Raw genomic sequence first — 49,990 nt, forward strand, 5'->3', positions numbered from 1 at the left:
CTGGCGTGCATCTTTGCCAAGCACCGCGTAGGCGGTGAGAAACGCCGCACGATCGGCCAATGGTCCGACAATGGGTAAGTAATCGGGGCTGGTGCAGCGAAAGGCTGCACGCCCTTCCAGCTGTTCTGGCGTCAGTTGGTCAACGTTCAAGCGATCAGCCAGGTCCTCGGAAATCTCACGCAGCAGATCCAGATTGCCCAGATGCTCTGCTGTGGTCGGCGTGAGGTCGTCGCACGTAAAGTCGAAGCTGGCGCCGAGCGTGTGCTCACCCAATCGTGCCGGTGCGACATAACCCTCGGCGCACACCACCGTGCTCAGAGACTGACTGGCGTCGGTCTCTTTTAGCCGAGTAATCTGCCCGCGAATGCGCTTGAGCGGCAGCTCGCTACTGGCGGGGAAGCGCTTCACTTCAGCCGCACCCGCGAGCACTACCACGGGCGCCGATTCCAGCAAACGGTCGCCGTCCCATGCCTGCCACAGTCCGTTTTCACGGCGCAGCTCGACGACGTCGCGATGGGTCATCAACTGAATGTTTGCAGCGCCGACCTGATAGCGGCACAGCGCGGGCGGATGCACCCAGCCGCCTTGTGGATAAAACAAGCCGCCCGATTGCAACGCAATGCCAGCACGGGCCTGGGCCTGCGTGCGGTCCAATAGCAGCAGCAACTCGGGGGAGAACGCTTCGGCCAACTGCGCTTGACGCTCGGTTTCCTTGTCATCGAACGCCAGTTGCAACACGCCACAACCGTCCCAGTCCACCCCGCGTTGCAGGCGCTCAAGCAAGCGCCGTGTATGGCCGAAACCGCTGACGATCAACTGCGATAACGCTGTGCCGTGGGCGGACAGTTTGAGGTACAGCACGCCCTGTGGATTGCCCGACGCTTCTTGTGCGATGTCTTCGTGACGCTCTAGCAAACTCACCTGCCAGCCCCGTGCCGCCAGACTAGCTGCCGTGGCGCAACCGGCCAGCCCGGCGCCGATCACCAGTGCCTTGCGCTCGCCGTGCGCAGGTTGCGGTCGGGTGAACCACGGCTTGCTCTGCGTCGGTGTTGGTGTGTCTTGCGGCCAGCCAATGAACGCGCCTCGGAGCACCTCCCATTTGTGACCTATGCCAGGCACGCGCTTCATTTTGAAGCCTGCGGCGTTGAGTGCGCGTCGGACCCAACCGGCGCTGGTGAAGGTGGCGAGCGTGGCGTCGGGAGCGGCCAGTCGCGCGAGTTCGGCGAACAACTCAGGGGTCCACATGTCCGGGTTTTTCGCCGGTGCGAAGCCGTCAAGAAACCATGCATCGATCTGCCCATCCAACTGCGGCAGCATCTCCAGCGCATCGCCGATCAACAGCGTGAGGGTCACACGGCCCTCATCAAACACAAAGCGCTGAAACCCCTCATGCACGGCCACATATTGGTTGAGCAACTGATCGGCAAACGCACTGAGTTCCGGCCACAACGCCAGGGCGCGCCGCAGATCGGCAAGGCTCAGCGGGTATTTTTCGACGCTGACGAATTGCAGCCGGGCGCCGGGCTTGGCGCAGGCTTTGAATAGCTGCCAGGCGCAGAGGAAGTTCAAGCCGGTGCCGAAACCGGTTTCGCCGATCACCAGACGACCGTCGCCCGGTAATGCTGCGAAGCGTTCGTGTAATTGGTTTTGGGTCAGGAATACATGTCGCGTCTCGTCAAGGCCCGACTCGGTGGAAAAATACACGTCCGAGAACACCCTGGAGTGCGGGTTACCGTTTTCGTCCCAGTCGATCTGGGCGGGGTGGATGGTGGTCATGATGGGCTCGGCAGAGGCGTGAGCAAGCATCTTAACTCAGTGTCGACGGAGAGCGCCGTGGTGACAGCGGTAACTATATAAGCGCTTTGCGATGAGGCGTCCTGATTTACTGCGGGCTTAATTTACGTAATAAGGACATTGCGCATGCGCTCTCTGGACCCACAGCCTCATCAAGTACTCATTAAATCAAAACTGGCGCCCTGGTTTGTCCAGGCCAGCCCCAGGCAACGCTTTGAACTGACACAGAGCATGGCAAGCAGTCATCAGTCCCGAGAGCGGCTTGCCGAACTTCTCGGGGGTGTACAGAGTCTGCTCGAGTTCTCCCGACCGTTGCTGACTCAAGCGCTGGACGCTGAGTTCGGGCCAGGGCTGGACCCCGAACGGGCCTGTTTTTTCCATGCACGATTCAAGCGCCAAGGGTGGAATGGACGCCGGACGCCCGATAAGTCGGGTATTCAAACATTGATGCAGGCCGCGTGGCATAACTTTGAAGCAAAGGAGGTGGTCGAGGCCGGGAAGGAATCGATCTCGGCGATTTATCACAGTGATCCAGCGTTGCGAGTACCCGGCGCAACGACAATTGAACCTGCGAGTGCCAGTGCGAAAAAGTTCATTGAGCTGTGCCGACGTCTGGACCTGGGTGGGCGCTATCAACGCTATTTGGAGAGCAAGTTGGAGCAACCCGATGTCGAGCGGGTGAAGGCGATATTTGTGAATCGCGAGCGTGACCTCCTGCAAGTTGAAGTGCGTATCGCTTACCTGAAAGGCTTGATTTCAGAACCTTTCTACACCGCCATATTGTCCCTGCAGATACCGGATGCCAAGCCAACGCTGTATGGCAAGTCTTTCGCAGCGCTTTACTTCACCGTGCTTGGCGTTAACTTGCGCGGTGTGCTTGTGTTTCAGGCTCGCGGTCAAAACCCGTGCGTGGTTTACATGCCTTCGCAACCTTCGGCACCGTTGAAGGAGTACGCACATTTCGACGATTTCATGAAGGAGCTAACGGAAAACGCCAGGACAACTCAATACCGCCAATACCTCCAGCAACTGATCCCGATGCGCAGCCGCGCGCTGTTTTTCTCCCGTCTTGAAGACTGCCTCAATCCCTACGCCCTAAAAGATATCCCGGGCAGGACCAGTCTGGTCAACCCCAGACTGAATGTGCGCCAAAAAAACCCGAAAGCTAACCTTAAGCCGGATAAACGTTACATTGCCGGCGATCTGCCCAATTATTTCTACCTCCAGCACATGCTGCGCCTCAAGGACGATGCACGGGTATTGGCAGTGCCAACCGGTGATGAGAACGAGACATCGCGCAGAGAACGCCTCGAGGGTTTTTTCGAGGTGGGTATGAACGTGCTTAGCCTTGCAGGTTTCGTGGTGCCGGGCCTTGGCGAGGCGATGTTACTGATTGCAGGAAGCCAGTGGCTGGTAGAAACGTTCGAAGGTATTGATGCCTGGACCCATGACGACATGACTGAGGCACTTGCGCATTTGTCCAGCGTGGCCGAGTCCGTTGCCATGACCCTGCTTCTGGCCCGGGCCGGAGAAGCAATGGCATCCTGGGGGCTGCCGTCGATCAAAGCGTCGTCGGTTATCGATCGGATGGTTGCGGTCCGTTCTGCCGAGGGCACAACCCGTTTGCGTTATACGCCAGAGTCCCGTGGCGGGCCGACGAGCAAGCCAGTGTTCAGAATGCCGACTCGCCTGCCAGACGGACGTCTGGGCTATCTATTAAGCGGGCGAGGTGGCGGTGCTACAAGCTGGCACATCAACCCGCGTCAGAATTTGATCAACGCCATGACCGTGCTATTTCCTGAAGCGGTGAGCATTCAATCCCACATTGGAGGACTGCTGACGTACGGCGAGACGCTGGAGGGGTTGACTACCACAACACTGCGCCGGCTTGAAGACTTTCAAGTCCTGCACTCGGCGTTCGACGCCTGGGCTGATCCCGCTCCGAATCTTCAGGCCGAGCCGCTCAGTGCGCAGGCTCGCCATACTCGGCGCACGTTCGCCGATGCACTCTGTCAGGCGTGGCGTTACAGCCACATTGATGCGCCCCTGGGGTCGAACATACTGTTGCTGGAGTCCATCGATTTATTGCATGTCGTCGACTTGCCCGACCTGCCTGCGCATTACAACCAAATCCACCGGATGACCTTGCAAAATATCGTTGCCAGTACCGAACAGCTTGATGGTTTTCTGCGTCGCTTCGCTGAAATCAGATATCTGTCGATAGTCGGTGGCGGGTTGCACGCGTTGCCAGCCAGCCTGGTAGAACTGGAGTTGTTGCATAACCTGTCTATCGAGGGGCAAGGTTTGATCATCGATCAACACGCCATGGATCTGCTGATGGGTATTCCAGTAATTAGGACCCTTGATCTGAGTGGTAATACCTTTGGCCAGCTCAGTGAGGTAACCCGCGAGGGCGTCATCGAGCTGATGCTCAGTGACACCGGGCTGACGCAATGGCCGCATTGGGTGGACGCCATGAATCTACGGGTTCTGGATATCAGCGATAACAACATCACTGCGCTGCCCGATGCGATTACCAGCAACCCCGTCGATCCCGACAGTTGCATCACCGTCTTCGCTTACCGCAATCCTATCGGGGTCGAGGATTTGCGCAGCTATTGGCTGAACACCGGGAGCCGGTTCAATCGGGCTTACGCGCTGGAATTCGATTTCCCTGACGACATACTTGCGTTGTCGCCGCTGAGTAGCGACGCGACTGAAGGCTCAACAAGCAGCCGTATGGAATATCGATCGCATGTCAGTGGTGCCAGTGCGTCCATCGGCAGGCTGCCGGTATATGAGCTTTGGTTGGTAGCCGGGCGCGCTGAACTCAATTCGCGCTTTTACTCGGCGTGGGAGCGGATACAGGAGCAGGGAGATGCTCCGTACTTGATGATCTTGCTGCAGCGGCTTACAGAAACCGCCGATTTTATGCAGTACCGTGAGGAGCTAACCAACGACGTCATAACGGTGCTTCAGGCGGCTTCAACCGACGATGCATTGCGTGTGCAGATTGAAGCTATGGCCAATAACCGATTGGTCGGTCCCGATCAGACTTGCGAGGACGGTGTAAGGCTTATTTTCAGTGACATTCAGGTTGCGGCGTATGCCCACACGGCAATGTTGGGCGTGCCTGCCAAAGAGCAGACAGAACGACTGTTGGGGGTGATCAGAAGGATGTTCCGACTCAGCGAGGCTCAGTCCATTGCGGACCGGGACATCGCGCAACGGATCGCCTCCGGCGTTCAGGTTGATCAGGCTGAAGTGCGTCTGGCCTATCGCATTGGCCTGTCGTCGTATTTGGCGTTACCCGGCCAACCGCTGAGCATGACGTGGGAGCGTCTGGCCGATGTCTCGACTCAAGCGGTACTTGATGCCAGACGAGTGATTGAGGCGCGGGAAGCCGGGCATGAGTTTCTGCAATTTGCCGTGAACGACCGATTATGGAACGCTCGCCTACGCACCGAACATGCAGCGCAACTGGAGCACGCGACAGCTACGATCCGGGGGCAAATGGATGTGCTGGAAGAGCACCCACCGGCGGACCTCGATGAATACGATCGTCAGGGTAGGGCGCTGATTGCCCTTCGAGATGACGCTGAGCAGCAGTTGCTTATGCAATTGACCGACCACTACCGAAACGCCCGGTATTGAGGCTGATTGAAACGTCGCCGGGTCGCAGTGGCGTGTGGTTGCGGGCTCAGATATGAGAGGGCGTCATCCAGAAAAACTCTTTTATTCAGAGCGTTATGTTGTGTTCAATGAGAGGTGTGGTTTGAGTGCAATGAAATGATCGTTGCAGGCGGATGACGGTCATAACCGCCACATTCGTGCGATTGCGTTAGTCTGAGGCGATATTGAGGGAGAGTTGTGCATGTTTGAATCCGCAGAAATTGGTCACGCCATTGATAAAGACACTTACGCTGCCGAAGTCCCCGCCCTGCGCGAGGCGTTGCTCGAAGCGCAGTACGAACTGCATGAACAGGGCAAACGCCAGATCATCGTACTGATCAATGGCGTTGAAGGGGCAGGCAAGGGCGAAACGGTCAAGCTGCTCAATGAGTGGATGGACCCGCGTTATATCGTCGTGCGGACTTTCGACCAGCAAACCGACGAGGAGCTGGCGCACCCCGTGGCCTGGCGTTACTGGCGACAGTTGCCGGCCAAAGGGCGCATGGGCATATTTTTCGGTAACTGGTACAGCCAGATGATTCAAGGGCGGGTAAATGGGGCGTTCAAGGACCCGGTTCTGGATCAGGCGATCAGCAGCGCTGAGCGGCTTGAGAGGATGCTGACCGACGAGGGCGCGTTGATTTTCAAGTTCTGGTTTCACTTGTCCAAGAAAGACATGAAATTGCGTCTTAAAACGCTGCGCGACGACCCGTTGCACAGTTGGCGCATCAGCCCGCTGGACTGGCAACAATCGAAGACTTACGACAAGTTTGTGCGTTTTAGCGAGCGTGTGCTGCGCCGTACCAGTCACGACTATGCGCCGTGGCACGTGATTGAAGGCGTGGACCCCAATTACCGCAGTTTGGTGGTGGGTCGATTGCTCCTTGAAGGGATGCAGAGCGCTCTGAAAACCCCCGAAGGCGAAAGCAGCCTGGTCAACCTGGGGCCGCTGCCGGGCAATACCGACGAGCGCAGCCTGCTTGGCAGTCTGGACATGACCCTAAGTCTTGAAAAAGACGATTACGACGAGCAGTTAATCACCGAACAGGCGCGTCTTTCCGGTTTGATGCGCGACAAACGCATGCGTGGACACGCCTTGGTTGCGGTCTTCGAAGGCAACGACGCCGCGGGCAAGGGCGGCGCCGTCAAGCGTGTCGCAGCCGCGCTCGACCCGCGACAGTACAGCGTGGTGCCGATTGCCGCACCGAGTGAAGACGAGCGCGCTCAACCTTATTTGTGGCGATTTTGGCGGCAGATTCCGCCGCGTGGAAAGCTCACCATCTTCGACCGCTCCTGGTATGGCCGCGTATTGGTTGAACGGGTCGAGGGTTTTTGCCGCGAGGCCGACTGGCTGCGCGCCTACAGCGAGATCAACGACTTCGAAGAACAGCTCACTGAAGCAGGCATCGTGGTGGTGAAATTCTGGCTGGCCATTGATGAGCAGACTCAACTGGCGCGTTTCCAGGAGCGCGCGAAGATCCCCTTCAAACGCTACAAAATCACCGACGACGACTGGCGCAATCGCAAGAAATGGCCGCAGTACCGTGAAGCTGTCGGCGATATGGTCGACCGCACCAGCACCGAAATCGCGCCGTGGACACTGGTCGAAGCCAACGACAAACGCTGGGCGCGAGTCAAGGTGCTGCGCACGATAAACGATGCGCTGGAAGCGGCGTTGATCAAGGACAAGAAGAAGGGGAAGTGACTCAGGAGCATCGCGTTGGTCGCCTCGCCAACAAGTTGGCTCCTACAGATTGAACTGCGTTCTGTAGTAAACCCGGCGTGCGCGCGACCTGCCTGTCACACCGCGTGCGCAAGTTTTACGACGGGTTCCCCGCCGGTCGCGGGGCAAGCCGCGCTCCTACGGAGGTCATCGCAAATGCTGTATGGCGGGGGGAGCGCGCATTGGTGTAGGAGCGAACTTGTTCGCGAGGCGGTGTCTCAGGAGCATTGAAGTGCGCCCAGTGTTTCGGATGGCTGCCGAAGGTCTTTTGGACCTTATCGAAGCAGCGGTGATTGGATCGTTCCCACTCTCGGTGATCAACAGATCAACAGATCAACAGATCAAGGATTCATCGCTCGCGCAATGCCTCGGTTCTGGCCTTCAGCACCGGCTTTAGCAGGTAATCCATCACGCTCTTCTCGCCGGTCATGATGTCCACGGTGGCGACCATGCCGGGGATGATCAGCAACGGTTTTGCGTCGCCGCCCAAGTGGTTTTTGTCGGTGCGTACCTGGATCAGGTAGAAACTGTTGCCCTTGTCATCGGTGACGGTGTCGGCGCCGATCAGTTCCAGTTTGGCCGGTAGCCCGCCGTAGATGGTGTAGTCGTAGGCGCTGAACTTGACCATGGCTTTCTGGCCCGGATGCAGGAACGCCACGTCTTGCGGCCGCACCTTGGCCTCGATCAGCAGGTTGTCTTCCAGCGGTACGATTTCTACCAGATCGCTGCCGGGCTGGACCACGCCGCCGATGGTGTTGACCTTCAGCGTCTTGACGATGCCATGCACCGGTGAAGTGACGGTGGTGCGGGTAACGCGGTCGTCGATGGCGATGCTGGTGGCGCTGGCTTTGGACAGGTCGGCGCGCTTGTCGTTGAGGTCTTTCGCGGCGTCTGAGCGGAAGCTGTCGGTGGACTCCTGAATCTTGCTTTTGATCTCGTTGATGGCCGATTCAGCACGCGGAATTGCTAGCGACGTCGCGTCCAGCGAACCGCGTGCTTCGGCGGCCTTGCCTTTGAGCCGAATGATTTCAACCGGCGATACGGCGCCGCTGGCAATCAATGGCGTCGACATCGCCAGCTCCTGCTGAATGAAACCCAGCGAGCTGCGGTATTGATCCTGTTTGGAGCGGAATTCAGCCAGTTCCTGCATTTTTTGCCGAAGTTGCTCTTGCAGCGTACGTTGCTCGCTGGCCAGTCGGCGTTGTCGCGAGTCGTACAGCGACTGCTCATCGGCAGCGACTTGCGGCGCTTTGGTCCGCACCTCGGCGGACGGTTTGAACGGGCGACCTTCAGCCTCCGCCGACAGCCGTTCTACCTGCGCGGTCAGCGTGTAGCGATCCACTTCACTCTCGCCCTTGTTTGATAGAAACCGCGTGTCGTCGAGGCGCAGCAGGGTGTCGCCCTTGTTTACGATTTGCCCTTCACGGACGAAAATTTCGGTGACGATCCCGCCTTCGAGGTTTTGAATCACCTGGACTTTGCTCGACGGAATGGCTTTGCCTTCGCCCATGGTGACTTCCTGGATCACCGCAAATTTGGCCCAGACCAGTGCGCTGACGATCAACGCAGCGGCAATCCAGACCGTCAGCCTTGAGCGGCGCGACGAATCCTGGGCGACGACGCCGGCCACTTCCGGCATGAACTCGTTGTCGACCTGATTGCCCGGGCGAAAGTAGCTGTTATAGCTTTGAGCGGATGACATAGGTGACGCTCCTTAAACCGCGACCGAGCCGACACGGCCCTTGCGCAACGCTTCGACGACTTGTTCTTTCGGGCCGTCGGCAACGACCTTGCCGTTGTCCAGTACCACCAGCCGATCCACCAGGCTCAGCATCGACATGCGGTGGGTGACCAGGAGCAGCGTTTTGCCTTGCATCAGCGTGGCAAGCTTCAATCGCAGAACATCTTCGCTGGCGTTGTCCATGTGGCTGGTCGGCTCGTCGAGCAGCATGATCGGCGGGTCGAGCAACAGCGCGCGCGCAAGCAGTACCGCCTGACGCTGACCGCCTGAGAGCAACTGCCCGCGCTCGCCCACGGGTCGGTCAAACCCCTGCGGATGGTGCCGGGCCAGCTCACCCACGCCGGTAATCTCAGCCACTTCCAGCATCCGGGCATCGCTGACATAGCGAGCGCCGAGGGTCAGGTTGTCGCGCAGGCTGCCAGCCAGCAGCGGCAGGTCATGGGCGACATAACCCACTTGTTGACGCAGGTCGGTCACGTCCACTTGGCGTAGATCCAGCCCGTCCAGCAGTAGCTGGCCTTCATCCGGGGTGTAGAACCCCATCAGCAAGCGCGCCAGTGTGCTTTTGCCGGAGCCGCTGCGCCCGATGATGCCGATGCGCTCGCCGGGGCGAACGTTGAGGCTGACCTCGGTCAACGCCTGCGCGCCTTGGCCGCCATAGCTGAAACTGGCCTTGACCACATTGATCGCGCCCTTGAGCCGCACCTGTTCCAGTGGGCGTTTTGATGTGTCGCGCTCTTGCGGCAGAGCCATCAAGGCGTCGGTGCTTTTCATCGTGACTTGCGCTTGCTGGTAGCGGGTGATCAGCCCGGCAATCTGCCCCAGCGGTGCCAGCACGCGGCTGCCGAGCATGTAGCTGGCCACCAGCGCGCCGACGCTCAGGTTGCCGCCGATGATGATGTACACGCCCGCGACAATCGTCGCCATGCCTGAGAATTGCTGGATGAACAGCGTGCCATTACTGGCCAGCGCCGAAAGGTCGCGGGCGTGGCTGTCCAGACGGGTGAGGGCGCCGTGGGTCGATTCCCATTGGTGCTGGCGCTCACTTTCGGCGCTACAGGCTTTAAGGGTTTCCAGGCCGCCGATGGTTTCGACCAACAACGCCTGACGCTCTGCGCCCAAGGCCAGGCTTCTTTCCACGGTGTCGCGCAGGCGCATCTGAATCACCCAGGCGAAAAGAATGGTGATCGGGAATGCGCACAGCGGAATCACCACCAGCCAGCCGCCGAGCAGGCCGATCACTACCAGCATCAACACGGCGAAGGGCAGGTCGATGAGGCTGGTCAGGGTGACGGCGGTGAGAAATTCGCGCAGGCCCTGAAAGTCATGAATGCTCTGGGCGAATCCACCGATGGTCGCTGGGCGGGCTTTCATCGACATGCCAGTGATGCGCTCGAACAGGGTTGCCGAGAGGATTACATCGGTTTTCTTGCCGGCCTGATCGAGCAAATGCGCGCGCACCAGACGCAAGGTCAGTTCGAATGCGGTGCCTATCAGCAAGCCGATGGCCAGCACCCACAGCGTAGAGGTGGCCTGGTTGGGCACCACGCGGTCGTAGGTTTGCATCACGAACAGCGGCACCATCAACCCGAGCAAGTTGATCAGAAAACTGGCGAGAATCGCATCGCTGTACAACCAGCGAGACAGTTTCAGGGTGTCGCGAAACCAGGCTTCAACCCTTGGCACCAGAGGCGCACGCAGGTTTTCCAGCTCATGACGGGGACGGGCGTACAACGCTTGACCGGTGTAGATCGCTTGCAGCTCTTCACGGGTTACGCGTTGTTCGCCACCCTCTGCCTCGCTTGGCAGGATCAACGCGCGGCCGTCTTCTTCCCATCGTCGAAGCACTGCACAGCGATTGCCCTTGAGCAACAGCAATACCGGCAGATTCAAACCGTCGATCGCACTCAGCTCGCGGCGCAACAAGCGCGCCTGCAAACCTGCACGGGCGGCGGCGCGCGGTAGCAGTTGGACGTCAATGCGCTGCTGTGCCAGCGGCAGGCCAGCGCTGAGACTGGTGCGGCTGGCGCTGCAATCGTGCAGCTTGCAAAGGATCAGCAAGCCGTCGAGTAGCGGGTCGTCGAAGTTCGAGCGTGGGTCGAACGGGTGCGGTAGTTCCATGCTGGTCACAGGCTTCTCCCCGGCGCAGACGCGCTACTTCAGCTCTGGCAGGCGAGCTTCGCTTTTGACTTCCGTCAGGGCGACTGCTTCGGCGGGTAGTACAACGCGCTCTTTGCGCAACAACTCGCCCTCGGTGGCCAGCACTCGGTACATCGAGAACTCTTCGGTGTAACGCAGTTCGGTGTAGCGGCGGGCGGCGTTGTACAGCTCGTTTTCGCTGTCGAGCAGATCGAGCAGGGTACGTTGTCCAAGGCCGAATTGGTCTTGGTAGGCAGCACGTACGCGGGTGGTGGTTTCTGCGTATTCACGGGCAATCGGGGTCTGGGTGCGCGCGTTGTTCATGGCGTTCCAGGCCAGCGACAGGTTTTCGTTGAGCATGCGCAGGGCGTTGTTGCGGATGTCCATGGCTTGCCCGGTCTTGTACGAGTCGGACTTCAGGCGAGCTTTGTCGCGGTTGCCGTTGTACAGGTTGTAGTTCATCACCACGGCGGCGCGCCATTCGTTGTCGTGGCCTTCTTCGCCCGAAATATTATTGTTGGAGCCGACGGCCAACTCGCCATCGAAGCGTGGGTAGAACGGCGACTTGGCGACTTCGTATTGTTTCTCGGCGGCATCCACATCGGCCTGCGCCGATTTGAGGTAGGGGTTGTTGCTCAGCATGCTTTGCTTGGCATCGGGCAGGGATTTAGAGACCTCCCCTTTGATCGAGGCCGGCGCTTCTAGCTCGTCGGGCATTTTGCCCACGGCGCTGTAGAAGTTTGCCTCGGCGTCCGCCAGGTCGACTTGTGCGGTGTAGAAGTTGTTTTCCGCCAGCGCACGACGGGCCTTGGACTGTTCGCGGTCGGCGTTGCTACCAATGCCACGGTCGCTGCGCAGACCGATTTGGTCGTTGATGCGTAGGTGCGCCTGCAGGTTGTTTTTCGCAAGGTCCAGTAACTCGCGGCGTTTGAGCACCTCCAGATACACCTCGATGGCGCGTAAGGCCAGGCTTTCAGACGTCCCGCGCAGGTAGTACGCCCGTGAGTTGACCACCGCCTGGGTACGACCTACTTCGTTCTTGGTGTTGAAGCCGTCGAACAACATCTGCCGCAGCCGTAATTCTGACTGGGTGTAGTTCAGGGTTTCTTCGTTGTGATTGCCGAAGGCCCGGGTGGTCGGGCTGTCTGTGTGCTGGCGTCCATAGGCGGCGTTCAAGTCCACAACGGGGAGATAGCCACCTTTAGCGAATTTTACCTCCTCGTCGGCGGACAGTCGGTTATTCACGTTGGCGTGAATCTCCGGGTGATTATCGATGGTGTTCTGAATCGCCTGATTCAGCGACATGGCTTGCGCTTGTGCGCAGCCCACCGCCAACACAACTGCAATGTAGAGCGGGGTCAAATCGCGCATGAGTACTTCTCCCTGGAGTTGATAATGTGCTGCTCGCCAAAAAACCGACGAATATTGCGGTTAAAACCGTATCAGGTTCGTAACATCACAGCTAAGAACAACTTTTAGAAAAGCTCAGACGTTTTTTTCATAAGTCTTATGCAAAAAAAAACTTATGCCGTTTTCCATTTTCAGGCGATTGTTTATTTAATGATTGGCGTTTATTCAATGTTTTACAGGTGATTTACAGTATTGTCGAAAGGTTCAACGGAAATTTGACGGTGTTTGATCAAGCGGTTTTTTGAGCAAAAAACTTGAAAAAATTCAGCGACATAAAATTGTCGTTTGATGCTGGCTCTGAGCCATTTTGTTGCTCTGATCGAACAGTTTTTGTTGAGTTAGTAACATTTTTTGATCCGGGATTGCAGCAAAAGGGAGTGGGTATGGCCAAGTTGATCGGTACAGTCAGGCAGGTGACCGGCGATGTCTTCGCGGTCGCGAGCAGTGGCATCAAGCGATTGTTGATCGAGGGCGACAAGGTGTACGCCGGAGAACAACTGCAGACGGGAGCAACGGGCGCCGTTGCGGTCCATCTCGCCGCGGGCGGTGAGTTGACGCTAGGTCGCGACAGTCGGATGCCCTTGACCCCGGAAATCCTCGCCAACCATGCAACCCATATCGAAACGCCAGATCCCACCGTGCCGAGCCAGGGGCAGCTCACTGCTGCGCAGCAAGCTATCGCTGCGGGCGCCGACCCCAGTCAAGTCACCGAACCTCCCGCAGCAGGCAATGCCAACCCCGGTGGATCGCCAAGTGCGCTGGGCGGCGGGCACACCGCTGTGCTGCTGACGGAAACGGGCGGCTCGGTCACGCCAGTGATTGGCTTCCCGACGGCAGGGCTTGGCGCAGTCCCCGAGTTTCCTATCGGCTGGATCGATGGCCGGGATGACGGCTCGCCTGATAATTCACTGCCCCCGGTTGTGGTGCCGCCGCCGGTCGAGTCACCTCCGGTTGAACCACCTCCGGTTGAGCCACCTCCGGTTGAACCACCACCGGTTGAGCCACCACCGGTCGAACCACCACCGGTTGAACCCCCTCCAGTCGAGCCGCCCCCGCCGGTGATCGTGGATAACGGCGTTACCATCGGCAGCAGTCAGTTGACGCTTAACGAAGCCAATCTTCCCGATGGCAGTAGCCCGGACAATGGCGCGCTGACTCAAAGCGGCACGATTAAAGTCGATGCCCCGGACGGCCTGCAAACCCTGACCATTGGCGGCATCGACGTAATCGTCGATGGCGTGCCGGTCACCACGCCGCAATCCGTTACCTTGCCCTCGGGCAGCACGCTAACCATCACCGGCTATAACCCGGTCACGGGCGAGGTCAGCTACAGCTACACGCTCAACTCACCGGAATCCCACAACCAGGGTGATGGCACGATTAATAGCGAGCAGATCCCGGTGCATGCGGTCGATAGCGACGGGGATGTGGCGGACGGCAGTCTCACGGTCACTGTGCTCGACGATGTGCCACACGCCGCGCCGGATATTGGCTGGGTGGCTGCTGGCGGTGACACCAGCGGCAACTTGTTGCTCAACGACCAGGCGGGCGCTGATGGCGCGGGTCCATCGGGGCTGATCGTCGGCGTGAAGGCTGGCAACGATACGTCCACACCAGTGACCAGCGGCCTGAACACCGTGATTGTCGGCGTGTATGGCGAGCTGGTCGTCGATGCCGAAGGTAACGCCGTATACAGCGCCAACCCCGGAGTCGTGCCTGATGGCGCGCAGGATGTGTTCACCTACACCATCCGTGATGCCGACGGTGACACCAGCACCACCACGGTGACGGTCAACGTCGTGCCCCCGGCAGTCGATTGCGGCGTCACCCTGACCTCCACCGATGTCACGGTCAACGAAGCCCATTTGCCCGGTGGCTCCGACCCTGATGATGATGCGCTGACCCAGACCGGCACTGTGAAAGTCGATGCCCCGGACGGCCTGCAAACCCTGACCATCGGCGGTATCGACGTGATCGTCAATGGCGTGCCGGTCACCACGCCGCAATCCGCTACCTTGCCCTCGGGCAGCACGCTAACCATCACCGGCTATAACCCGGCCACGGGGGAGGTCAGTTACAGCTACACGCTCAATACCGCGGAAAACCACAATCAGGGCCACGGCACGACGCTGATTGATCACATTCCGGTGCATGCCGTGGACACTGACGGTGACGTGGCGGATGACACTCTGCACATCAAGATCGTCGACGACACGCCGCATGCCGAGGCCGACCTGGCGGGTGTGCCTGCGGGTGGCGAGGTCAGCGGCAATATTCTTGCGAACGATACGGCAGGCGCGGACGGCGCGGGTCCATCGGGATTGATCGTCGGCGTAAAAGCGGGCGGCGATACGTCGCATCCTGTCTCGGGTGGCCTCAACACTGTGATCAACGGGCTGTATGGCACGTTGATCGTCGATGCCGACGGCAATGCTACCTATCACAGCAATCCGGATCTGGTTGGTGCGCAAGGCGCGCAGGACGTGTTCACCTACACCCTCCGGGACGCTGACGGCGACACCAGCACCACCACGATCACGATCAACGTCGACCCGCCGTGCCCGCCGATTGCCTGCAACGACCACGATGTCACTGTTCAGGAAAGTGCGTTGGACCTGCGCCAGGACGGCCAGGATCTGGCGCCCGGCAGCGTTGTCGGCAGTGATCCAGGTTCGACCGCCGAAACCGGGACTGGCAGCGTGGCTGACTCGGTAAGCGGCGGCAGTGGAGCACTGTCGTTCAGCCTTGACGGCGGGCAAAATGGCACGGCGCAGGGTGCTTATGGCGTACTGCACTTGAACGCGGACGGCAGTTACACCTACACGCTGACCTCTGCACCGCAAACCACACCAGCGGCTAACGATGGTCCGAACATCACCCACGACACCTTCAGCTACACGGTCACCGATGCGCTCGGGCATTCGTCCACGGCACAAATCGTGATCAATATCGTCGACGATCAACCAAAAGCGGCTTGCATCGATCACACGGTGACCAGTGAAGCGATCGACACCAACCTGATGCTGATCGTCGATAACTCGCAGAGCATGAACAACGCGTCCGGGGTCAATGGCCTTTCGCGTCTGGACCTGGAAAAACAATCGATCATCGAACTGCTGAACAAGTACGAAGCATTGGGCGATGTGCGTGTTCAAGTGGTGACGTTCAACAGCCAGGCAGACATCCTCAATCACGAGTGGGTGGACGTTGCGACCGCCAAAACCATGATCGCGGCGATTCAGGCCGGCAACGGCACCAACTACGATGCGGCGCTGGCCGCCGCGCAGCAGGCGTTCGTCGAGAAGGGTGCGCTGAGCGGTGCGCAGAATCTGGCGTACTTCTTTTCGGACGGTAACCCGACGCTTTCACCGCAGCATTCCGACCCCGGCAGCCAGCCCAACCCTGGGCGGGGCGATGGCATCGACATCAATGAAGAGCACGCCTGGACTCAGTTCCTCGACAGTCATCAGATCAACGCCTACGCCATTGGCGTCGGCACTGATGTCAGCAGCACGTATCTGAACCCTGTTGCGCATAACGGCGCTACTGGCACCGATAGCAACGCTGTTGTGGTCACCGATCTGGGGCAACTGGACGTGGTGCTCAGCGGCACAGTGCAGGGCGGGGTGCATGGCAGCCTGCTGGAGGGCGGGACGTTTGGCGCCGATCGTGGTTTTATTAAATCCATCAGCGTCGACCACACCACGTACACCTATAACCCCAGGGCTTACAGCCATTCGGGCGGCATCATTACCAGCGGTGAAAATCACGGCAGTTTCGACCCACGCAGCAACACCCTCACCGTGACCACCGAGCACGGCGGTACGCTGGTGATGAACATGGACAGCGGCGTTTACAGCTACACCCCGGCAGCCGGTGTGCAGCACGCGCAGACTGAAAATATTCATTACGTGCTCAGCGACTACGACGGCGATCTCGCTTCGGCGCAACTGACGGTTCACGTCGTTACGCCGCCTGTTTATGAAGCGCCGACAGCGGTGGCCGACAACGTTATTACCAACATCATCTCTGCCAGTGTGGAGATTCCCGCTGCGGCGCTGCTGGCCAACGATATCCCGACCAACGGCGGTACACTGGGCGCCTCGCCAACGGTGTTCGACACCGGCTGGAGTGCGAAAAATGCTGACTTCAGCGCGTCTTCGCAAAAGATCATTCAGTTCAACGGCAGCAAAGACAAAGACATCAACCACCTGAAGAATCTGGAGCGCAGTGATTTCTTCAACACCAGCGCGTCTGCGGCGTTGTTGGTGATCACCGGTTATCTCGGCGCCGTCAATGCGTCGCCGTCCAACGCTCAGGATCTGTACAGCGTTCACCTTAAGGCCGGGGAAACCGTCACTGCCGATCACAACCTGACCAACGATGTGCTGGGCATGGCCTGGGCATACGAAGACGGCGCCTATCACGGCATCGCCGATGGCGGCAGCTTCACCGCGACTGAAGACGGCGTATATCGGCTGATCGTGGTCAATCAGGCAGACGCCCCGGTACACGAGCAGTACACGCTTAACCTGTCGATAGACACCAGCGCGGTCAACACCACGCCCGACGTTCACAGCAGCTACACCGCGACCGATGCGCATGGCGGCAGCAGCACGGCGGCAGTCACTATCAGTCATCAGGAGGGATCGGTGGTGCTCGGCACCACGGGCGATGATGTGTTGGTGGGCGCTGCGGACAGTCAGTTGCACGGCGGCGATGGTAACGACGTGCTGGTGGCTGGCGCGGGGAATAACGAGCTGTTCGGCGACAACGGCAACGACATTCTTTTCAGCGGCGCGGGCAATGATTTGCTCGACGGCGGGACGGGGAACAACACTGCCGACTACTCACTGGCGACGGCGGGCGTCACGGTCAGCACCGGTATAAATGGGGCACAGGACACCGTGGGGGCGGGCACTGACACGCTGGTCAACATCGACAACCTGGTGGGCTCGAACTTCGACGACCATTTGACCGGCGATGCAGGGCACAACCTCCTCAACGGTGGACTGGGCAACGATGTGCTCAATGGCATGGACGGCGACGACATCCTGATCGGCGGACCGGGCAACAACACGTTGACCGGTGGCTTGGGTAACGACACCTTCCAATGGATGGCGGGCAATACCGGGCACGACACCATTACTGACTTCAACTTCGGCACCGACAAGTTGGACCTGTCGCAGTTGCTGCAGGGGGCACACGAGGACGCCAATTCGCTGGAGAACTTCCTGCACTTCAGCATCAGTGGTAGCGACTCAAGCGTGGTATCGACCATTTCGGTCAGTGCTGTTGCAGGCGGAGCAACCACCCAAACCATCGATCTGGCGGGTGTCGACCTCGCCCAATACTACGGCGTCTCCCCAGGAGCGGGCGGCTTGGTGGCGGGCGGGCCAGACACGGCATCGATTATCACCGGCATGCTGGGTGATCATTCGATGAAGGTGGATACGGTTTGAAGCAAAGGCTGGCGGTGTGCCTGAAACACCGCACCATTTCCCCCTGCTCACTCACACCTTCAAACGGTCCACCGGCACTGAAAAACCGGAGCTTCCCAGCGGATGCGTTTTCGCATTAAAGAACTTCAGTTCCACATCCAGCTGTGCGAATAGCGCGCTGTAGTGGCGTTTTTGATGCTGAATGAACGACTCGCTGCGGGGCAGGATCGAGAGGGCGATGTGCTTTGGTTGTGCCCTGCAAATGGCATCGACGAGGTGGCGATCCTGTTTGCCCAAGGCATGACCGAAAATACACAGCGCGCCTTCATGCCGAGCCAGTTGGGTGTGGCAGAACGACAGGTAATCGGACCCGCGAATGACCTTGAGCTTTTCGTCGCTGCTGCCTTCACAGACGAACAGCGGCACATCGTCCAGCGCGTTGACCGCGAAACTGCCGAGCAGTGTGCTCTCCGACGACAGTAACTTGCGCGCGCTGGCGTCGAAGTTCTTTACCAGATGCATCCCGCCGTGCAGATAAAGCAATCGCGTGGCGCTGGCATTGGTGTGGTGGAGGTTGAAGGTAGCGTCGGCACCGAACAGATCATCGAATCGTTCCTGCCCATGCATCGCGGCCCAATAGGCGAGCAAATCGTAGTTGGTGGAGTAAACGGTGCTGTACTGGCTTAGCGCCTGGCTGATAGCGAGCAGTGTTTTCTGCTCCATAAGGCGCCAGGGGATGTGGACTGAGCGCACGCCATGGATCAGCGCTTCCTTGATTGCAAAATAGCGATTACGTGGCGAGGACGAACTGATCGTCAGCGCTGCATTGACCCGTATGGCTGTTTTCAAGCCGCTGAGCACTGGCTCGAAATTATGGGTTTCCATGGCTTTGAACAGCGCCAGTTCCGTCGGGCTCAACGGTTTGTTGCGCGTGGTCTGGGCCAGCTCGAACAGCGAGTCGTAGGCGAAATGCTTCCACACGGCCAGGCTGGCGCCGTTGCCCATCAGCAGGCCTGAGTAGGGCGTCAGGGTGCGCAGCTCGTTCCAGTCCGCTAGCGCGGCGTCAAAGTCCGTGAATTCCATCATCTCGATTCGCTATCAGTTTTGAGGGCGCCATGGCCGGGCTTGCCAGAACGCAGACGACTTATAGGAACCCAGACCAACAATGTCAACGACAGGGCTCGGTATCACGCCGTTCAAAATAATTCGAACGAGCTCGACGGTGTCACCTCTAAAAAATGAACCGTCTGCCAGGCGCTGTTGCCGTTTGGGTTTGGCTCACAATCAAACGGCAACAGACCCTGGGTTCGTCATTGCCTGTCAACGAGAGGTATGCCATGAAAACCAACCCTGTAAACAGCACCGCCGCACAAAGCCCCGGCCCTCATCCCAGCCCGATGGAATCGGGTAGTGAGGATGAGAGCCGCGCGCAAAATAGCGAATTCGAGCGCGTTGAACACATCGACGACTCGTTTGATGAGGACGACGAAACCCCGCCACCGCAAACCTGGAAACACCCTGACGACGGCAAAACGCTGTCTGAGAAAGACCAAGAAATCCCACTCAAACCCTGAACACCCTTTGTCGAGTCGGCATGTCGAAGAGCGACACTCAGGCGTAAGGTGGGTCGGGCAACCACCCAATCTGGCCAACGAAAGGAGGTGACAATGAGCACTCCGATGTTGAACAAAATGCACATCAATGGCTACGACGTGATCAGCGTGAGTAATGGCCCGTGGCAGGTCTGCACGCACAACGACCGGCTCGGCTCGTTTGGCACAAAAGAGGAAGCGATGGCGTTCGCCGCCTCGTTGCCGGGTTACAGGGAAAGGGCAGCACCGATGACCAGTAGAAAGTAACTGTCGTGTTCAATCAGTGCTGGATGCCAATTGATGGGTGAAGGCCATCGAGTTTTCGCCGTGACCTCGCCGCTGTGCGCGAGTCAAAACTAGTCGCCCAGCCTGCCAAGGGAGTGGCGGGCAGCGGTTTTACCCATCTAGACCTATGGGTTACGCACTGGGCGGTTGTTCATACTCGCCAGCGCAATTCCCCCGGCTGATAGGCCAATCTCCAGCAAAAATGATTATCATTTGTGGTATTTTCCCGCGCTTGCTCCTATGCCAACTAAGGTGGCTTTATGTCCGGTTCAGATCTTAAGGCGCTGTATCTTGCCCATCGTGGAGAAATTCAGGATTACCTGGATCGTCGTTTACGCTGCAAAGAGACTGCTGCCGACCTGACGCAGGACACGTTTATTCGCCTCTCCGAGCAGATGGGGCGTACGCGTATCGAAAACTTTCGCGCGTACTTGTTCTCCAGCGCTCGAAACCTCTTCATCGATCACACTCGCCGGCAAGAGCATCGCAAAGGCGAACCGCTGGACGTGCAAGAGATGAGCAATGTCGAGCCGGGAACGCCGACGCTTGAGCAAGCGGCCATTGCCAATCAGCAACTGGCTGTCTTGAATAAGGTGATTCAGAGTATGCCCGCGCCTTGTCGTGAGGTATTTCTGATGGTGCGGGTCGAGGGCCTGACCTATGTGGATATCGGTGAGCGCCTTGGGATTTCCTCGAAGACTGCCTATAGCCGTATGGTAAGAGCCTTGGATTTATTGAAGCTCGGTATGTCTGAGTGAGCGCCTCTACTTCCTTGTGTCCGTCTGAGCAACGGATTTGTGCGCGCGCTCTGGATTACAATCGGCCGGCAGCGTTATCCCGACTCCAATTGACTATTTTATGAGCGCCGAACCCCCGTTCCACGATCTGTCAGCCCCCCGAAATGATGATGTCAGTCATCAGGCCAGCGCTTGGTTTGCGTTGGTGAATGGCGGGGCGCCCACCCAGGCTGAGCGCGAGGCATTGGCGAAGTGGATCGAGGCTGATCCTCGTCATGCCCAGGCTTTTGCCCAATTGGAAAGCTTATGGGCCGCATCGGCGCTCTTGCTGCAGCCAGCGCCGCCTGCGGTGCATGCTCAATTGTCTCGACGCCGCTTTGTCGGGTTGGGAATGGCTGCCTGCACGGCGGCGGTAACGGCGGGCGCAACGACCTTCTGGCTTAAGGGTGTCGGGTCGCCATTTGCAGACTTGCACACGGCAGTGGGCGAGCGGCGGGTGGTGGATTTACCGGATGGATCGACCGTTGAGCTGGCTGGTAGCACGGCGCTGAATGTGGACTTTTCGTCAACAAAGCGCTCCTTGGAGTTGCTTGAGGGCGAGGCATTTTTCAAGGTCTTGCCTAATGCTGCCAGTGAACTCTCGGTCAGCACTCAAGCAGGCCAGGTTTTTGTCCGTGCAGGCGAGTTCTGTCTGTCATGCGACCGCACGACAGCGATGCTGGCGGTCAATCGGCACACGGTACGCGTACTGACTGCGGGCCAACAAACTGACGTGGGAGAAGGCTCTTCCCTGCGTTTTAGTGCAAGTCAAACGGGGCCGATCCAACGCGCTGAATTGGATCAGATACTCGCTTGGCGCAGCGGGCGCTTGGTGTTCTTCGACACGCCGCTGAGCACGGTTGTCAGTGAGCTGCAACGATGGCGAGAGGGAAAAATATTCATCATGGATAAGCAACTTGCCGCGCGGCGGGTCAGCCTGATTCTCAACCTGAACAGGCCTGATCAGATGCTTGATGTCCTCTCCAAAGCGTTGTCGGTGCGTATGACGAGTTATACCGATCTGGTCACCCTCATTTACTCCGCTTGAGCCATCGCCCGCGTCCTGACAATCCGGCTACTTTAAATCTGCAAATCTGCGCACTAACTCCCGCCTTGCGCGTCATGCCGGTGAACGATGCCTCTAGCGCAGTGAAGCGTAATAATTCACAGCGCCTTCAGATATTTTGATCCCTCATCCGTCTTAATGTGACTGATAGCTATTCGCATAGTAATGCACATTAAATAGGGAACCCCTGAATGCCAAAGCTCCACAACCCTGGACGCAAAATCGATACGCAATGGCGGTTTAGCCCCAGCGTCCTTGGCGCAGTCTTCGCGTGCTCACTGATCGTTGGCGCGGTTCAGGCTCATGGGGCAGCAGGTCATGCCACTGGCGCCTCTGTAGAAAAGTTGTCGTTTAACATCCCTGCCCAGCAGTTGCGCCAAGCCCTGCTGTTGTTCAGTCAACAATCCGGGCAAAACGTATTGCTCGATGGCAATCTGGATGTCGCGCTACGCAGCCCGGCAGTGGTGGGCCTGTACTCGGCGCAAGAAGCATTGGCGGGGTTACTGCAAGGCAGTGGCTATAGCTTCGCCCGCACTGACGCCGTGACGCTATACCTTGTACCTGTCGATAAATCGCAGTTGGCCAACACTGGCAGCGAAGTGACCTTGCCCGCCACCCAGATTCAGTATCACTCTCTCCAAGACAGCGGCCAAAGCCAGGGGTATCAGGGCAAGCCGGTCGCCAGTACCACGCGCATGGGGCTGAGCGACAAGCAAACGCCGCAGGCAGTAACCATCGTTACCCGCGAGCAAATGGACGACTTCAAACTCAATAGCGTGAAGGAGGCATTGCGCAGCGCGCCGTCAGTTACCGTCGAACAGTTCGAAACCGACCGGACCGCGTTCACCTCTCGTGGCTTCAATATCGATAATTTCGAATACGATGGCATGGGCATGCCGTTCTCGAGCGGGGTGATGCTCGGCGACCAAGACATGACCGAGTTCGAGCAGATTGATGTGTTGCATGGCGCCAACGGGCTCATGAGTGGTGCCGGCAACCCATCGGCTACGGTCAATTTCGTGCGCAAGCGGCCGACCGATACCTTCCAGGCGAAAATCGACAGCAGCGTCGGCTCTTGGGATAACCGCCGACTGGGCGTCGACGTGTCCGGCCCGCTGACGGACAGCGGCAATGTCCGCGGACGCTTTATCTATGCGCACGACAAAGGCAATTCCTACCTGGACCGCTACAGCCATGAGACCAATGTGTTCGCAGGGCTGCTGGCCTTCGACCTGTCCGATGCCGACACCCTGACCGTGGGTTTTTCCCAGCAAAACAACGATTCGAACGGCAGCACCTGGGGTGCCTTGCCTATCGCCGATGCCGCTGGCAACCGTATCCACTACAGCAGCCGCAGCTCCAGCATCGGTCAACCCTGGACCTACTGGAATATTCATACTCAACGCGCGTTCGCCGAGCTAACACACGACTTCGGCAATGGTTGGGCAAGCAAAATCACCCTGACAGGTGTGAGCCAGCACCAAGACACCCAGATGTTGTACGCCATCCCGGCAACCACCGATGACGTCTACGCCTACATGAACCGCACCACCAGTACTGAGCACCAAGTGATGGGCGAGGCGCAGTTGTCCGGGCCTTTCAGCCTGCTGGGGCGCGAGCACGAATTGACCGTAGGGGCCAATTACGGCCGTACTCACCACTCCGAACGCGGTCACTATAAAGACGCCTCCGGCTACGAAATTGTCAGCCTCGCCGATGCGCTCGCCGGCACGGTGGTGCAGCCGTCGTTCGACTACACCGATGACCTCAACACCCAGCTCTTCACCGACCGCCAGAAAAGTGTGTTCGCAGGCGCGCGTTTCAGTCTTGCCGATGACCTGCACTGGATCGCCGGGGCGCGCATGCTCAGCGCCGATGGTGACGGTGTCGGCTATGGCACCCCTCACGATACGCGTGTGCATGGCAAGGTGACGCCTTATACCGGCCTGGTCTACGACTTGGACCCGCAGTGGAGCCTGTACGCCAGTTGGACGAAGATTTTCAAACCGCAGTATGTGCTCGGCACCGATGGCAAGCTGATCGAACCGCTTGAAGGCAAAAGCATGGAAGCCGGGGTAAAGGGCAGCCTGCTCGACCAACAACTGAAGCTTAATGCTGCCGTGTTCAAGACCGAACAAGCCAACGTGGCCGAAGCGACCGGAGAGGTCGTCGGGAGTCAATACTTGTACAGAGGGCTGGACTCCAAGAGCCATGGTCTTGAGTTGGAAGCTTCCGGCGAGGCGTTGCCGGGATTGGAAGTGGCTGGCGGTTATACCTATGTGCGAATTGACGACGATAATGGCGACAAGGTTCGCAAGTATGTGCCCACCCACAGTTTCCGTGGCAGCGTGACTTACCGGCTGCCCGGCCTGCCCCAAGCCAAGGTCGGCACGCGCGTACATTGGCAAAGCGCGACCGAGCTCGACACTAACCGCGAAGTCCGGCAGAGCGCCTACGCCTTGGTTGACCTGATGGCAAGCTACGACATCGACGATCACTGGAGCACGTCGCTGAATATGAACAACATCACCGACCGCAAGTACCTGCTGTCGTTGTACCAGGCTGCAGGCTCCACCAACTACGGGGCGCCGCGCAACCTCACCGCCTCGGTGAGCTGGAAATACTGAGCGTAATCGATACCTTTGGCGCTCTGGTTTGTCCTTTCGGTAACCGCCGTGGTACGCCGGGGGCAAGCTGGGGGTAACGAAATACCTGGCAGCATCTGGCCCCGTCTGGGCCGATCACGTGGCGGGAGGAAACCGGCGCAGGCCCAAGTGCATTCACGATGGAGTTCTCAGGAGCGATCACAATGACGACCGACATTGCGCCCCAGTAAGTCTGTTGCGCAAGCCGGGACTCAAGGGCGCCCCTAGACTGCCGCCGTCACGATGATTTCGACCAGCAGGTCGGGATCATCGAAGGCGACCTGGCATGTGGCGCGGGCAGGACGCCCGGCATCAGCGAGCCACTCGACCCATGCGCTATTCATGGCGTCAAGGTCTCGCGCCATGTGTGCCATCCAGATTTGCACCGACAGCAAGCGGCTGCGATCGGTGCCTGCTGCTTCCAGTAATTCGTCGATCCGCGCCAGCACCTGACGTGTCTGGTCGGCGGCATCCTTACTGCAATCGGAGGGGGCGACGCCAGCCAGCCAGGCGACGTTGTTGTGAATGACCGCGCGGCTGAGGCGGGCGTTGGGTTGTTGGCGGATGATGTCGTTCATGGTCTCTTCTCCAGTCTGGGGTGATTAGCGGGACAGCGAAATTCATTGCTCATTGGCCAGATCACCCAGGGTGATGGGTTTGAGTGGCGGCCGGATTCGGTAGTAGCCCACGTCGGCCGGACTGACCCCATGTGCGTCGGCCAGCAGGCGTGTCACTGACAAGCCACACTGACGACCTTGGCAAGGGCCCATCCCGCAACGTCCAAAAGCTTTGGTCTGATTCGGCCCCTGACAGCCGAGGGCCGCATATTGACGGATGGCACCGGCGGTCACCTCTTCGCACCGGCAGATGATGGTTTCATCGGCGGGCGCCAGAAAGTCATTCTGCGGGGGGTACAGAGCGTCTAAAAATGGCCGCGCGCTGCGTTGGCGCGCCATGCGCCGGTGTACAGGCTTGACCCGTCGCCGCGCTTCTTCAGGTGTGAGCCGCTGCAACGCCAGGGCAATGCCAATGGCCGCGACCTTACCCTGTAAGGCGGCGGCTTCGGCTCCCTCGATACCCGCACCATCGCCGGCCACGAAGCAGCCCGACACGCTGAGTTCTCCCCAGGCGTCCTGCTCCGCCACCCAGCACTGGCGCTGGTCGTCCCAGCGATGAACCGCGCGCAACGCCAGTGTGGGCTGGGTATTGGGGACCACCCCTTGATGAAGCAGAATCAAGCGGCTGGTGACGCGGTGCGAGCGTCCATCACAGACAAAACTGAGACCCTCGGCATGGCCCTGGCCGTCGATCCGTAATCCACTGGCCGCGCGAAACCAAGGCACTCCAGCCCGGCGCAGGGTGTACAACAGTTTCAGGCCCTTGCCCAGTTGAGCGATGTTGCCGAGCGCCTGGGGCAAATGGCGCAGTGCGCGTAACCGATCCTGTGGCTGTGCCGTGTCGACCAAGGCCTCGATGCGAACACCGGCGCGCAGGAACTGCCACGCCAGTAGATAGAACAACGGGCCGCTGCCGGCCAGTACGACGGGGCAGGCCGGGATCTGCCCAGCACTCTTGAGTTGAATCTGCGCGGCACCTGCGGTCATCACCCCTGGCAGCGTCCAGCCAGGGACCGGCATGGGGCGCTCGTAAGCTCCGCAGCACAGCAACACTCGCTGCGCCTTGACCCGCCGCATTTGTCCGGCGGCGCGGTAATGTACCTCGCGCTCGGCGGTGATCAGCCACACCGATGCGAGCGGAACGTAGTCGATGCCACTGGCGAGGAACTCGCGAACCCGACTGATACCGACCTGGTAGTCCGCGCCAAGTACCTCGCTGCGCCTGGGCGAGACCTCGTGGGCGCCGCGGTAGATTTGCCCACCGGGACTGGATTGCTCATCCAGCACCCGCACCTGCACGCCCAACGCCTGCAACTGCAGCGCTGCCGCCATGCCTGCCGGGCCAGCACCTACGATCAGTACTTCGATCGATTCAGTCATTGCCTGCGCCCTCGACTATAGCGATTGTGAGCCTGCTGACCTGCAAGCCCGCGCGTGTTCGCACCTGGCAGGCTTGTTGCGCGACGTCGTCAATCAGCACTAGGCAGTCGAAGCACACGCCCATCATGCAATAGGCGCTGCGCGGTGCTCCGCTGATCACCGTGCAGCGGGTGTGTTCGACGCCTGCTTCCAACAACGCACTGGCCAACGGAATGTTATCCAGCACGCTCATCGACTGGCCGTCGAACTCGATGCGGATACGCTGTTGGCCGTCCGCATCAAGACTGGTAAACAGTGGGTTAGCCCTCATGGCTGGACTCCTTGAAACGCTGGTCGTTGAAGGCGGCTATATCGTCGGGTGCCGCGCCGCCAGCCAGCCACGGCGACAGCACGAAGGCGTGGGCCGCAGCCAAGGTGACGCCGCTGTGGCAGGTAGCGGCAAACACGCCGGGGGCCTCGCGGGATTCCTGATAAATCGGATAGCCATCCGGGCTCAGCACCCGCAACGCGCCCCAAGTGCGCACCACCTGCGCGCTCGCCAACTGTGGAAAACAGCGCACGGCGCGCTGCGCCAGATCGCTCATGACGCCTCGGCTGACGCCGTCGTCAAGGCCCACCGCCTCGTGAGAATCACCCAACTGCACACTGCCTTCGGCCGTCTGGCGGACGTAACTGGTGGGGTAGTGCAAGAACGGTGCAATACGCTCGGTCACCAATATCTGCCCGCGGTTGGGCTGCACCTCGATATTCAGCCCCACCTGAGCGGCCAACTCACGGTTGCCCAACCCAGCGGCCAGAACGACGCGCTCGGCAGTCCACTCGCGGCCCTCGCCCGACAGCCGATAACCTTCGCCCACGCGCTCGATACGTTGCACATTGGCATTGGTATACAAGCTCACACCGCGTTGCTGCATGGCGGTACTCAAGGCACGTAGCAGCAGCAGAGGATTGACGTGACCATCGTCCGGGCAGTAACAGGCGCCCGCGAGTGTCGGGCCGGCACCGGGCAGGCGCCGTTGTAGTTGTGGTAGGTCGAGGACCTCGAAACGGTAATCGCTGCCCAGCGCGTCGCGCAGCCAGTTCAGGCGCCGCACTTCTTCATCCAGCTCGGCGGCATCCAGGCATAGCTGAAAGCCGCCGGGTTGGCGCAACTGCACATCTATACCAGTTTGCGCCAACAAGTTCTGGGCCAGCCGTGGCCACAAGGCGGCCGAGGTCCGCGTCCAGCGCGCGTAGGCGGGGAGCCCGACGCCCTTACCTTGAACCCACACCAGCCCGAAGTTGCCGCGCGCTGCTCGCCAGGCGACATCGCCCTGGTCCAGCAGGCAAACTGATTCGCCAGCACAGGCCAGGCCATACGCCAAAGCCATGCCCACCAACCCGCCGCCCACTACACACACCCTGGGAGTTGTCATCGGCCAGTGCTCCCATTTTGCGCAGAGGGTTTATTTGAGAGGGGTGACATCGAGCTTCAGCCATTTTTCGGAGAGTTTCTTCAAGCTGCCGTCGGCGATTTCCTCGTTGATCGCCTGGTCGAAACGCGCCTTGAGGTCGCTGTCATCCTTACGCAAGCCAATGGCGATACCCGGGCCGAAGACGCCCCCGGCGAAGATCGGCCCGGCCATTTTTGCGCCCTGCATGGAGGATTGCTCGGTGGCCAGCTTGAGTACCACGGCGTTCGCCAGCACTGCGTCGATGCGGCCGCTGACCAGATCAAGGTTGTGGGCGTCCACGGTCTTGTATTCCCGTACTTCCATCAGCCCGGAAAGGTATTTTTCAGCAAACGCCGAGGCCGTGGTCGAGCCCTGTACACCCAGTACCTTGCCCTTGAGCAGTGGCGCCATTTTCGCCACCCATGTCTTGACAGCGGCTTCGTTGCTGTCCAAATCGAAGGTCGCGGTGGCATCGGGCAAGGTCGCCAGCGGACTGTTGCCCATTACCAGCAGTCCATTGAGCGGCGCGGCATAAGGACGGCTGAAGCCGATTACCTGCAGGCGTTTTTCGGTGATGCTCATGCCGGCCATGATCGCGTCGAACTTGCCGGCATTGAGTGACGGAATCAGCCCATCCCAGTCCTGTGCCACGACTTCGCATTTGGCCTTGATACGGGCACAGAGCTCATGTGCAAGGTCGATCTCGAAACCGTCCAGTTGCCCGCCGGGCTTGATGAAGTTCCACGGCGCATAGGCGCCTTCAGTGGCGATTTTCAACACTGGCGCGTCATCGGCGTGCGCCATGAGGCTACCCAGCGACAGTCCCAATACAGTGCCCAGCAAACAGTTGCGGATCATGGGTATTTCCTCGGTTCAGTGAGAATGGGTTGAGGCCTCAGGGCCTCGGTGCAAACGACGTTCGAGCCACATCACCACCCGGGTGATGGAAAAATTGATCAGTAGATACAGGGCGCCAGCGCATACGAACACTTCCACCGGCCGGTAGCTTTGCGAGACCAGGCGGGCGGCGATGCCAGTCACCTCCATGAGCGTGACGATGGAGGCCAGGGAGGTCGCCTTGACCATCAGGATCACTTCGTTGCCATACGCCGGGAGCATCTGCCTCCAGGCCAGCGGCCAGATCACATGGCGCCAGATTTGCGCGCGGCTCAAGGCCAGCGCTGCGGCTGCCTCTTTGTGGCCCGCAGCGACTGCGTTGACCCCGCCCCGCAGGATTTCGCTGGTATAGGCCGCGGTATTGAGGGTTAGCGCCAGCAGCGCGCACCAGTAGGCGTCGCGCAAGTAGGCCCAGGCAAAGCTGTCCCGCAGCCAGGCCGATTGACTGAAGCCGTAGTAGATGATGAACAGTTGCACCAGCAGTGGAGTGCCGCGAAACACTTCGATGAACAGCCACGCAGGGTAGTCCAGGTAGCGTCGCCCTGAGAGCCGCATGGCGCAGAGCAGCCAGGCCAGGGCAAAGCCTGCCAGGCAGGCGCACATCGCCAGCTTCAGGGTCAACGGCAGTCCCCTCAGCAGTTGGGCGAAGCAGTCGAGCATGAATGACCAGTCCATTACTGGCCACCCGAGGGCAGGGCCAGCCGACGTTCGAGCCGTCCCAGGCAATGGCTGCTGCTGACACTTACCAGCAGATACAAGGCGCCGGCGGTCCCGTAAAACCAGAACGGTTGGTGGGTAGCGCCCGCACCGATTTGCGCCTGGCGCATCAACTCGACCATACCGACCACGCTGATCAACGCCGATTCCTTGAGCACCAACAGCCAGACATTGGCCAGGCCGGGCAGGGCAAACCGTAGCGCCTGAGGCGCGATGACCAGCAACAGTAATTTGCCGCCGTCGAGCCCCAGCGCGCGTCCAGCCTCAAGGGTGCCGCGTGGAACGCAGCCCATGGCGCCGCGCAGTACTTCGATCTGATACGCACCGGACACCACCGCAATCGCCAGCATGCCCACCAGAAACGGCGGGACGCCAACGAAGCTTTTCAGCCCGAGCTGATGGGCAGCCTGGGTCAAGACCATGCTGCTGCCGAAGTAGAACAAGTAGATGATCAGCAGGTCCGGGACGCCGCGCAGCACCGTGGTATAGAGGTCTGCCGCAGTACGCAATGATCGGAATCGAGAGAGTTTGGCCCAGCAACCGATGCCGCCGATCAGCCCACCACAGGCAAACCCGCAAAAGGCAATGGTGCAAGTCATCAGGGTCGCCAACAGCATGTCGGCCGCCCAGCCTTGCTCGCCGAAACCCATCGTTTGCCAGAATGTCATGGACTGCCCCTGGTGAAGGAGTGCTTGATTGAGGGCAGATAAAAAGACAGCGTAAGTGGCATGGACAGCGCTCTTGGCGCCGTCTCGAAATAATCTAAGAAAGAATTTCACATACCATTTGCATAATCCATAATCATTTTATTTCAATTCAGAATGACTAAATATTATGGAGGTTTGATGCGGCTCACCCTTCGGCAAGTCGAAGCGTTTCGCGCCGTCATGCGTACCGGCAGCATGACCGGCGGGGCTGATCTCATGGCCGTCACACAGCCGGCGGTCACTCGACTGGTTCGGGATATGGAAGCGGCATTGGGGTATGCGCTGTTCGAACGCCGCGGCAATCAGTTGCAGCCCACGTCCTACGCCATTGCGTTGATCCCTGAGATCGAGCGATCGTTTATCGGCCTGGAACGGATCGCCCGCGTCGCGCGTGGCATTGGTGAACAAACCGCCGGATCGCTGCGTATCGCCGCGATGCCCGCAGTGGCCAATACGCTTTTGCCGGCATTTCTCGCGCGCTTCCTGACGTCTCGGCCACAACTGCACGTCAGCCTGCTCGGCGTGCCGTCTCATCTGGTGGCGGAAATGGTCGCATCCGGGGAAGCGGATATCGGCTACGCCGAGGGCCCGCTGAACCGCCACGGGCTGAACATCCAGGCAGTGCCCATGCATGCTGTCGTGGTGGTACCCGACAATCATCGGCTTGCAGGTTTGGCAGTTGTCGACCCGCTAGACCTCAGTGGCGAATGCATGATCGCCGTGGCGCCGGGCTCGTTGTTCGCTGCCGGTGTAACCCTGGCCCTTGCCGAAGTACCGCGGCTGGCCCGCTTCGAAACTGGGCTGTCCTATACGGCTTGCGCGTTGGTTGCCCAGGGGTTGGGGGTGAGCATCGTCGATCCACCGACGGCGCAACAGTTCACCGGCCGTGGCGTGGTAATAAAGCCCTTGAGCGTTTCTGTCGATACCGGGTTTCTGGTCATCCGCTCGGAGAATGCGCTGGCGCAAGAATTGGTGGAGGTTTTTGCAGAAGAGTTTCTGGCGTTTGCGTGTGAAGGCTGAGTGCTCATGCAGTATTTGAGATGTCTCAAGTGCGGTGCAAAACCGGTGGACTGAAGTGCCCTCTCGATCTTCGTCGCAGTGGAAGTGGACATGCGCCTGTGCAGCAGTAGGATATGGAGCGTATCCGCTCATCAGTTGGGCGCCGAAGCAGGCCATAGCATTCCGGCAGGAGCATTGCGATGTTGATTTACAGCCCTTGAACAAGCCCGCAGCATCCAGAATCAACGAACCAAAACAGACGCTGGCGATGTACACGGCCCGTGCGGCCCGTGCGGCCCGTGCGGCCTGGCGGTATAGGCTTGTAGGTAGGGTGTTTGGTGGCGATTTGGATATGCGGGGGAGTGTTGCGGAATAGCTAATTGGAGCGGGTGAAGGGAATCGAACCCTCGTTATCAGCTTGGGAAGCTGGAGTAATGCCATTATACGACACCCGCTTGTGACGCTTTCAGCGGCTGACTTTGTACCAGAAGCGGGGCTTGAATTGAAGCGCTAATTTCCGAATGTGAGAAGTTTTGGTCGTGGCGCGGGGTGCTGCGAGATGGATCGGAATTCATTCGTCGACTGCTGTCGTGTGGACGCTGACGTATGAATCCTATTCCAGATGACCGTCACGGTCAGATTGCAAATGCAGGGTGGTTATGTACGTTTTGGTGGCGTATTCGGCTCGGTTCGGGCGCTGGTTTCAGGAACTCCAGCAGGGCGTTTTTGGAGTGTAGACAAGCTGCTTTGTGTTCCATGTCCAGAAAGTGTCCGGCGCACTGGATGGTGCTGAAATGGCACTGCCGCACGTGGTCGGCGAATAGCCTGGCGTCTTGCGCAGCGGTGTATTCGTCCCATTCGCCGTTCATGAACAGCACCGGCACGTTGATTCGTTTCGCTAACTTGATCTGCCCCAGCGTATTGGTGTCCAGCACGTGGTTGATGTGGTGGTGCATCTGCGCGTACTCATGCAGGTCCAGGGTGCTGACGTGTTTGTAGTTGAAGCGCTTGAAAAGCGATGGCAGGTGTTTGCCAATGGTGCTGTTGATCAGGTTGCCGACTTCATACCGATCATAGGCACCAAGGTGCTGGCTGCCCCGCTCGAGATAGTCGCGCATGGGCTCGTTGATCACCGGGGAGAACGAACTGATCACGGCTTTTTCGATTCGTTTGGGTCTGTGCGCCAACGCCACCAGCGCAGCCGCTCCGCCCCACGAAAACGACATGATGTGCTCGGCGTTGAAGTGGTCGATCAACTCCAGCAGGATCTGTCCTTCGATTTCTTTGGTCAGCGGTCTTTCGTGCAGGTTGTGAGGTTTGGATTTACCCGCATAAGGCTGATCGTAGAGCACGACGTTGAATTGCGGGTAGAGATTGCGGGCGGTTTGTGCGAACGATGCCGTAGTGGCCAGTGAGCCGTTGACCATGATGATGGTCTTTTCTGCGGCATCTGCGCGATAGCACTCCGTGTAAACCCGAAACTGTCCCTGTATATCAAGCACAGCGATTTCTGGCCTCATATTCATGTCTCCTGACGTGAAAACAGGTGCGCGCGCAACCACGTTGCACGGCCTTGTGGCAGGTAGGCATTGCCTTGTAAGGGGCCCATGTCGATCCGCAACGATCTGTTCGACAGGTATTATTATTGGCGGGCGATTTACCGAGCGCGGATGCTTGAAAGGCTCTCGCGACAGCAAAAGGTTTCTTGGAATAGTTTTCTGACTCATCGGTCACATGTGGACTGACGAATGGATTCAAGCAGGGGGCGGGCGAAGTCGCAAGTGCCGTTCGTGAATTGCCGGGATCTTCTGCCGGGCGGTAGGCAGACGTCAGATCAGCAGGATTTCAGCGGCGTTCAGCGGACGGTATTGGCCAGGCTCTAGCGCGGGGTCTAGCGCCAGGGAGCCGATACTTTCGCGGTGCAAGCTCAGCACTTTATTGTCGAAATGGCCAAACATGCGTTTAACCTGATGATAGCGGCCTTCGACGATGCTTAGTCGGGCGCGGTGGTTGTCGAGCACGATCAACTCGGCTGGCTGGGTGGTGAGGTTTTCAAACGCGAAGTAAAAACCGTCAGCGAATTTCTTTACATAATGCGCGCCGATTTCCTGCTCGGTTTCGACGTAGTAGACCTTTGGCAGTTTCGATGCGGGTTGTGTCAGGCGCCGCGACCATTGACCGTCATTGGTGATCAGCATCAGGCCTGAGGTATTGAAGTCCAGGCGACCGGCAATATGCAGTTCGTGCTTGTCGGGTTCGTCCAGCAAGTCAAGCACAGTCGTATGTTGCGGGTCGACTGTTGCGCTGACGCAGCCCGGTGGTTTGTGCAGCATGAAATAACGCGACGCTTTTCCGGCTTGCAGCACTTCGTCATCGAACATGACGCAACTGAATTCACGCACATCGTGATGCGGGTTGGTGATGGTTTGACCATCAACGTTGACACGGCCGGCGATCAGTGCAAAACGCACGTCCTTACGACTGAAGCGGGGGAGGTTGCTGAGGAAACGGTCGAGGCGCATAGGCTGAGATAAAGACGAAAGAAGGTCATGTTACGTGATCGGGTTGACGGGTAGGAACTGCCGAAGACAACGCCTACCGATGCCCCGCGATTTCTTCTGTCTTTAGCGTTGCACACCTGGGGCACAGGCATGCCTTGTTGCGCAGGTCTTCGGGCAGCGAGGCGATTACCGCAGGGTCAATGTCTGTGGAGAAGCACCAGCAGGGTTGATCGGCGGTGCGTGGGTCCGCCAGGGTGCAGCGGTTGCTGGAACCGCAGGCTGGGCAGGTGTTCAGGGCAATCGATTGAGTGTTCATGTGGCAACGGCCATCTCTGTGCAAACCCGGTTGCGTCCGCTTTGCTTGGCACTGTAAAGCGCTTGGTCAGCGCGGGCGATCAGGCTTTGCAGTGTGTCGGCGGCGCTCAGCTCAGTCAGGCCAAGACTGACCGTGACCTGCAACGCTGTGCCGGAGAACACGTAAGTATGTTGTTCTGCCAGCAGGCGAATCTTCTCTGCGACGCGTCGGGCGCCAGCGTTGTTCGTACCCTTGAGCAGGATGATGAACTCTTCGCCACCCCAGCGGCAAATGATGTCGGTTTCGCGCAAGCAGCGGCGGATGTCGTCGGCAAATCCACTCAGCACTTCGTCGCCCGCCAAATGACCATGGGTATCGTTGAGGCGCTTGAAATGATCCAGATCCAGCAGCATGGCCGACAACGGCGTTTGATCGCGGCGTGCATCCTGAATCGCCCTTAGCGCCAGATAGTTAAAGCCACGGCGGTTGGGCAGACCGGTCAGGCTGTCCAGCGTTGCCTGCGCTTCGAGTCGCACCTGGAAACGCCTTAATACCCGGTTCAGCAGATACAGCACCACCAGCATCACTACCAGGCAGATGGTCAAGTTGATGTAGAGCGATTGCCTGACGTCGGTCAGTGCGCCGTTTTCGCGTTTGTCGACGAACAGGTACCAATTGAGTTCAGGGATGTAGCGCACGTTCAGAAAGTGCGCGTCACCCAGCGCATCATATTGATAATTGCCACTTTGAGGCTTGGGCAGTTTGCGTTGCAGGTCCTTGAGGTTTGGCAGTTCGCGCAGGGGCTGGCCAATCTTTGCACCTTGTGGCCCGCCACTTGCCCCGGTCAGCACCAGCCGGCCAAAGGTGTCGACGAAATAAACGCTGCGCTGATATCGCTGCTGATAGCGGTCGATCAGCTTGATAACCGCGTCGACTGTGAGGCCCACACCGGTCGCCCCAATGAAGTTATCGTTGTAATCGAAGACCTTGTAATTGATGAAAAAAGTCAGGTTGTCCTTATTGGCCAAGTCCGGATCGACATTTATCTCGTAAGGCTCGGCCATGTCTCGAACCCGGTAGTACCAAACGTCACGCGGCTCGTTGGAATTGATCTTCTTGAGCACGCCCTTGGCCTGGTAATACGTCAAGCTGCTGTTGGAGATAAAAAAAGAGGTGTAGGCGCCATAGTGATCCATGACCTCCTTGAGATAGCGGGTCATTTGCTGAGGATCTTTTTCGCCGGCCACCACCCAATCGCGAACGAAGGTATCGCGGGCCATCATTGATGAAATCAGTACAGGCCGGACCAGATCCTTTTGAATTTCGGAGTACACGGTGTCCGACGTCAGAGGCAACTCAGTATTGACGATGCTGTCTCGAATGGCGTCGCGTGATGAGAAATAGCTGAGTAAAGACGTCGCTAGAAAGCCGCTCCCCAAAAGGATCACCAACGTCAACAGTACGGAGCGTTGTGAATGGAGCGTCGAACGAAGGGGCATAACCAATCCGGGCTTAAGAAATTTTTTTGGAATCGCCCATGCTAGCTTGCCGCCACTGCTTACGCTATTGCCGTGTCGCACTTTCGGACTGAATGGGGGTGGGGGAAATCACTAAGGACTGATCGGCACGCTGCCAGCAGGCGCATCAAAGGCGGGCGCGCGGCCCAGCAGTGAGCTGATCGCCGAACAACGGCAGTGCAACAACAGGATGTGATCGTAATGAATGCCTTGCCGCGCCAGGGCGCCGAACAAATCCTGTAGCGCGGGATTACTGGTGCCGAAGCGGTTTCTGACGGTCAGGACGTCCATCGGCGTTGACATCAGTTGTCCGAAAAACGGTGACTGATGGGAATGGCGCACAACGTTGCCGATCTCGCGGTAGCTCTCGTAGCATTCACTTTGGAATTTGGCCAGCGTGTAGTTCTTGATTCGTCCGGCCTGGGAGGTACCTGCCAGCGCCTTATCGGTGAGTTGCCAGGCTGGCAATTGGCTGAAGGCCGGGCCTGGCGAATTTTGTCCCGTATTCAGTGTTGAAAAGGGTTGGACATTTTGGCTGGCCACCCGATGCAGTCGAGGGTCGACCAGCTCAAATCCGTGGGGCACATAAGTGCGCAGTTCGGTGCCATTAGGAATTGCTGTGGTTTTGCTCCATGGCAGGTAATAGCCATGGGTGCTGACCACCAAGGTTCTCGCCTGTGCTTGTTCTGAGGTCCACAACAGGAATTTGCTCTCGAGTTTCCAGACCTTCACCGGGAAGGTCGCGAAATTCAAGTAACCGGGAATCGCCCAGGTCTTGAGCAAGCTGCCGTTGCCGAAGAACCTTTCCAGCTGTGTCTTGCGAACATTCATCGAGCGTTGCAGCAATGCGCTGAAACTTCGAATGACGGCGGGAGCGAGGCGTGCTGCGGCGCTGCGCGTGCTTGTGAACGTTTGCAGTGCGCGTAAAAGCCTTGGCGTTATAGCGCCCATTTGCAGGAGCCCAAGCGACAGGGCGGTCAGCAATAGTTGCTTCTTCTCTTTCTCTCGATTGCCGGGCAGGGCCGCAGATTGAATGTTCAGATAAAGCGTGCCAGCAGCCGTCACTATCGATGCCAGCGCTGCTGGCGACAACAGAACTGAGAGAGGCGCGAGCATCCATTGCAAATGATTGAGGCGTTGGGTCCAATTGCGCAATGACACTTCTCTGGACGTCGTGACGCTGTCGTTGGCATCGCTCAATGAATTGTCACGCATGACCTGGCGCATGAATGCGAAGGGCGATAGCGTCGATGTATGCTCGCAGAGGTTGCCCGCTTTGGTTTTATGAACATCCTCGTGATAGAGGACATCGACCCAGGGCCGCAGATCGGACACCGGCTCGGACGCTGCGCGAACCCGTCCCCAAAGCGTCAGGATGTAGCTCAGGCGCGGATGAAGGCTGGCGGGCATGTAATGGAGCAAGGTTGTGCGCCACTGTTCGTCGGTTGTCGCACGCAATAGATGCGCGCCAAGCTCGTCGCGGTGTTGAAACTCGATGAAGGGTTCCGGTTGACCGGCTTGATACAAGACATGGCCGGTTTTTTTGACGTGGTTGAATACCAGCAGACCTATGCAGCACGCGCATTGCGTGCCCGGCCTCAGCGCGTGTTGCAGATGAAAGCCCAGTGCAGACCAGCTTGTATGCTTCACGCTGTGTTCGCTGAACGACTCCTCAAGCACATCGACCAATATGTCAAAACCGTTGCGTGACAACGTTTGGCGCTTGAGGCTGATGACCGCCTGAGCCATGAACGTCTTGCGTAACGAATATTCAATGGTGCTGCCTTGTCGATCCCAGAAGCGTTTAAGCCGTTTCGATATAAGCGCCAGAAAATCGATATCCCGGATTTGCTGCTCAATAGCGTCAGCGGAAATCGATAGCTCTTGCGCCGCCGTCCATTTGCCTTCTGCGGTGGGGTCGATATACACCGCCGTACGCCCACCGTGGTCGATATAGCCGACCGGGTGCTCGACTCGGTAGTTGTTCATCAGCGCCTCGCCAAGGCCAATCGGCTGCTCACTGGGTACGTGGATATCGTTCGCAGGCGCCCGCGCGTGCCCCAGCGGTGTTGTGGAGTTTCCACGCAGGTAGCGGATAAACACCTGTTCAGGCTTCACATTTAACCCATGATGGTTTTTCAGTCTGCGCTTCATCAGACGGTTGGCAGTCTTCAACGGATCGGGTATGCGGTCCCGGATATCAGCATGCTCGCCCAAAAGGTCCTGCACGCTGATTAGCTTCAGGCTGCGATCGATCAGCATGAGCATCAGCGGATTGTCGTCTTGGGAATAGGGCGGATCGACCTCGACGTTACTTGACTCCAGACGCGCTGAGAAAAACGTTTGTTGCGCTCGGGTGAGCGCTATAAACAGATCGTCACGGCATTCGATCATCACCAGACGTGTGGCCTCCCCGGCAGCATGGGCGATGTCCAGGTAACGCCTGTGCCATGGGGAGCGGTTCAAGGCTTTGAGCAGCGGTTGTTCCTGCCAAGGGGCATCATCACTGATGTATTCAATGCAGTCCGAGTGTTCGCCCAGGGTGTGTAGATAGCAATGGGCGGTGTTCTTTGATTTCAGTTGAAACATGCCTGGCACCACCTGATCGTCAAGCATCACCAGGCTGATGACCGAGTGCTCACCCACGACGTTTGGTTCCTGGTTTTCAAGGTGGGCGGGGAATTCACTCAGCCCCAGCGCATCAAGGGCCAGCTGGTAGCCTTCGCGACTGATCCTGCGCTGACTGCGCAGATGGCAAATCCCATCCATGAACGACAGCCTGGCCAGGAATCGGTAGCTGTATTCATGTTTCGCCCAGAACGCATCGAGCAAGGTTTGATAATTAATCATCCACATGGATTGCGTGATTAGCCTCGCCAACTTGCTTAATGTCAGCGACGGTAAGTCAGGGTGTAACGCACGATCGGCTTCCTTATTACGTATCAAGCCGAAAAATGCCGCCGGATTGGTTATCGCGCGCGCCAGATCCTTCACGCTCAGGCGCCGTTCATAGTGCTCGACGCCGTCCGGTTCCACGGCTGGACGTGTGTCGGTCAGGAAGTCGATATGTATTTCATCGGCAGACAGCTCGTTGCCGCCATGCTGACGCAGCAACACCAGCAGTTGCTGATCGATGTATTCAACCAGAAGCGGCGGGGTGTCCATGTCGAGTTGGTAGGCCCTCAGCGTCCATATCGAACCGTTTAGTAACCTGGCGACAGGGCTGTTTCGCAGTCGGTCGAGGGCTTTTTGGTTGATGGTCTGGAACGTTGCGGTTGGTTCGACCGCAGGCAACGATTGGGCTTTCTCTACGGAGAGCGGTATGAAGTAGGATTCAGGCGATACCCAGGAGTCGTTGCTTTCAAGGGCAAGTCCATCGACGGGCGGTGTGTTCCAATTGTCGTTCATGAGGACCGCGAAAGAGTGAATGTGGGATTCACTATGTCGCAACAGATTTTTTCTGCGGGCTACTTATGTACCGCAGGTCTGACACTCTCACGCTGTTCTGTTGCAGTTACCCAAGGCTGCGATGCCATTTGCCTGACACGCGTTGATCGCAGCCTTGGGCAGCTCCCCGTACCGTGGATCAGCCTTTCAAATAAGCCCGCCACCCACCGAAATGGCTGATATCGGTTGCGCCATCCAGTCCATACCCTTCGCAGATAAAACCGGTTTCCCAGCGGCCATCTGCCAGTTGCACTTTGCCCAAACCCAGGGGGGCGGCAATGGCGGTCAAAAATGAGCCCAGTTCAAGGCTCGGCAGTTCCCACACTTCGACTTCGATGGCCACGCCGCCCTGGTCGACTCGCACCATCCCAGGACGAAACGGCGGGCCGCCCGCCAGTGCGTACAGCTGATAATTGGGCGAGCTTTGCGTCGCCTCAATCAAGCGAGCACCGCGTTGTTTGAGCTGCCAGTTCAGCGCGAGGCCGTCCAGGTGCGCGCCGCACACCACCAGGCGAGCGACATCGCTGCGTGCGGCATTGGCCGGTATGGTTAAGTCCACATGCTGACCACCGATCAACGGCAGCTCGGTTTCGCATTGCAGCGCCTGGGCCACGCTCAGCAGGTATTGATCGGTGAACGCACGGCCAAACAGCGTCACGCCCCACGGCATGCCGTTGTCCATGAATGCGCTCGGCACGGCGATCGCAGCGTAATCGAGCAGGTTGACGAAGTTGGTGTAGTAACCCAGTTCCGAGTTACGCAGCACAGGTTCTGCGTGCAGTTCGGCCAGCGTTACAGGGCGGCCAATAGTGGGCGTCACCACGCAATCCAGGCCTTCCAAGAGTTTGTCGCACTGAGCCTTGAGCACTTGCAGGCGGTATTGGGCGCGGAAGGTCTGCACGCCGGTCACCGACGGCGCTTTGGCAAGCACGGCGCGAATCACCGGCAGCACCGCGTCGGGATTGTTCTCTGCCAGCTCACCCACGACGCTGTAGCGTTCGGCGACCCAAGGCCCCTCGTACAGCAGGCGCGCGGCTTCAAGGAATGGCGACAAATCCAGTGTCACCGCTTCGCCTCCCATTGCTGTCAGTCGGTCAATGGCATCCCCGAACAGCAACGGCCCTTGCGAGCAGCCGAAAAACTCCAGGTCTTGCGCGCGCGGCACACCGAAGCGGAACGGTCGAGGTTTGCCAAACGCCGAGCCATCGTTCCATGACGGGTTGTTGCGGCTGTATTCGTCCTGTGGATCAAGGCGGGCGGTCAGCGCGAGCAATTGGCTGGCTTCGCGCGCGGTCGCCGTGAACGTGGTGACGCAGTCCAGCGTGCGGCAGGCCGGGACCACGCCGGCTGTCGAGATCAAGCCCTTGGTTGCCTTCATCCCGACCAAATTGTTCAGCGCGGCAGGTACGCGGCCCGAGCCTGCGGTATCGGTGCCCAATGCAAAGCTGGAAACGCCCAATGCCACGGCCAGTGACGAACCGGCGCTGGAGCCACCCGATGGATAATCCATGTTCACGCTGTTCGGGCAGGCGCCATAGGGCGAGCGGCTGCCATTCAAACCCGTGGCGAACTGGTCGAGGTTGGTCTTGCCCATGGGAATCGCACCCAGGCCGATCAGTTGCTCGACGATGGTCGCCGAGCGCTCCGGCGTGTAGGCGAAATCAGGGCAGGCCGCGGTTGTCGGGATGCCGGCCAAATCAATATTGTCTTTGATCGAGAACGGCACGCCATACAGCGGCAGGTCTTTCAGCTCGCGGCTTTCCAACGCCGACAAGTAGGGTTCCAGTTCCTCGGCGCTCAACAGGTGAATGAACAGGTGGTAATCGGGGTTCAGCGCAGCGGCTTTGTCGCGCAAGGCAAGGATCAATTGGCGTGGCGTCTGGCTACCGTTTTGATAAGCGGCGCGCACGCTGTCCAGACGCAAGTCGAACAAAGAAGTGTTCTGGTTCATGGCTCTATTCCGTATTCGTTAGAAAAGTAAAAACGCTTCATTCTGTTTCCAGCACCACCACCCGCTGCCCGGCCCGCACGGCCGATCCGGGTTGCACACGCACTTCCAGTACCCTACCTGCCAGCGGCGCCAGCAGGGGGATTTCCATTTTCATCGACTCAAGAATCACCAGCGTTTCCCCAGCTTCGACGCGTTGGCCGACATTGACTTGCACCTGCCACAGGTTGCCGGCGATATGGCTGTCGACGCTCATCTGCCCGGCGTCCAGCGGCGCCTCATCAGTGGCCTCGGCGACGGCTTCTTCGCTCTCGAACGTGGCTTGGCCGTTGGCAATCCAACGCTCGCGCTCGGCTTGAAAGGCGCTCTGTTGATGTTTGCGAAACGCCGCGATGCCCTTGGCTTCGCGGGCGAGAAACGCTTGGTAATCGGCGAGGTTCAGGCTGCTGTGTTCGATTTGCAGCGGGTAGCGACCGAGCGGGAAATCCCGGCGGATGCGCAGCAGTTCGTCGGCGCTCACCGGGAAGAAGCGGATCTGATCGAAAAAGCGCAGCAGCCAGGGTTTGCCGTCGAACGCCGCGACTTCTCGATAGCGGTTCCACATCTGCAACGTGCGGCCCACAAACTGATAACCACCGGGGCCTTCCATGCCATAGACGCACATGTATGCGCCGCCGATGCCCACTGAGTTCTCGGCAGTCCAGGTGCGGGCCGGGTTGTATTTGGTGGTCACCAGACGATGACGCGGGTCCAGTGGCGTGGCCACCGGAGCGCCGAGGTAAACGTCGCCCAGGCCCATCACCAGATAGCTTGCGTCAAACACCGTGCGCTGCACTTCGTCCAGATTTGGCAGGTCGTTGATGCGGCGGATGAACTCCAGATTGCTTGGGCACCACGGCGCGTCCTTGCGCACGGTGGTCATGTATTTTTCGATTGCCAACTGACAGGCCGGGTCGTCCCAAGACAATGGCAAGTGGACGATGCGCGACGGCACTTCGAGGTTTTTGCTGGCGCACACCGCGTCCCATTCGCCGGCGATGATGCTCAGCAGATCGGCGAGTGGCAGTTGCTCCGGCTGGTAATGCACTTGCAGCGAACGAATGCCGGGCGTCAGGTCGATCACGCCATGCAGCGCCTTGGCTTGCAGTGCCTGCATCAAGGCGTGCCCACGCAAGCGCAGTACCAGATCCAGCTCTGGCGCGCCGATTTCCAGTAGCAGATGAGTGTCGCCGGACAGGCGGGCGACCAGGCGGGTGTCGTCACTGCCAATGTCCAACACAATCGGCGATTTCAGGGCGAGCCCCTGTAGGAGCGAATTCATTCGCGAGACGGTCTGAGCGCAAACCGAGGCGCCTGTCTCGCCAACACGTTGGCTCCTACAGAAGAGCGCTCGGGCGGCGTCCACGGCGACAGGATGAAACCGCACTTTATCCCCAGCCTTGAGCTGCCCTAACTGCCAAAGATCGGCCTCGATGATCGTCACAGGGCAGACGAATCCGCCCAGGCTCGGGCCGTCCGGGCCCAGAATCACTGGCATGTCGCCGGTGAAATCTACCGCGCCGATGGCATACGGGTTGTCGTGAATGTTCGACGGATGCAAACCGGCCTCGCCACCATCGGCCCGCACCCATTCCGGCTTCGGCCCGATCAGGCGCACACCGGTGCGGCTGGAGTTGAAATGCACTTCCCAATCGGTGGCGAAAAAGGTCTGGATGTAGTTTTCGGTGAAGTATTCCGGCGCGCCGTGGGGGCCGTAAATCACCCGGATATCGCGTACGGTCGGCAAGTCCTGAACCTGCTCGGCTGCAAGCTGCTGGCCGACGCTACGATCAACCAGAGGCGTCACGTGCAGCACGTCACCCGCTCGCAACGCTCGCCCGCCGTGCCCGCCAAATTGCCCCAGGGTGAAGGTACTTTTGCTGCCCAGATAATCCGGCACATCCAGCCCGCCACGCACGCACAGATAGCTGCGTGCGCCAGCGCCGAGAATCGTGCCCAATGCCAGCGTCGAACCGGCACTCACCCACAGCGCCGTGTTCATCGGCTGCGATATGCCATCGAGCGTCAGTGCAATCACGGCACCGGTCACTGCCACCACGGCATCGGTGTTAAAGCGCAGCGTCGGCCCGCTCATGGTGATTTCCAGCGCGGCGCAGCCTTGCGGGTTACCCAGCAGCACGTTGCCCAAACGTAAGGAGCGACTGTCCATCGGCCCTGACGGGGGAACGCCCACCGCCCAATACCCCAGGCGACCGGGATAATCCTGAATGCTGGTTTGCGTGCCGCCGCTCAACACTTCAAACGTGTCGGCGCGGTAGACCAGACCCTCAAGACAGCGCGTCCACGGCTGGCCACTGGCGAACGGCACATCGGCGATGATCTGCCGCAAATAATCACGATTGGTTTCCACACCGTACAAACGGCTGTCGCTCAAGGCCTGAGCCAAACCGGCACTGGCTGTTTTCCGGTCGGGTGCCCAACTGATCAGCTTGGCGATCATCGGATCGAAAAAAGGTGGAATCTCACAACCGGCTTCAACCCAGGTATCGATGCGCAAACGCGTGCCATCGGCAACAGGGAAATGCACAGCGGTCAGCAAGCCAGGGCTCGGCTGAAAGTCCCGCCCTGGATCTTCGGCATACAGCCGCGCCTGAATAGCGTGGCCGTTGGCTTTCAATCCCGCCTGCAATTCGGACAGCGGCGGCAGATCACCCGCCGCCAGTTGCACCATCCAACTCACCAGATCGACATTCCACACCTGCTCGGTCACGCCGTGCTCGACCTGCAAGCGGGTATTCACTTCGAGGAAGTAAAAGCGCTGATCGTCGCTGTCGAAAACAAACTCGACGGTCCCGGCGCTGCGGTAATCCACCGCTTTGGCCAGCTTGATTGCGGCAGCACACAGCTCGTCAGCCATCCCGTCAGGCAAGTTCGGCGCGGGGGTTTCTTCGAGGACTTTCTGATTACGGCGTTGTACTGAGCAGTCGCGCACGCCAAGGGCAATCACTTCGCCTTGGCCGTCGCCGAACACCTGCACCTCCAGGTGACGGGCGCGCTGGATGTATTTCTCGATGAACACACCCGCGTCGCTGAAGTTGTTCTGCCCCAGACGCTTGACCGCCTCGAACGATTCGCTCAGTTCGCTGGCGCTGCGGCACACACGCATGCCGATACCGCCACCGCCCGCTGTGCTTTTGAGCATCACCGGATAGCCGATCTGCTCAGCGGCTGTGAGCGCGGACTCAATACCGTCCAGCAGTTCGGTGCCTTCAAGCATCGGCACGCCGTGCTGCTTGGCCAGCGCCCGGGCGGTGTGCTTGAGGCCGAACACCCGAAGCTGTTGTGGCGTTGGGCCGACGAATGCGATGCCTGCATCTTCGCAAGTCTGGGCGAATGCAGCGTTCTCCGAGAGAAACCCATAACCTGGGTGAATCGCTTTGGCGCCGGTCGCTTTGGCGATGGCGAGGATTTTGTCGACGGCCAGATAAGTACCCGCTGCGCCGCCTTCACCGAGGCTATGGGCCTGATCGGCTTCGCGTATGTGCAGGCTCGCGGCGTCGGCTTCGGAGTAGACCGCAATGCCCTCGACGTTCAACGCGCGCAGGGTACGCAGGATGCGGCAGGCAATGGCGCCGCGATTGGCGATAAGCAGTTTGTCGAACATGGTATTAACCCCTGAGCCCAGCTTTTTACAGGCTGTGCCGGTCTCGAATGGGAAGCGGGCCGTCCCGCTGTTGATTGTTCTGCACGACGGTCGTCCGTCGTGACGCGTTCAAAAATCAGCGCCGCAGGGTCAATCCCAGACCAGCAGCTCGGCCGGGGTCGGGTTGTAGCCATTGCACGGATTGTTCAATTGCGGGCAGTTGGAAATCAGCACGATGACGTCCATTTCTGCGCGCAATTCAACGTACTTGCCTGCACCGGAAATGCCGTCTTCAAACGTCAAGCCGCCATCGGCAGTGACCGGCACGTTCATGAAGAAGTTGATGTTGGGGCTGATGTCGCGCTTGCTCAGTCGCCCATCGTGGGCACAGGCGCGCAGGTAGTTATCGCGGCAACTGTGCATGTGGCGTTTTTCCAGGGCGTAACGCACGGTGTTGCTCTCTTGCGCACAGGCCCCGCCGAGGGTGTCGTGGCGACCGCAGGTGTCTTCGACGATGGTCAGCATGGGCCGGCCGAGGTTGGAATACAGCACGCTGCCTTTGCTCAGGTACACGTTGTTCTGCCGCCGTAATGTGCGCTGTACGTCGTAGCGTTCGCGTGGGTTGGCCAGGCTGTAAAACAGCGTGTCGACTGCCTGATTGCCTTCAAGGTCCAGCAAACGCAGGGTTTGTCCGGCCTTGAGTTCGGTCAGTGAAGGTTCGCCTGCCGCGATGTGGGTGATGGAAACGGGAGCTGTCATGGCAATGATCCTCAGGCGAACAAGCGGTCGGTATTGATGAAGCCGCGCACGTTTTCTGCGCGCGAGGTGCGGCAGTGCTCAGCCACGCTGGCGTCGGCTTTCATCCAGGTCAGTTTCACTGGTTGCGGGGCGTATTCGGGGTTGGGGTCCATCGGGTGTTGCAGCGCGGTCAGCACGACGAGTGTGTCCATTGGCGCGTACAACTCGATGTAATCACCGGCTTTAGAGTTGTGAGGGACGAAAGCGAGGCGACCTTCGTTGTCCACATTGACCCGGCTGAACAGGTTCAGGGTCATCAACAGGTCAGCAAGACCCAGGCCCCATTTGCCCAGTTCGACCAACAGGTTGTCGGCGCCATTACGGAAAAAACCGTTGCGCAGTTCCTGATAGCGGCCCTGACCATATTTTTCGGCGACTTCTTCTGCGCAGAGCACGCCGCCGATGCTGTCACTCCAGCCGCAGGTATCGGCGGTGATAGCGGCCAGCACCCGGCCCATGTCCGAATACAGGCAATGGCCGCTGGTGAGCTTGGCGGTGTGCTGGCATTTGAGGCTATCGGGCAGGTTCAGGCGCTCGCTTTTCTCGTTGGCGTTGAGCATCGTCAGGCTGACGTTGGCGTTGCCGTTGAGGTCGGTCAGGCGCAGCAGTTCGCCGCGCTTGAGCACGAACGACAAATGGCCGCCACCGGGCAGAATGTCTTCGGCGATGACAGGAAACAGGAGCGGAAACAAGGTGGTGGAATCAGTCATGTAAAAGTCCTCTATACCGTTTGCAGCGATTCAAAAGCAGCGCGGGCTGCGCGGCGATCACTGTTCAAGGGAATGTCGTAAGTGATGCGCGCGCCATAGGCCCCAGGCGCGTGCGGGTCGTGGCGGACCTTGTCGAACACCATCAGGCGCGTGCCGAGGTTGAAGCCTTCGGATAAATCGTGAGTAACCATGAACACGGTCAGTTGCGTCTCGCGCCACAGCTCCAGCAGCAAGACGTGCATGTCTTTGCGGATGCCCGGATCGAGTGCGCCAAAAGGTTCATCGAGCAGCAAAACGCGGGGCTTCATGATCAAGGCCTGAGCGATGGCCAGACGTTGTTGCATGCCGCCCGACAGTTGCGTGGGGTATTTGTCCAGCGCATGGCCGAGGCCGACCTTGTGCAGTAAGGCCGATGCCTGTTCCCGGGCCTCACGCTTGGCATTACCAAACAGCCGACCGAGCAGCGCCGAACGTGGCAGTTCCAGGCCCAATGCCACGTTGTCCACCACACTCAGGTGCGGGAACACCGAATAGCGTTGAAAGACCACGCCACGGCTGGAATCCGGTTCGCTGGCCAGTGGTTTGCCGTCCAGCAGAATCGAGCCTTTGCTCGGCACTTCCTGGCCCAACAGCAGGCGCAGAAAGGTCGACTTGCCGCAGCCCGACGCACCGACCAGCGTGCAGAACTCACCCTCGGCCACGCTCAGGTTCAGGCCTTCGAGCACCACTTGATCGTCGTATTGTTGCCAGACGTTGTTCACTGAAATGAAACTCATGGGCGGGCTCCCTCGTACCAGGGAAAGGCTTTGCGGGTCAGCGCCTTGAGGCCCCAATCCATCAGCCAGGCGAGCAGGGTAATCCACACCACGTAGGGCAAGATCACGTCCATCGCCAGGTAACGCCGCACCAGAAATATCCGGTAGCCGAGGCCGTCTGTGGACGCGATGGCTTCGGCGGCGATCAGAAACAACCACGCCGACCCCAGCACCAGCCGCAGGGAAATCAACAAGCGCGGCAGCAGCTGCGGCAGCACCACCCGCAGGATCAGCGTCCAGGTCGAAGCGCCGAGGGTCTGCGCCTTGATCAACAGCTCGACCGGAATTTCCCGTGCTCGCTGTTCCAGATCACGGGCCAGAATCGGCGTGATGCCGATGACAATCAGCATCACTTTCGACAGCTCGCCCAAACCGAAGACGATAAATAAAATCGGCAGGATCGCCAGCGGTGGCACCATCGACAGCACCGTCAGCAGCGGCGACAACGGTGCGCCAAACAGCGGCACAATCCCCGACGCAATGCCCAGGCACAACCCAACAATGGCGCTGATGCCCAGACCGATCACCAGCCGTTGCAAGCTGGCGGCGCTGTCTTGCCACAGCAGGTACTCGCCAGTACGTGTATCCGGAACAATCGCTACGCGTTTGATCGCCTCGGTCATTTGCACAGCGCTGGGCAACAGCTTGTCGTTGGGGTTTTCCGTCAGCCGCGTTGCTGAGCCCATGAAGTAGGCGAGCAGCAACAGGGCGAACGGCAGGATCACCAGAATCAAACGGCTGGCGCGATCCGGTCGGCGGTTAATCAAACGCATGACAATGACCTTTGAACGATTCGTGAGTTACAACTTGCCGTCCGCCGCCATCTGCACGTAGCTCGGGTCGAAGTGCAGCTTGAGGTTGCCTTTGTTGCCTTCGGTCACGTTATTGGCGAAGGTCATGCCCACAGCGCTGGCGTCCTTGGCGCCTTCACCCAGCAAGCCGTGTTCGAACGAGAAGTCAGCCACTTTGCGCATGGTGGTCGGCAGCTGTTTGCTGGTGGCGAACTCAAGGGTTTCCTTCGGGGTGAAGAACAGCTTGGTGGTCGCCAGTTGCGACTTGAAGCCTTCCAGGTCAGTGCCGGAGGCTTTGGCCATGTGCTCCAGTGCGGCGGTGGATGCAGCCGTCTTGGCGTTCATGGTGTCCATCACTTCAAACCAGGCACCGGTCAGGGCTTTGCCTAAAGCAGGGTTGTCTTTCAGGGTCTGGGTGTTGACCACCATCATGTCCATGATCTCGCCAGGGATCTCGCTGGAGTCGAACACCTCAGTGACGCCAGGCTTGGCCTTGATCTCTGACAGCATCGGGTTCCAGGTGGTGACGGCCTTGACTTCGTTGGTGTTGAAAGCGGCGGCGATGTCAGCATCGGAAGTATTGACGACCTTCAGGTCTTTTTCGGTAAGGTCGACGCTGTCCAGGGCGCGGGCCAGCAGGTAGTGGGAAACCGACAGCTCGACCAGGTTGACGTCCATGCCTTTGAGGTCGGCGACTTTCTTGCCTTGGCCCTTGATCACGATGCCGTCGTTGCCGTTAGAGAAGTCGCTGACGATCAGCGCGGTGCTTTCCACGCCACCCGCTGCCGGGATAGTCAGGGCGTCCATGTTGGTCATGGTGCAGCCGTCAAACTGGCCAGCGGTGTATTGGTTGATGGATTCGACGTAATCGTTGAGTTGGGTGACTTTGATGTTGATGTCGTACTTCTTGGCCCACTTGTCGACGATGCCTTGGGTGCCCGCGTATTCCCATGGCATCCAGCCAGCGTAGATGGTCCAGCAGACGTTGAAATCTTTTTTCGGGGCGGCGGTGGCCGAGAGGCTGAGAGCTGCGAAGACGCCTGCGGTGAGCAGACTCAATAGACGGGACTTTTGCATGGGGTATCTCCAGTAGCGAAAAAGGGCGGTCGGGAGCACGGCGACACCACTGGTGTCCTGTCTCCCGGGCTTTTATCCCGCCGTGTAACCTCTACTGGAGGTCGCCAACTCTCGGACCAGCCACTCGCTTTTGGCGAGCCGGAACCCTAGTCGGCTATTGCAAATTGTGGTGCCGCGAACCTGTGTTGACTCCTGCACGTTGGTTTTGTAAGCGAGAGTTGTGCCAATTATATGAAAGCCTTGGCGGCTGTGCGATCGCTGGATGCCAACGTAGATTGAAAAGTCCAGATTCCCGTTTTTGGATGAGAGAACGCACCATCACGGGGCGCCGTCTGGCGGCTGTGGTGCGTGTCGGGGCACTTGGTCACAATATTGCAGTCTTATCGTTTGTCCGTCAGTGGTTTGGCGGATGCCGGCCAGCGTCGCTGGTTCGAGCTCTACCGCGGTCCAGGAGGCCGCCATGTATCGACGAAGCTTACTCACCATTTTGATGACCCTGACTCTCGCCGGTTGCTATGGAGGTTCCGACTACTACGAACGAGATGTGTACACGCAGCCGGTCTACGGCGGCGGGTATGGCAGTGCCTATATGTATGACACTTATCGACCTTACTACCGATCCGGCGTGTACGTGACTCCGCGTTACTACTCGCCGGGGCCACGCTATTACTCGCCACCGCCTCGTTATTACCAAGGCCCAAGACCCGGCTACGGCGGTCCGCGTCCTGGTTATGGAGGGCCTGGCTGGAACGCAGGCCCGCGCCCTGGTTACGGCGGCGGTTCGGGCTGGCAGGGTGGTCCACGTCCAGGGTCGGGTTATCATCCGGGCCCGCGTCCGGGTGGTGGTGGACCAGGCAATGGCTCTCGTCCCGACTGGAGCGACAGTCATGGCGGCGGGCACGGCCCCGGCGGTCCGGGCCGTGGTGGCCCTGGTGGCCCTGGTGGCGGTGGTCGTGGCCAGGGCGGTCGAGGTGGCGGGAATCGCTGAAGTCTGAACACAAAAGTTCACATCAGCTATAAGAGATCGCCCATGGTCCAGACGCATACGCCCCTAACGTGAAATGTTTCTGCGTACTCTGTTCCCGGCCAAGCTTTCAGCAGGTGTTTTTCGCTGAAAAGCGTGGCCGTATCAAATGCTGCGGATGGCGTATGTCTTCAATGTGTCAGTGCTGCTGTCGGAGCGCGGTTTGCCTGTCACACCGCGAGCACAGGTTTTACGACGGGTTCCCCGCCGGTCGCGGGACAAGCCCGCTTCTACAATTCGTCATCGCTAATGTTTTGACCAGAACGCCCTGGGGTGAGCTTGTTCGCGAGGTGGTGTCTCAGGCGCACCGCGCCGGTCGCCTCGCCCGGGCTCGTCAGCTCCTGCGAAAACGGGCGTTGCGGTCAGCGGCCGTTAATATTCCGACAAATC

34 protein-coding genes, 1 tRNA gene and 1 riboswitch are annotated in these 49,990 nt (G+C 59.1%); of the genes, 10 read left to right on the forward strand and 25 right to left on the reverse strand.

Annotated features, from left to right (window positions below; translation table 11 throughout):
- Positions 1-1,776: bifunctional tRNA (5-methylaminomethyl-2-thiouridine)(34)-methyltransferase MnmD/FAD-dependent 5-carboxymethylaminomethyl-2-thiouridine(34) oxidoreductase MnmC (gene mnmC, locus VGC62_RS18115; protein ID WP_331188455.1), on the reverse strand; the 1,776-nt coding region annotated here is incomplete at its 3' end.
- Between the two features lie 144 nt (positions 1,777-1,920).
- Here mnmC and VGC62_RS18120 point away from each other — a divergent pair.
- Together VGC62_RS18120 and pap are read left to right on the forward strand one after the other, a co-directional pair.
- Positions 1,921-5,448, forward strand: a complete 3,528-nt coding sequence (locus tag VGC62_RS18120) for an NEL-type E3 ubiquitin ligase domain-containing protein (RefSeq protein WP_331188456.1) — start codon at positions 1,921-1,923, stop codon at positions 5,446-5,448.
- A gap of 220 nt (positions 5,449-5,668) precedes the next feature.
- Complete coding sequence (pap, locus tag VGC62_RS18125; protein WP_331188457.1) at positions 5,669-7,171, forward strand: polyphosphate:AMP phosphotransferase; 1,503 nt, start codon at positions 5,669-5,671, stop codon at positions 7,169-7,171.
- Positions 7,172-7,538: 367 nt separating this feature from the next.
- Here pap and VGC62_RS18130 read toward each other — a convergent pair whose 3' ends face one another.
- The 3 genes from VGC62_RS18130 to VGC62_RS18140 are packed head-to-tail and all read right to left on the reverse strand — an operon-like array spanning position 7,539 to position 12,440.
- Positions 7,539-8,891, reverse strand: coding sequence for an HlyD family type I secretion periplasmic adaptor subunit (locus tag VGC62_RS18130; RefSeq protein WP_331188458.1), 1,353 nt, complete (start codon positions 8,889-8,891; stop codon positions 7,539-7,541).
- A 12-nt stretch (positions 8,892-8,903) separates the two neighbouring features.
- Positions 8,904-11,060: a type I secretion system permease/ATPase gene (locus tag VGC62_RS18135; protein WP_331188459.1), complete on the reverse strand. Its 2,157-nt coding sequence runs from the start codon at positions 11,058-11,060 to the stop codon at positions 8,904-8,906.
- A 24-nt stretch (positions 11,061-11,084) separates the two neighbouring features.
- Complete coding sequence (locus VGC62_RS18140) at positions 11,085-12,440, reverse strand: TolC family outer membrane protein (RefSeq protein WP_331188460.1); 1,356 nt, start codon at positions 12,438-12,440, stop codon at positions 11,085-11,087.
- A 422-nt stretch (positions 12,441-12,862) separates the two neighbouring features.
- Between VGC62_RS18140 and VGC62_RS18145 the strand changes: the two genes are divergently transcribed.
- A complete protein-coding gene (locus VGC62_RS18145) occupies positions 12,863-17,941 on the forward strand; it encodes a retention module-containing protein (protein WP_331188461.1) in 5,079 nt (1,692 codons plus the stop codon).
- 51 nt (positions 17,942-17,992) lie between these two features.
- Here the strand turns inward: VGC62_RS18145 and VGC62_RS18150 are convergent, their stop codons facing one another.
- The gene (locus VGC62_RS18150; protein ID WP_331188462.1) at positions 17,993-19,006 is read right to left on the reverse strand and encodes a DUF4917 family protein; all 1,014 of its coding nucleotides are present in this window, start codon (positions 19,004-19,006) and stop codon (positions 17,993-17,995) included.
- Positions 19,007-19,257: 251 nt separating this feature from the next.
- On the opposite strand from VGC62_RS18150, the gene VGC62_RS18155 reads away from it, so the two are divergent.
- From VGC62_RS18155 to VGC62_RS18175, 5 genes are all read left to right on the forward strand, one after another.
- On the forward strand, positions 19,258-19,494 hold the full coding sequence (locus VGC62_RS18155; RefSeq protein WP_331188488.1) for a hypothetical protein: 237 nt from the start codon (positions 19,258-19,260) through the stop codon (positions 19,492-19,494).
- 93 nt (positions 19,495-19,587) lie between these two features.
- Positions 19,588-19,779: a DUF2188 domain-containing protein gene (locus tag VGC62_RS18160; protein ID WP_331188463.1), complete on the forward strand. Its 192-nt coding sequence runs from the start codon at positions 19,588-19,590 to the stop codon at positions 19,777-19,779.
- 278 nt (positions 19,780-20,057) lie between these two features.
- Entirely contained in the window at positions 20,058-20,555 is a 498-nt protein-coding gene (locus tag VGC62_RS18165) for an RNA polymerase sigma factor (RefSeq protein ID WP_331188464.1), read from the forward strand.
- A 100-nt stretch (positions 20,556-20,655) separates the two neighbouring features.
- Positions 20,656-21,621, forward strand: a complete 966-nt coding sequence (locus tag VGC62_RS18170) for a FecR family protein (RefSeq protein WP_331188465.1) — start codon at positions 20,656-20,658, stop codon at positions 21,619-21,621.
- 209 nt (positions 21,622-21,830) lie between these two features.
- The gene (locus tag VGC62_RS18175) at positions 21,831-24,266 is read left to right on the forward strand and encodes a TonB-dependent siderophore receptor (protein WP_331188466.1); all 2,436 of its coding nucleotides are present in this window, start codon (positions 21,831-21,833) and stop codon (positions 24,264-24,266) included.
- 242 nt (positions 24,267-24,508) lie between these two features.
- Here the strand turns inward: VGC62_RS18175 and VGC62_RS18180 are convergent, their stop codons facing one another.
- Genes VGC62_RS18180 through VGC62_RS18210 form a run of 7 tightly spaced genes read right to left on the reverse strand, consistent with a single transcriptional unit; the run spans position 24,509 to position 29,996 of the window.
- Positions 24,509-24,862 (reverse strand): RidA family protein, encoded by a 354-nt coding sequence (locus VGC62_RS18180; protein ID WP_331188467.1) that lies wholly within the window; start codon positions 24,860-24,862, stop codon positions 24,509-24,511.
- 42 nt (positions 24,863-24,904) lie between these two features.
- The gene (locus VGC62_RS18185; RefSeq protein ID WP_331188468.1) at positions 24,905-26,281 is read right to left on the reverse strand and encodes an NAD(P)/FAD-dependent oxidoreductase; all 1,377 of its coding nucleotides are present in this window, start codon (positions 26,279-26,281) and stop codon (positions 24,905-24,907) included.
- Positions 26,274-26,591: a (2Fe-2S)-binding protein gene (locus VGC62_RS18190; RefSeq protein WP_331188469.1), complete on the reverse strand. Its 318-nt coding sequence runs from the start codon at positions 26,589-26,591 to the stop codon at positions 26,274-26,276. The genes VGC62_RS18185 and VGC62_RS18190 overlap by 8 nt, the downstream gene beginning before the upstream one ends.
- Positions 26,581-27,696, reverse strand: a complete 1,116-nt coding sequence (locus VGC62_RS18195) for an FAD-dependent oxidoreductase (RefSeq protein ID WP_331188470.1) — start codon at positions 27,694-27,696, stop codon at positions 26,581-26,583. Before VGC62_RS18195 ends, VGC62_RS18190 begins: the two co-directional genes overlap by 11 nt.
- Before the next feature lie 30 nt (positions 27,697-27,726).
- On the reverse strand, positions 27,727-28,572 hold the full coding sequence (locus tag VGC62_RS18200; RefSeq protein WP_331188471.1) for a transporter substrate-binding domain-containing protein: 846 nt from the start codon (positions 28,570-28,572) through the stop codon (positions 27,727-27,729).
- A gap of 15 nt (positions 28,573-28,587) precedes the next feature.
- On the reverse strand, positions 28,588-29,286 hold the full coding sequence (locus tag VGC62_RS18205; RefSeq protein WP_331188472.1) for an ABC transporter permease subunit: 699 nt from the start codon (positions 29,284-29,286) through the stop codon (positions 28,588-28,590).
- Positions 29,286-29,996, reverse strand: a complete 711-nt coding sequence (locus tag VGC62_RS18210) for an ABC transporter permease subunit (protein ID WP_331188473.1) — start codon at positions 29,994-29,996, stop codon at positions 29,286-29,288. The genes VGC62_RS18205 and VGC62_RS18210 overlap by 1 nt, the downstream gene beginning before the upstream one ends.
- Before the next feature lie 177 nt (positions 29,997-30,173).
- Here VGC62_RS18210 and VGC62_RS18215 point away from each other — a divergent pair, with 177 nt between their 5' ends.
- The gene (locus tag VGC62_RS18215; protein ID WP_331188474.1) at positions 30,174-31,055 is read left to right on the forward strand and encodes a LysR substrate-binding domain-containing protein; all 882 of its coding nucleotides are present in this window, start codon (positions 30,174-30,176) and stop codon (positions 31,053-31,055) included.
- Positions 31,056-31,415: 360 nt separating this feature from the next.
- Here VGC62_RS18215 and VGC62_RS18220 read toward each other — a convergent pair.
- The 13 genes from VGC62_RS18220 to VGC62_RS18280 form a co-directional block, all read right to left on the reverse strand.
- Positions 31,416-31,489: transfer RNA gene (locus tag VGC62_RS18220), tRNA-Gly, on the reverse strand.
- 180 nt (positions 31,490-31,669) lie between these two features.
- Entirely contained in the window at positions 31,670-32,554 is an 885-nt protein-coding gene (locus tag VGC62_RS18225) for an alpha/beta hydrolase (RefSeq protein WP_331188475.1), read from the reverse strand.
- Positions 32,555-32,863: 309 nt separating this feature from the next.
- On the reverse strand, positions 32,864-33,556 hold the full coding sequence (locus VGC62_RS18230) for a pseudouridine synthase (protein ID WP_331188476.1): 693 nt from the start codon (positions 33,554-33,556) through the stop codon (positions 32,864-32,866).
- A gap of 73 nt (positions 33,557-33,629) precedes the next feature.
- Positions 33,630-33,851 (reverse strand): cysteine-rich CWC family protein, encoded by a 222-nt coding sequence (locus VGC62_RS18235; RefSeq protein WP_331188477.1) that lies wholly within the window; start codon positions 33,849-33,851, stop codon positions 33,630-33,632.
- The gene (locus VGC62_RS18240) at positions 33,848-35,329 is read right to left on the reverse strand and encodes a sensor domain-containing diguanylate cyclase (protein WP_331188478.1); all 1,482 of its coding nucleotides are present in this window, start codon (positions 35,327-35,329) and stop codon (positions 33,848-33,850) included. The genes VGC62_RS18235 and VGC62_RS18240 overlap by 4 nt, the downstream gene beginning before the upstream one ends.
- A 111-nt stretch (positions 35,330-35,440) precedes the next feature.
- Positions 35,441-38,755, reverse strand: coding sequence for a dermonecrotic toxin domain-containing protein (locus VGC62_RS18245; protein ID WP_331188479.1), 3,315 nt, complete (start codon positions 38,753-38,755; stop codon positions 35,441-35,443).
- A 178-nt stretch (positions 38,756-38,933) separates the two neighbouring features.
- Complete coding sequence (gene atzF, locus VGC62_RS18250) at positions 38,934-40,745, reverse strand: allophanate hydrolase (RefSeq protein WP_331188480.1); 1,812 nt, start codon at positions 40,743-40,745, stop codon at positions 38,934-38,936.
- 37 nt (positions 40,746-40,782) lie between these two features.
- The gene (uca, locus tag VGC62_RS18255; protein WP_331188481.1) at positions 40,783-44,406 is read right to left on the reverse strand and encodes an urea carboxylase; all 3,624 of its coding nucleotides are present in this window, start codon (positions 44,404-44,406) and stop codon (positions 40,783-40,785) included.
- A 129-nt stretch (positions 44,407-44,535) separates the two neighbouring features.
- Positions 44,536-45,144, reverse strand: coding sequence for an urea amidolyase associated protein UAAP2 (locus tag VGC62_RS18260; protein WP_331188482.1), 609 nt, complete (start codon positions 45,142-45,144; stop codon positions 44,536-44,538).
- 11 nt (positions 45,145-45,155) lie between these two features.
- Complete coding sequence (locus tag VGC62_RS18265; RefSeq protein WP_331188483.1) at positions 45,156-45,893, reverse strand: urea amidolyase associated protein UAAP1; 738 nt, start codon at positions 45,891-45,893, stop codon at positions 45,156-45,158.
- An 11-nt stretch (positions 45,894-45,904) separates the two neighbouring features.
- The gene (locus VGC62_RS18270) at positions 45,905-46,669 is read right to left on the reverse strand and encodes an ABC transporter ATP-binding protein (RefSeq protein ID WP_331188484.1); all 765 of its coding nucleotides are present in this window, start codon (positions 46,667-46,669) and stop codon (positions 45,905-45,907) included.
- On the reverse strand, positions 46,666-47,481 hold the full coding sequence (locus VGC62_RS18275; protein WP_331188485.1) for an ABC transporter permease: 816 nt from the start codon (positions 47,479-47,481) through the stop codon (positions 46,666-46,668). Before VGC62_RS18275 ends, VGC62_RS18270 begins: the two co-directional genes overlap by 4 nt.
- A 27-nt stretch (positions 47,482-47,508) precedes the next feature.
- Positions 47,509-48,576: a putative urea ABC transporter substrate-binding protein gene (locus VGC62_RS18280; RefSeq protein WP_331188486.1), complete on the reverse strand. Its 1,068-nt coding sequence runs from the start codon at positions 48,574-48,576 to the stop codon at positions 47,509-47,511.
- A gap of 59 nt (positions 48,577-48,635) precedes the next feature.
- Positions 48,636-48,737, reverse strand: a riboswitch (guanidine-I (ykkC/yxkD leader).
- A gap of 299 nt (positions 48,738-49,036) precedes the next feature.
- On the opposite strand from VGC62_RS18280, the gene VGC62_RS18285 reads away from it, so the two are divergent.
- Complete coding sequence (locus VGC62_RS18285) at positions 49,037-49,564, forward strand: hypothetical protein (RefSeq protein ID WP_331188487.1); 528 nt, start codon at positions 49,037-49,039, stop codon at positions 49,562-49,564.
- Positions 49,565-49,990 lie beyond the last annotated feature (426 nt).

Origin of the sequence: Pseudomonas sp. (assembly GCF_036404235.1) — a bacterium.
Lineage (GTDB): Bacteria > Pseudomonadota > Gammaproteobacteria > Pseudomonadales > Pseudomonadaceae > Aquipseudomonas.

Coding starts and splice junctions, on each gene's coding strand:
- VGC62_RS18175 (WP_331188466.1), top strand. CDS start 21,831: ATGCCAAAGCTCCACAACCCTGGACGCAAAATCGATACGCAATGGCGG.
- VGC62_RS18225 (WP_331188475.1), bottom strand. CDS start 32,554: ATGAGGCCAGAAATCGCTGTGCTTGATATACAGGGACAGTTTCGGGTT.
- VGC62_RS18170 (WP_331188465.1), top strand. CDS start 20,656: ATGAGCGCCGAACCCCCGTTCCACGATCTGTCAGCCCCCCGAAATGAT.
- atzF (WP_331188480.1), bottom strand. CDS start 40,745: ATGAACCAGAACACTTCTTTGTTCGACTTGCGTCTGGACAGCGTGCGC.
- VGC62_RS18270 (WP_331188484.1), bottom strand. CDS start 46,669: ATGAGTTTCATTTCAGTGAACAACGTCTGGCAACAATACGACGATCAA.
- VGC62_RS18195 (WP_331188470.1), bottom strand. CDS start 27,696: ATGACAACTCCCAGGGTGTGTGTAGTGGGCGGCGGGTTGGTGGGCATG.
- VGC62_RS18140 (WP_331188460.1), bottom strand. CDS start 12,440: ATGCGCGATTTGACCCCGCTCTACATTGCAGTTGTGTTGGCGGTGGGC.
- pap (WP_331188457.1), top strand. CDS start 5,669: ATGTTTGAATCCGCAGAAATTGGTCACGCCATTGATAAAGACACTTAC.
- VGC62_RS18120 (WP_331188456.1), top strand. CDS start 1,921: ATGCGCTCTCTGGACCCACAGCCTCATCAAGTACTCATTAAATCAAAA.
- uca (WP_331188481.1), bottom strand. CDS start 44,406: ATGTTCGACAAACTGCTTATCGCCAATCGCGGCGCCATTGCCTGCCGC.
- VGC62_RS18180 (WP_331188467.1), bottom strand. CDS start 24,862: ATGAACGACATCATCCGCCAACAACCCAACGCCCGCCTCAGCCGCGCG.
- VGC62_RS18280 (WP_331188486.1), bottom strand. CDS start 48,576: ATGCAAAAGTCCCGTCTATTGAGTCTGCTCACCGCAGGCGTCTTCGCA.
- VGC62_RS18155 (WP_331188488.1), top strand. CDS start 19,258: ATGAAAACCAACCCTGTAAACAGCACCGCCGCACAAAGCCCCGGCCCT.
- VGC62_RS18210 (WP_331188473.1), bottom strand. CDS start 29,996: ATGACATTCTGGCAAACGATGGGTTTCGGCGAGCAAGGCTGGGCGGCC.
- VGC62_RS18130 (WP_331188458.1), bottom strand. CDS start 8,891: ATGTCATCCGCTCAAAGCTATAACAGCTACTTTCGCCCGGGCAATCAG.
- VGC62_RS18185 (WP_331188468.1), bottom strand. CDS start 26,281: ATGACTGAATCGATCGAAGTACTGATCGTAGGTGCTGGCCCGGCAGGC.
- VGC62_RS18235 (WP_331188477.1), bottom strand. CDS start 33,851: ATGAACACTCAATCGATTGCCCTGAACACCTGCCCAGCCTGCGGTTCC.
- VGC62_RS18275 (WP_331188485.1), bottom strand. CDS start 47,481: ATGCGTTTGATTAACCGCCGACCGGATCGCGCCAGCCGTTTGATTCTG.
- VGC62_RS18200 (WP_331188471.1), bottom strand. CDS start 28,572: ATGATCCGCAACTGTTTGCTGGGCACTGTATTGGGACTGTCGCTGGGT.
- VGC62_RS18145 (WP_331188461.1), top strand. CDS start 12,863: ATGGCCAAGTTGATCGGTACAGTCAGGCAGGTGACCGGCGATGTCTTC.
- VGC62_RS18285 (WP_331188487.1), top strand. CDS start 49,037: ATGTATCGACGAAGCTTACTCACCATTTTGATGACCCTGACTCTCGCC.
- VGC62_RS18245 (WP_331188479.1), bottom strand. CDS start 38,755: ATGAACGACAATTGGAACACACCGCCCGTCGATGGACTTGCCCTTGAA.
- VGC62_RS18150 (WP_331188462.1), bottom strand. CDS start 19,006: ATGATGGAATTCACGGACTTTGACGCCGCGCTAGCGGACTGGAACGAG.
- VGC62_RS18160 (WP_331188463.1), top strand. CDS start 19,588: ATGAGCACTCCGATGTTGAACAAAATGCACATCAATGGCTACGACGTG.
- VGC62_RS18230 (WP_331188476.1), bottom strand. CDS start 33,556: ATGCGCCTCGACCGTTTCCTCAGCAACCTCCCCCGCTTCAGTCGTAAG.
- VGC62_RS18265 (WP_331188483.1), bottom strand. CDS start 45,893: ATGACTGATTCCACCACCTTGTTTCCGCTCCTGTTTCCTGTCATCGCC.
- VGC62_RS18215 (WP_331188474.1), top strand. CDS start 30,174: ATGCGGCTCACCCTTCGGCAAGTCGAAGCGTTTCGCGCCGTCATGCGT.
- VGC62_RS18260 (WP_331188482.1), bottom strand. CDS start 45,144: ATGACAGCTCCCGTTTCCATCACCCACATCGCGGCAGGCGAACCTTCA.
- VGC62_RS18205 (WP_331188472.1), bottom strand. CDS start 29,286: ATGGACTGGTCATTCATGCTCGACTGCTTCGCCCAACTGCTGAGGGGA.
- VGC62_RS18240 (WP_331188478.1), bottom strand. CDS start 35,329: ATGCCCCTTCGTTCGACGCTCCATTCACAACGCTCCGTACTGTTGACG.
- VGC62_RS18190 (WP_331188469.1), bottom strand. CDS start 26,591: ATGAGGGCTAACCCACTGTTTACCAGTCTTGATGCGGACGGCCAACAG.
- VGC62_RS18165 (WP_331188464.1), top strand. CDS start 20,058: ATGTCCGGTTCAGATCTTAAGGCGCTGTATCTTGCCCATCGTGGAGAA.